The following is a 50,420-nucleotide window of genomic DNA, read 5'->3' as shown; positions in this document are numbered from 1 at the left end:
GCCATAACGTGGGTTTTAATCCTATGCTGTGGTTAAGCTGATTGCGCCATACAATCGCTCCCGAACCTGCAGCGTCCAAAGGAGCCGCACAGTAAACCCCGGCGAGTCGGCGCTGGGGTTTTTTATTGCCCGGACACTTCTTCCGCTTTCGGTCGACGCCGATAAAGCAAAAACCCCTCACGCTGATCCTCGATATATTTACGGCGCTGCTCGTGCAATCTATTGGGTTTTACGGCCATTACCGTCGATCCCGACCATTCGCCTTTACCTGCCTCAAACACTGACAGTCCATACTGTGTGTCGTCCCCCTCGCCAATTACCCAGCTTTTGATGTAACGGCGCTTGAGGAGCATTTTGCCCGGTTCCATAAAGGACTCTTCCCAGTGCAACCAGATTTCATCCGGGGCTTTGATCGCGTCGGCAAGCAAGCGCATATACGGGCCGCGGCCGTTTTTACTGGCCTTCCACTCTCCGGCAAAATTTTGGAACAAATCCTCATTGATCGTTAACGCCCCCTGCGCCACATCCCGATACACCACGCCCTGACCGATGTCGCGCCAAACTCGGCTAAAAACGCCTTGGCATATTCCGGGTCTGTGAGGCCGTCCGGTAACAGGCGCGAGGCCGGAACCGGCGTCGGCGGCAGCACATCGGGCAGCGCCATCCTCGCCGGAAACGTCGTCGGCAGGTTGTCGAGCGGGGTCGGCGTAAATGATTTGACCCAGCGCGCGCCCGGGTTGTAGTCCCAGCCCTGGTCGGGGATAAATGTTAGGCGCTTGCCCGGATTATCCGGATCGGGGATTGAGATGCCGCGCCGGATGAGCTTGTCGCGGTAAATCTCGCCGGTGCGCTTGTCGGTCGCTTTTTTGCTCGGCTCCTCGTACCCGACGATGCGCACATCACGCTCAACGTGCAGCCCTTTTTGGCGGATGTTGTACTCGGAGAGCGCCCGCACGGTGCAGCGGCAGTTAAAGCCGTTAGGCGGCGCGATCAGCCGCCAGGCGGTCGAGTCGACCGGGAAGACCTTGTTATGCAGCGCCGCATGAGCGCGGCGGGTGCGCCCGTCCATGATGGCGACGTATTGCAGGTACGGACGGTCGGCAGCGTTACTCATAAACGCGCGCCAGCGCCCAGCGGCGTAGGCGGTTTGCATGTTGGTCCGAAATATCGTCCGCAGTCGCTGCGGGCTGCCCTCGCGCACGACCTCGGCCTGACCGTCCTCGCCGACGACGATTTTTTTGCCCCACCATCCCTTTTGTTGCAGGACGGGGGTTAGCTGCTTGACAAACCAGTGCTCGCTTTTGCCCTCGGCGAGCGCCTGATCAAGCCCTGCGCGGATGTCCTGCAGGATGTCCAGGCGAGCGAGCTTGGCGACCGTAAATGCGCGGTCGTGAGCCTCGCGCCAGTTGTCAAACCAGTCCCATGTGATCCGGTACCCTTTGCTCCTAAAAAACGCGATAGCCTCCTCTGGCGGCAGGCCAAAGACGGCAGAGAGATCAATGGCGGCCATCGTTTAACGCGCCTCCTGTGGCGCAGGGAGATCATCCTCCTGCGCGGAGAGTTGCCCCCAGATGTCGGCAACAAAGAGGGCGCGGGCAAAGAGCTCCTCAAGCGCTTTGTCATCCATCTCCGGATACCAGCTCGCCATCTCGATGAGCGCCTCCTCCGGCGCCATGCCGTTTTGCAGTGCATCAAGGACGGGTTTGAGCAGCGGATCAACGATAGCATCCCAGTCGATACTCTCATCAATGGCGCGATCAAGCGAGTCGTCCAGACTCGTTTGCGCATTAATGAGGCCGTCAAACTCACCGGATTTGAGGTCGCGCTCAAGCTGCCGAGCGGTGGCCAGCGCCCGGCGATGGCACGATGCCCAGGCTTGATGCCAGTTTGTACCAGCCGGGAGCGGACGCCATCTGCGCGAGAGTTTTGCCGGATTGGCAGGGTCAGCCGATCCGGTCGGTTGCGGCGCGCCATTATCCTCACCCATACCCTTTGCGCGCGTAAAACGACCTCGTCGTTGTTAGCGCGAGGGATGCGCAGCTGTCATGCGCCCAGTCGGCCGGATCTGCATGCCGATATTGACGAGCGCGGGCAATGCCTCGGCGTATTGCTTAATGTCCTCCACTGCGGCCTGTGTCAAATACCAGGCGCGGGCAGCGGCGCAGTCCATCGACGCCGCCGCGATTTAACGCGAGCAGCGGATAGAGGAGATCGCGTGTAATTGTTGCTGCAATCTCGCGCGCATCGGCGGCAAGGATGTCTCGCGCACCTCGCGGTGCAGTTGCGCATTGCCCCGAGCCGATGCCGGTGGCTTGGTCTCGGCGCTCATCGTCTGGCCAAGGATGGCTTTAGATTCGGATCGCTCGGCCCAATCGACCATCGCCATGTGCGGCGTCGCATCGCCGCCGCCTGAGATTTTGGCGATCTCGATCTGCATGTCGGCGGGCATGATCGCGCGCGCGCATCGTGCCCTAATGCGGTTACGGCGCGCAAGAGGCTCGCCTTGGCCTCCGGATCGGCGCCGGAATAGTATTTGCCGGTAATAATCGGCAGGCCAAAGGTTTCCAGGAGCTCGGCAAAATCCCCGACTGCGTAAGTTTTGTACACAAACGGCCAGCGAGCACGCGATGCAGCCCCTCCGGGCGAGATACCCGGTTTTGGCTTTGCCGTGCGTGTGCACGATCCAGCCAAACGGGGCAAGCGGTGCGCCGTCGACGGAGAGATCGCACAGGCGCAGCTCGCGCCGCGTGGAGTTAAGGCAAAACCACTCCTGCGGGCGCGGATGCATGGCAGGCAGCCACTCGCCGTGGTCACTGCGCCCACTCAAGCTCAACCGCGCAAAGCCATGTCCCACCGCGTCCATTAACGCGAGTATCAGATCCTCAATCGATCGAACGGCGGACGATACTGTCTCGGTCAGCCATTCGGCGTTGGCTTTTTCCGCGGCGGTCGCGTTGCGCGGCGGCTCAATGCTCCACTCAAGGTCAAGCAGAGCTAATTTGCGCTTGGCCATCTCGGCGGCAAGGTGCGCGTCGCGCTCCTCCAATCGGCAAAGATGCGGTGCTGGGCAAAGAGGTTAGCCGGCATCGGCCTCACGCAATGCATCGGCCAGACGCCGCCGGCGTGATACCCTCAAGCAATGCCGGTTAAATACTCGTTATCCAGCGTGCTGATGCGGCTGGTCTGCGGCTCGCGCAGCATCCGCATATCAACCGGGTTGCCGTACTGGTCAAGGATTTTTGTGGTAGTAGCCATCGTTAAATCATCCGTCTTGATGCGCGCGGGTAATCGTCATCAAGGGACGATGCCCGGCGCGGTATGCTGATAAATCCGCTCGTTTGCCCGGCGCCGCTTGAGGCGAGCTCCCAGAGCATGTGCAGCGCATCCGGCCCGTCGTCGTGGTCGGCCTTAGGAAAATGCCGTAACTGCTCAATCAGCGTTGTTTGCGAGGGATGCAGGCGGATGAGGCCGTTTTTAATGTGCGGCTGGAGTGACTCGATACCGCAGGATTTTGTCGGTGTGGGGCGTAACCGGCCTAGCCGGCACCGGCACGCCAAGAATGGCGGAGCGGCGCACGAGCTCCGAAAACAAAAACGCCTGAAACTGCACAGCCTCAACGGCCCAGACGAGGCAGCGATACTCGCGCTGCAGGGCAATCACATCCTCAATGATGCGGTCGGGCAGGCGCTTTTTAATTTGTGCCTCGACGACATCCAGGATGCCGGTGAGCCGATTAAAGCCGCCGACAACAGGGCCGAGGGGTCGCGGCTCGCCCCCGCTTTGCCCAGGACGGGTCGCACGCCCCGTAAAAAGCCAGTCGTTAAGGCGACTCACCCAAAACTGGATGCAGTTTGCAAAGGGCGCATTGTCGCCGGCGACCGGTCGTTTTGATACTCGCTGTCAAACGTGTCATGCCCGTCACGGGCGCGGATTTTCATAAGGACTTCGAGGGGCGCGCGGCCCAGGAGACAGAGCCCCCGCGTCCATCGCCTCGCGGTGGAGCGCGTAAAACGCTTCGGCCCCCGCCTCGCCCTCGTTGCGCAATCGCTCCTCCCAGGTCCCACAGGGCCATATTGTCCGGCCAGCGGATGAGCGCCTTAAACTTGGCGTGCGCCACATCGGATTACTCAGCGTGCGGTTTAGCACCGGAGTCGTAGTGCAGGATGGTGCCGATGTAGACCACATCGTATTTGGAATCCGCGCCGCCTAATGCAGCACGGTTTTTTTAAGCCAGCTCTCCAACTTGTCGCGCTGCTCGGGGTTGCGCACCTGCTCGTCGTTCTCGATGTCATCAAGTACACAAAGGTCGGGACGATACGGGCAGTGGCGCAGACCGCGCATTTTTTTGCCCCGAGCCAAACACCTGCACCTTGGCATTGCTGCGCGTGATGATCGTGCCGGCGTTCCAGATGCTCCCTCGACCGGTCGCGTCGGGGAAATCCATCATCAATCGCGGGTTAAACTCAAGCTCGGCCTTGATCGCCTCAAGCATCGGATAGGCCTGATCGATGCTATCCATGACAATGACCGGGTAGCGTTTGCGGCCAGTGACCAGACACCAGAGGACAAATAACTGAGAGACCAGCGTCGATTTAGCCTCTCCGCGTGGCGCGGCGATGGCATCGGCGGCGCTTTTGATTTGTCCCACGATCTCGGGCAGGAGGCTTGTAGAGGTATTTGTGCAGCTCCGGACTCCGCCGGGCTCCGCACATAATGCGGAAAATAGACGCGCGTAAAAAACCTAAAATCCTCGCGCGCCTGAGCAATACGCCGCGTCGCGCTCGGCCGGGTCCGGCGAAAAACCCGAAACCTCGGCCTCAAATCCGCTGGCGCAGTTGCGCCGCGTAGGCGGCAAGATCGTTGATCGCCTCGCGGCGGATGTTTTTTGGGGCCTCTCATGGCCGTTTTGCGCCCCCGGTGCGACGCCATAGGCGACGCTGGCCAGCGGCGACGCATCGCCTCGCGCACTGTCCATTGAGGTAAGCGTTGCCCAGGCCATGACGTAGCCGCAGGCGCTTAACGCACGCGGGGCGTGTGACATGCTCCGCAACATGCCGCGCAGCGCAAAAGATGCCGCCCAAGAGGCGCACAATCGCGCGATACAGGGCGATTAATACCGCGTCCAACTGGTCACACAGGCAAAGCAAAAAAAAGCTCATCAGCGCGCTCCTTGTGCGTTGTCATCGATAATCTCAACGGTGCGGTAGCGCTTGCCGTAAGCCTTAAAGTACCCCTGACGCAGGGTCTGGTCGACGGCCGACTGCGCGCCACAAAGCACGCCTAAAAGTATCCCCACGCCAAACGCGACCAGGCATAACAGCCCGCTGACAAATCCGACCAAACAGCTCCATCGCTCTCTCCTCTTAACGTTGCCCCGCCGCCCACAGCTTCATCCGCCGACAGGGCGGCCTCGGCCTGCGCCGGGTGTAGCCTGATAAACAGATCAACAAACCCCTTGATCGCGCCCGTCTCGACCGCCAGGCGGTCAGCCTCGGGCATCAGGTTTTTGGCGGCCGCACGCAGCTTAGCGATGGCGTCTCCCAAGGTCGCCACGGTCTGCACGACCTCGGCCGGATCGCTGATCTCGTCGATGCGCTCCAGCAGCGCCTCGCAACGGATGAGACCGGCGGAGACCACGCGCCCCATCGCTTGCTCAATGCCGCCGCCGGCGACGATGAGCGATGCCGCCCTAAATTTGTCCCAGTCATCGCCCTCACGCTTTGCCGCGTTAAACCTGTTACGCGCCGTGCCGTAGGGCACGCCGGTTTTATCGGCGGCCACCTCAAGCGGCAGTCCGCCTATGTAGGCGGCGCGCAGCTCCAGTCGTTTTTCCGGGGGGTGGGCCATGCTTACGCCCCCGGAAACTTGGCGCGTAGCGCCGCCACATCGCGCCCGCGCTCGGTAATCTGCGCGAGCTCGCCGTTAAAACGGACGAGCCCCATCTCGACGAGCCAGTCAATATCCGCACGGATGAGATCCAGACTTGCCGCGATGCCGTGCACCACATCAAGCTCTGCGCGCAGGCGCGTTAAGCCGATGGCCGGCTCAAAGCGATGGTGGCGAGCAGTGATTTACGGCGTCCTTGCCTCGCTCTCGGTCATTACTGCATCCCTTGGTAGTGATCTGGTTGAGGATGAGGGCGCACGTTGTCGCCAACCGCGTGCGACTCGCCGCGCAGCTCGGAGAGGCCCTCGGCCACCTCGTTGATGCGGTCATAGATGTCGGAGAGTTCACGCTGGCCGACGCCGTGCTTGACCTCAGACTCCACGCGCGACAAGCGTCCCTCCATCGCCGAGAGCGACTCGCCGCATGTCAAACTCCATCTTATCGATGCCGCTCGGTATGCGCGCGCCCCATCGCAAGCTGCTCGTCGAGCGTCATTGCGCAGGCCCTGCGATCCCTCAATGCGCGCGCGCTCCTGCGCCTCAAAGCGCGTATCCAAGCGCTTGTCAATCTGGGCAAGCAAGAGCTTGCCAAAGCCCGCCACGCAGCCAAAAAACCCTAAGAGCAGCGAGACGAGCTGCCAAATATCTACCGTAATCATCATTTGACCACCCCCCGTTTTTGCGCGCTCTCCAAAATCTCCTGACAACGCACGCAGGTTGTCACGCCCGGCAGCGCACGCAGGCGCGAGCGCGGGATCATCTCCTCGCACAACCGGCAATAGCCCGGCGCGCCCTCGACCATCGTGCCGGTGACGGCATAGCGATCCTTATGCGCCACCAATGCGGCGCGTCTAAACAACTCCTCGCGCTCGGATGCGCGATCAATGATGTCGCTCACTGCCGTCCCTCCTCGTAGTCAATCAGGGCGTCGAGCCGGGCGCGACAGAGCTCGTATTGCGATCCGACCTCGGCGGCCCACTGAGCGACGTCGGTATCGGAGGCAGCTGCTCCATGCGCTGCATCAGGTGCGCCGGCGGTTTTTCGGCAGGGCATCATCTGCGCCGGCGTGACGATTGCCGGCGTTGTTGAGCAGGCGGACAGTGCGAGCATCAAGGCAAGCGCGACCGCGGGTTGAGCGGGTGATCTCATTGCGTAACTCCTCTCGGGTTTTGGTGAGGCGAGATTCGGCGGTGAGCAGCTCTTGCGAGAGTTTCTCGCCGCGCTCAGTCTCGGTTTTTAGCCGTGCGTTAATGGCCTCAAGGGCGGATGCGCGCGCCTCCTGCGCATCGCGCTCAATGCGCAGGATTTGCGCCTTGCACTCTTTTTGGGCCGATGTGTAGCCAGTCACTACGCCGACCACGCAGGAGAGGCAGATGCTCGCCAAGACAAGGACAAAACCGTTCATACAGCACCTCCGGGCCGTGTCTTTAACGCGCGCAGGCGCTCGGCATACTCATCACGCAGGCGATCTCTATCGCGTCCGATGAGATACGGGATGCGATTTTGCGCGGCTTTTCGTAATGCCTCCGGGCTATCGGCCTTGGCGATCTCGCGCGAGAGGCACCCGGCGTGCATGGCCGACAAGGTCGGGTTGCTGGCGATCCGTCTGGCTCCGCTCATCGCGCCGGCTCCTGCCCCAGACAGATGCGCGTCCATTTCAAACGGCTCGTCCAGACGCCGCCGCAAAAATCGTGGTTCCAGGGCAATGAGCAGTCGCGTTTTTGGACAAATCTAAAATCAAGGATGGTCTCGCAGGCGCCCTCATAGTCGCCGGCGGCCAGTTTGCGCGGGATGCTTGAGCGGCAAACTGCGGTCGCCCCCACGTTATACGAGAGATAGACATAGGCGTCATACTCGTACTGATGCAGAGGGACAGTGATGCAGTCTTTGAGGATCGCCTCTTTGACGGCCACATCGCGCACGGCAAGCTCTACCGCTGCCGTCGGCGTGATCGTCTCGCCTGCTTTAACCGGCGTGCCGTCAGCATGCCGCGTGCTGCCAAAACCAACGGTGGCCACATCCCCGGGCACAGGCGATCGCGCTGTGCCGATAAACCCCTCAGTCGCCACCAGCGCGGCAAAGCCAGCAGCCGAAGAGCGAGAGCGCGGCCATAACAATGCGGTTGCGGCTCATTGCGCACCTCCTTGTTGTGCGGCGTCATGATGGGCGTGCGTGAGCGTGCAGGGCGTGTCATTGCGCCAGAGACGCGCGCGGGCCTCGCAGTCGGGCGCAACACGGCAATAGCCGTATCCGCAAGCGTTGAGGCGTCGTAATGGCGGCACGTCCCGCAGCGCCGCCTGGTGTTTGGTGTGGTGGTGTCCATGCGCGAGAGATTACGCGCGCGCGCAAGGCCGGATAAGGCGGGCGGCCGTCAGGGGGATAGTATTATTTGGTGCGGGAGAGCGGGGAGCAGATGCGCCGGCAGACTCACCGGCGCGATCAGAACAAGGCCGCCTGGCGCGGCGCATCCTCGGCCGTGGATTGGGCGAGGATGGTCCAGATGGTGCGCTCGGTCATCTGGTAACGACGAGCGAGTGTACTACACGAGTCGCCGCGCGCGCGGTCGCGGCGGATGGCGCGGTTGCGCAGCTCACGGGTTAAGGATGCGGCCATAGGCACGTCAAAATGCTCCAGCCCCCCGTAATTGTCGATCAGCCGGATGGCGGCCTGGTGTCCCAGCAGTTTGACGAGCGGATGCTCAGGATCGTAACGACGCGGGACATACAGACGCCGCCCGCCATAGACGCGCGAGAGCGTCAATGCCGCCGGCAGGCCGATCAATTCGGCAATCTCGCGCAGCGCGCCGGGCAATAAGCCCAGATCGACGTTATCGACAGGATCGTCGTTGGCCGCAGCGTTAATGCACGCACGCTCAGTCATGGGCGGCACGCTCCTTATAGCGGATGGTGCGCTCAAGCGCGCTTGAGACCTTGCCAAGCTGTGCGAGGCTCAAAAACTCAAAGCGCGAGACCTGCGGATAGATGCGCCGGCCTACTGCGTAGGCATACGGCCAGCCCTGGCCGAGGGTTTTAAGTTGCACGGCGATTTTGGCCTCGATTGCCTCTTTGCTCTGCGCCAGCGGTCGGTGCCGTGTCGGCAGGCGCTTTGCGCCCGGATACGGATCGATGCCTGACGCTTTGAGGCACGAGGCCATATGATCAAGCAATTTTTTACGGCCCAGCGCGTCGAGGCTTGAGGCCGATTTAACGCCGCAGACCGACATGACGAGGTCGCGGTAGGCGGCATCATCCAGCTTAAGCTGTGCCTTGCAGATGTGGATTTTGGCGAGCTCGCTTTTGCGCAGCGCGTCAGCCGTGCGGATAGCAGATGCCATAGTCACACCCTCACAAACTCGATTACAAACACGTGCGGGTTTGCGGCCCACGATCCGGCGCCGTAGAGGGCCTCCCAAAAGCTGCGGTACTCGGCGACCGGGTCGTCGGTTGGCGCTACGCCCTCTGCCAGGCAGTCCGCCGCGCTAATGTCCTGTAGATGCTCGATACGCACGCCGGTGATTTCCAGACTGATCCGGCTAGCCCAGCGCGGCATGTGGATTGATGGCGTCCAGCGCCCCCACTTCGTACGTCATAAATTGCGTACGCACCCGCCGATGTTCGCCGTCCGCACGATAAACAACGCGAGGGACATCCCAGTGATAGGAGTGGAACGCCTCACGCACCCATAGCCGGTCGCCTTTGCGACCAAGCGGGCAATTTACAGCACCCGTCCCCGCTTTTATTTCGCCGACAACCTCCTCAACAGATAACCACTCTCCATACGGGTGCTTCATTGGTTTGACTGGTCGCCTCGTCTGCGTCTTATGTCCGCCCAGGATGGCGCGCACCATCGGCGCCGAAAAAAGGATGGGTCGCTCTTGCATGTCATCAATCCTCGCGGGTACGGATGATCGGGGTTTTTAGGGGGGCGCTGACAAACAACGGCCAGGCCGGCTCATAATCCGGGTTGATGCAGCTGCAAAGCCAAAAACAAAGGCCGTAGATTGCATCGCTCACCGTCATCAGCCAGGCGAGCGACCAGTGCCGCGGATCGCAATAAGGCGCGGGAGAGTCAATCTCGGCAAGGTAGATCGGGCACAGCCCAAACCAACCCTTATGTGTGTAGATAATCGATTTACCCATGTCACTCCCCATCTCCATCCGTATCCATATGCCGCATAAATACGAGCCAATGCGTTAATCCCTTACGGCCGCTAATGTGTCCAAACAGCGGCTCAACCGGGCACAGCGCCAGCACATCTTTTACTTTTATCTGCGCCTCGCTCCACTTAAAAATCAGGATGCCGCCGTGCCCGAGCACGCGCAGGCACTCGGCAAACCCCTGTCTGATGTCATCACGCCAGTTATCCGATAGCTTGCCGTATTTGGCGGCCAGCCAGCTTTTTGCGCCGGCGCGGACAAGATGCGGCGGATCAAAAACCACTAGCCTAAATTGCCCGTCCGGATACGGCAGGCTCCTAAAATCCAGCAGTACATCCGGCTCGATCATCAGTATGCGCGTGCCGTCAGGATTGCCATGACTCCTATCCGTGACGGTAATTTTTTGGCGGCGGATGTCACCAAAAATTACCCGCGGATTTTTACGATCAAGCCACATCATGCGGCTGCCGCAACAGGGGTCGAGTATGGGCTGATGCGCACTGACAACCGATTTGTCCACGTTATTACTCCGACATCATCCAGCCGATCAGCGCGATGCACAGCGGCAGCGCGCACCACACCACAAAATCAATCAGATTTGCGTCTGTCATTGTTTGTCCTCCTCGTTAAACAGCCTGCCGGACGGCGCTTGGCGTTAATCCAAGCGCCGTCGAACCGGCTATCTGCCAGCCTGTTGCTCCAGGGCTTTGATGAGCGCCTCGCACTCGTCCTCGCTTACCCCGTGCTGGTTGGCAAAACCGACAAAACGGGACCAGTGCTCGCCCAAAAAATCGGCCAGTACGCCGTATTTAAAATCACCCATCATTGATCCTCCTCTTGCCCTGCGACCATCGCTTTTAACGTGGCGCTTGGCGTAAATTTGGGTTGTTTTTTGGCGGGGATGGTCATGGTTTCGCCCGTTGCGGGGTTGCGCCCGGTGCGCGCTGCACGCTCGCGCACCGAGAATTTGCCGAGCCCCGAAAACGGCACCTCACAGCCCTCACGCAGTGATTGGCTGATAACGTAAGATGCCGCGTTAATGACCTGCTTTGCAGTGACTTTTGAGGTGCTGCTCATCTCGGCAACAGCGCTGATAAAATCGTTTTGCGTCAGTTTTAAGTGTTTCTCATTTTTCATATTGCTCTCCTTTTTTGGGTTAAAAACGGGTTAGTTGAGGGTGTGGGTCTGCGCTGGGTCAGCGCTCTGTACGCCCTTATCACGCAGATAGTCACGTACCCGGTCGGTCTCGGCGTCAGTGAGGCCGAGGGCGCGCGCAGCCTCGGTCACGTTATAAAGCGGCCTGCCGTTGTCATCGCACCGCGTCGGCGCAGGCAGTTGTTTGATGACACGCCCGGCCAGCTCGGTGAGGATGCAAAACATGAGCGGCAGGCTAGTGGGCGAGGTGTCTTGCGTGGAGATAATCACCTCAATCATCGCGCCTGCCAGCGCCGCATCGTCAAGTTCGGGGCGATCTTTGAGCAACGCCCTTTTAACGGCTGTTGTGATAATGCGGCGGCGCATGTCGCGGGTGTCGTCCATCACTCGTCCTCCTTGGGCGCGACGCCAGCGCTGACAATCTTCCCCCCATCTTGATATACGAGATTGACCATGCGTAAGGCTGTCACATGCACCAGATGAGGGTCGTCGGGATCGCAGCGCGGTGTGCAGCGCAAGTTAATCCGGATGATGCCATCTGCGCCCTCAGTGATCGTGATCGTCGCCTTTGGCGCTTGTGTGTTTGGCTGGCTTGTCATTTATGCCTCCTGTATATCGACCTCAAAGGGCGCGATCGTAAAATCCTCAACGCCTGTAACAATGCTGATGCCTGCGATGCCCGCAACCGCGGCCGGCTCGGCCAGCATCGCCTCTTTATTTGGCGTTTCCGCCGTGCGGATAAACCGATGCAGGCCGAGGGCGCGCAGCTTATCCAGCACTTTGTCCGCCGCCCGGATCGACACCGACGGCGGGCGCTGCCGCCACGAGACCTCGCCGGTCACGAGGTTGGCGGTCTTGCCGCCGCCCGGACATAGCGCCGCGCGGTTGGCGGCGCACCAGGTGGCGATACCCTCAGTCAGCCCCTCGATACGTTGTTTGAGCGCGTCGATCTTGTCCTGACGCATGGCCGTAGCCTCGGCCAGCGCGTCGTTGATCTCAGTGTTGAGACGCAGCAGCTCGCGCTGGGCCGCGCCTAACTCGCTGATAGCCTCAATCGTCTGCTCGCGTGACTGGCAGGCATGGACAATCGCGGCGGTTTTGGTCTTTCTCATGTGTTGCCCCTCATCAAGACAAATAAAAAGTATCAAAACGCATCCCCTGGAGCATTCTGCCGAGGCGCGCGGTAACCGATTCGGGGATCGTTAGCACGGCCTCGCCGTCGCAGAAAAATGTTATTCGCATATCGTCGTGCAGGACAAACTTGCACTCGCCCCCAATCTCCTCGGGCGGTATGGCGTCCGGCGAAATCTGGTCGCCAGACGCGGGGATGGTGGTAACTTTTGTAGCCATATCGGCCTCCTATGTGGTTGTGGGTTGTTGGGCGTATTGATACAGACAGTAGTGTTGTCGGGAGTTTTTGCGGGCACAATCAATACGCCCTGCCCGGTATAGACGTTTGATCTCCCGGTCAATCAGCGCACTGTCGTACTGCAACCGCCTCGCAAGCTGGTAGATGCTCAGCGGTTTTGCGGATCGCTCCAGGATGTCGAGGATCTGATCGGCAAGCGAGCGCTCATTTACAAGTTGAGCGAGCTGGATGCTCAACAGACTCATAGCCGACCTCCGCAGGTGACATGCACGCTCTCGCAGCCGATCAGGCGGCGGTGCGGGTTGTGATCGACAACGATCTCGCTGGGGAGATTGGCCTGTCCGACCGCCACGTGCTGGATATGGCACCCCATCGCGCGTAGTTGACGCACGGCCTCGTTAGCCTCACGCAAGCGCCAGATGTAACCATCATTAAGCACACGTGGTGTACGGCGCACGTCGGCAATGTGGGTAATGCTGCTCATGCCGTCACCTCCGTCCAGTTGATGCGCACGCCATTTTTACGGTCGTCCGCCTCAAAATCGGCAACCTCGCCATCGACGGTCCGGCCTACTGAGCGCCGCATGTACTCCCCAGCAAACAAGGCAAACGTTTTTGGGCCGGACTGGACCATAATGTCCGGCGGCTCGCCGATATCCAAAATCACCGAGTAACCCAAAACCCGGATACCGTGTGATCTCAGCCACTCTGTTGATTTTTTAAGACGGCTCAAGGCGTCAAACGCATCGGACACGACAAAACCTTTTGTGGCGGCACGGCGCTGTAGCATGCGTGTCCGGCGGGCGCGTAGAGATGTGTGGGTCATTGCAGCACCTCCGGAGCCAGGTTGATTTCGTACGGCTCAAATCCGTATTGCGTTTTTTTGGCTGCGGCCAGGTGCGCCGCCGCATCAATGCAGTATCCGCCCAGGACAACCGTGCGGCCATTTAGCAGCGCACGCACGGCCGACCAGGTCTTTTTGTAGGCCTGTTTGTTGGCGGGGGTTACCGATAGGCGGAGCGCATCCCTAAAATAGGCATCATCATCAAACCCCTCGACAAAGCAGCCTCCGCGCTGCCAGTCATATAGGTCCAAGCAGACGGCCAGCAGATTTTTACCTGTGGGATGCTCTATGCAGTAGCAGCGCTCATCGCTATACATGCAGCGTATCCAGTTGGTCGGCTCAGCGCCTATGTTTTGCTGGATGTTATGCAACGCGGCAATCTCATTTTTAATGAGGGTTTGTGTATTGGTGTTGGTTTGCATCATGATTACTCCGCATGTTTGTTTGGGCACGTGTGGCAACGCACCCAGATGGTCATTTTGTAGGGGTTGTGGCTGGGGGCAGGCCCCGAGGAGATACGCCGGCAATCGCTGTAGGCAATCGGCTCGCCGGTTGCCGGACACACCGGGATGGTGTGCAGGCAGTCAATTACCCGCTGGATCATCGGCTCGGACAGATCCAGCTTGTCGTTAGGCGAGAGCGTGCGGGAGAGCAGCGACCGGCATACGCCCAGCTGCGCCGCCACCCCTGCTTTGCCGCGCGGATGCGCGCGGACGGCATCGGCGAGCAGTTGCTGCGCAAACGCGCGGCGATCAGTAATGGTCTCAGCCATAGATCGCGTCCTCATCAGAGACCGGCGCTTGCCAGACGATCTTGTCGACGTTGGGGTCGTAGACCGTCCGTGTCTTGCAGATGACCGGCGGCCTCGGCCCGGTGTTGCACGAGGAGATCAGGCGGTAACGCGCGAGCGCGCAACGCTGGGCCGACACGCCCTTGCCAGGCAAAGTCACCTCGAGATAGCCAGCTTTTTTGAGGGTTTTGAGGTACTCGTTAGCAGTGCCAAACGCCACAGGGATGCGCGGCGTGCTGGCGTGCGCTGCAAGCTCGCGGGCATTGGTGTCTCCTCGCATCATGCGCAGCGTCCGCCACATCTGCTCCTGCACAAGTCCTCGCGTGCAGCGCGAGCCGTCTGTGCGTAGGCGCGGGGCCTCGACGCCCTCATCGTTAATGAGTCGATAATGTTTGCGTGCGCCCGGTGTCTGACGCACCATTTTGACGATGCCTGCGTGCTCGAGTGACTGGATGTAACTTGACAATGTGCTGCCGTCGATCCCGGAGAGACCTGCGATCTGCACGCGCGTCCACTCGGCGTCACGCTGGGCGCGGATGGCCTCCCAAACGCGCTGGCGCGGCCCTTTGCCGCCGGCATAGGTAGTTACAGGTTTGCGCACGATTACGCCCCCCTGCGCGGCGCTTCGCCCGTGTAGAGCGGGCGTTCACCCCACTCGGCCATGCCGACCGACTGCCATCCCTCCATCCCCGCCGTCTCTTTGATCTGGTGGAGATTGACGCATACCCGGCGCACCGATCCGTGCGAGATGCTGACCAGATGTTGCAGCAAGTCTGGCTGTACTTTGACCCCCGGGCAGTAGATCGGCACCAGCAGCTGTGCATCTTTTTCGGTGACGCCTCTCGCGGGGATCCACGAGAGGACGCGGCTATGGAACCGCTCCCAGCGCTTGAGCTTTTGTGGCAACATCTCCTCGCCGATAATGAGCAGCGAGCCGCGCGACCCCTCGTAGATGTCGCGCACCAGCTCGATCATGGCATCCGAGTGGGTGGCATAATCAAACTCGTCAATAATGAGCAGGCGGCGCGAGACCGAGAGTTGGTCGGTGATCTGGTCAAGCATTTTTGGCAGCGTGCCAAGCGGTTTGATGCCGATCTCAAGCAGGATTTTTTCAAGGAGCGTCTTGCGCGTCCAAGCCGAGCGCATCTGGACAAAGTAAGCGCGGTGCTCGTTAGCCACCGCCATTGAGGCGGTGGTTTTGCCAAACCCGGCCGGGCCGTAGAGCGCGGCAATGCCGGGTAGGCCCGCCGTGCGGTCAGCCGTCCGGGCAAACTGCCGGACAATGCTCAGGTTGTGTAGATTTGCTGTTTGCGTCATAATTTAATAACTCCGTTTGTCGTAGTAATTGCAGGTTGTTGGTCCCAGCCTGCGCCCTAAACCGGCCGTTGCGTATCTGGCATTACGCAGCGGCCTGTTTTTTTGGGATGAGGTGCCTCAATCCCAGATAATCCAGATGCGATGATCCCTGCATCGTTGTCGGCCACGTCTCGATAAACCGGGCATCCACATCCCGCAGGATTTCGCCGTTTTGTTGGCGTTGTCGCAGCTCGCACCACTCCGCATAGTTGTCCTCGGCCGATCGCTCAGAGCGCGGCGGTTTTGCGGCCGGTTGCTCAGTCTCAAGAGGCATCGCCGCGTTAATCATCGCCGGCGCATCGTGCAGATTGAGCGGTTCGGCGGGCGCGTCGATCAGCATTTGGTCGATCTCGGCAGCCTCAATAACGCGACCGCCAATGACAAGGGTTTGCGCCGGCGCTACCTCAATTGCCGCCGCGCCGTGCAGCTCGTCGAGGATGTCGTCACGCTTAACGTCGATGCGCGCCAAACGCGCTTTGGCGCGTTGGTCGCGGGCCTGCTCGATAACGGCAACGGGGTAGTAATTGCGACGGTTGCCGTTAACCTCGGCCGTACCGATAAACCGACCATCCGGCAGATAGACCCACACATAGCGGGGGTCGTGGATGTCAAAGGCGACATGCACCAGCGACCCGTTAAGCTCCTCAAATTCGCGGCAAAAGTAGAGGTTATTAAATATTTGTATTTCGCCTCGGCGCAGGGTACGAGCAACGCGCGGCCTAAACAGCGTGATGACCTCGTCGCCCTCGACCCTTATCGGCGACCAGCCGCGCGCCTCATGATTGCGCCAGCACAGATCGGGCGAGACGCCGCCGAGAGAGCGGTGCGGCGCGGCGTTGTAAGCGGCAACGGCCTCCTCGCAAAACTCGACAAAGAGCTGCCAAGGCATGAGCGGCATAGCGCCACCGTGTTTTATCGCCGCCCGCGTTAATTTGTAGTGAGCAAGGCGCGCCTGGCGATCCATGACATGCCCCATGTAGGACGGCAGCCGTTTTGCCGAGCGCACCCAGATTGTCTGGTGCGCGCGCTCAATGACGCCGCGCGCCTGGCTGTTATAAGGGATTGAGTGACGTACCGTAATGCCCAGGCGGCCAAGCAAGCCAAGCGCTGTATCCTCAAGGTAGGCATTTTTGTACCCCGATCCGTTGTCCGAGTAGATCATGGCCGGGATGCCGTGTTTTTGGACAGCGGAGCGCAGGGCATCCGCGACGGCCATGCTCGACTCGGCCAAATCTACCGACCAACCGACCGCCCGGCGGGTAGCAATATCGATATATGTTGTGATCTCCGGCCGAAACGCTTTGCCCGTAAATGGATGCTGCACCTCTGCGTCAAACGTGTGTCCATCAGGCGACCAGATGTCATTGGGCAAGAGGGCTGCAAAATCACGGCGGACAAATGGCTGGATGTTGCGCAGCTCGCGCTCTCCCATGCGTCCGCGCTCGCGGGTTACTGCCCCTAATTTGCCCACAAACCGGCGCACCTGCCACTCGCTCGGCAGATCGCCCGCATACTCGGCAGCAAACTGGCGGTAGGCATCGGACAGGCTTGGTTTTTGTGGCTGTTGATAGTGAGCCAAAAATGCCCGCGCCCAGACCGGCACGACAAAATCCTTTTGCGGCATGCCCGGTGCCAGATCGTCGGCATCCAGCCAGCGGCGCAGGGTGCGCGGCGTCGGCAAGTCACCGCGTGAGCTGCCACGGCGATCACGTGCGATATGCAGCATCCGCGTCAATATGGGGTCAAGCGTGCCGCGCTGGGCGTCACAAATCAGGCTGACCGATGCCTCATGCAGGCTGCATCCCAGATTGGCCATTGTTTTATGGATCGCCGCGCGGATACCCGACCGTGCGTCGCGGATCGCGCGCTGATCGTGCGTTAATGACAGCTCGTTACATTGCGCCACGGGCGGAGCAGTAATCTCAGAGACCAAGGCGGGCAGCACATCCGTCTGCATTTTGTGCTGTTTGATCGCATTACGGACGGCCTTGGGCAGTTTGTCGATCTCGTAGAGGCGCATGCGACCGCCGCGGACAGGGGCCTCATGATACGGCCACGAGTCATTGATAGCCCGACGCTCGGCGGATCGTTTAGAGATGGTTAGGGCCTGGGCAATGTCGCTAATTGAGCATGTGCTCATTTTTTAGTCCTTTGCTATGCATGAGCACCAAGGCGTGATGCCCGCGCGCCGCGCAGGCCGCGAGGGCGTTTTGTGCCGTCAGCAAAGTAACGGGACGGCCAGATTTCCTGCACAGGTACGCCTAGCGCATCGGCAATGCGCCGTTCGTTTAACGGATAGCTATTACTGAGGGCAAACGAGAACGAGGATGAGCTTTTGATCCCGTAATGCGCGGCTAGCCCGATAAGCGTCCATCCACGCTTCTCTAGGGCGGCTTTTATATCTGCTGGGTGCCAATCTTTTTTGCATACCATTTTGTATCGTTTCCTATAATGGTTAAACTAACCATATTGCTGGTTGATGTTTTATATTACACAGCACAATTTTTCGTATGTCAAGAGTTTTTTCAGTATTTTTTTACGTGTCGCGCTTTCAAGATACGACAAAAAGTGCGTATATAAATTTACCGCTTAATAATCAAAGCGCTACGAAGTGCGACATACATTGCAAAGTGCGGCGTGATGTGTCGCACTTTCGCCCAGGAAGCGCGACATGAACATATCTATGCGACTTAAAGAGGCAAGGGCTAGACTTGGATTGAGCCAAAAAGACGCCGCAGAACAATCTGGCGTATCAGCAAGAGGGTATCAAGGCTACGAAGACGGCAGGAGTATCCCAGGAGGAGACGCTATAGCAGGATTAGTGCGCTTAGGTATTAACGCTAACTGGTTGCTGACTGGTGAGGGCGAGATGTTTAACGCTCCGCGACACCAGCCCGCGCCAAAAATACAGGCCGATACGCCATATCAAGCCGGGGCAGCAACGGTACTATCGGTGCAAGAGGCGACAGCATCGGGACGTTACATAGCGCTGCCGCTGCATAATGACGTTCGCGCAGCCGCAGGGCACGGCGCAGTTGTCGGTAGTGAGGAGGCCGACGACTCGTTAATGTTCCGTGAGGATTGGATCAAACACGAGCTGCGGATGCAGCCTAAAGATTTGGTGCTGATTCGTGTGGCGGGCGAGTCAATGTTGCCTACATTGCGCGATGGAGACGTTATTCTGATTAATCAGAGTCTCACCCAGCCGGACACAGATGGCATATATATTATGCGGATGGGTGATATGCTCCTCGTTAAGCGGCTTCAATTATTGCCCGGCGGGCAAATAAGCGTTATCAGTGATAACCCGACATATAGACCCTGGACGCTGGACATAAGCAAGATGGCTGAGGGAGACGTGGCAATTATTGGCCGGGTAGTGTGGGCAGGGACGCGGTTTTAATTTCTGTTTATTCCCGGCGCATTTTTGGACAAAAAATGCGCAAAATTTTTTAAAAAGTGCCCGTTTTTTTGCAAAATTAATGTGCGGCAAATTTTCTGGCGGATCGCCCTGAGTTCCGCATCAAATGGGCGTTTCCGCTGACTCGCCCTGATTAATCCTGTTGGACAAAACGATCACCACCCCACACGGCGCCGTCAAAATGCGCCAGTTCTCCAATGACAATTCGGCCAGATTCCTTGAGGAAATGAAGCAGAAAGGCGTTGCGATCAACGAGGTGGACGCCAGCGTTTTTCGTGAAAAAATGCGTCCGATCGTCGAAAAGCCTTACATCGAGAAAAATGGCGATGCCTGGCTGAAGAAGATCAATGCCTCGCTGGCTGAAAAGCCGAAAAAATAAGTAGAAATAGCGCCTAGGGGGTTTAGAAAAAACGGCCTCTGCAAGGGGGCCGTTAAAAAACGCGGAGAGTTTTCCATCATAAGGAAGAACCGGAGAAAAAACCGCTGTTGCACTCTGTGATTTCTCATTTTATCCGGGCCAATTCCATTGGCTAGCTTGCGAGCCGTGTCACGCTGTTCTCGCGCTTCCTTGAGAGTTACATCGGGATAGACACCATGCGCCAGCAATTTTTCGCTATCGTTGAAGCGGCATTTTTGCCGCCAGTCAGTATTTCTCGTCAGCAGGCGTAATAAAGAGAAATAGCTTTTTTCCTTAGCCAGCTTGGCCGCCTTGGGGCTGAGCTTGGCATTGCGTACCACCGTATCCGCGAGCGCCATCGGGAATATATGGCGGTATGTCAATATACCCGCATACCCACGGATTTTGATGGATCGCATAAAACACCGTCGGAATGGAAAAAGGCCGTAACCCTTGTATTCGCTTGGGGTTGCCGGCCTTTATCAGACTGCTTCGGAAGTGTTGGTGGTGGTGGTCAGGGGCAGAATCGAACTGCCGACACGTGGATTTTCAGTCCACTGCTCTACCAACTGAGCTACCTGACCATTGCAAGAGACGCGCATTATATCGATGGCCTGGTGAAACGTCAAAGCGTTATCGCTATGTTTTGCCTTGTTACGCGCAGGCGTTGAAGGCCAGAAAATCGACAGCCACAAAGGGAAAACAGTAGATAAAAGCGGGATAGAAACGAGAGAAACAGATAAAAGTTACGATCGGGGTCGGCTGGGCATTTTGCTTTGCGGCCTGTGCCTTATCCTCTGCTGTTTCCGGCTACTTTTGCACCGTGATGTCCTCAGCGTGCAAATATATTTTTACCCTGACTTTTGAGCTATAGTTTTCTTTCCGAAAATCGAGACGAGATCGACTTTTATCCATGAATACTTTATACGACATTCCCTCCGGTAAGTCTGGCCACAACGCCGCGTTCGAGCAGGCCATCCGTCAGTTGGCCGTCCCTGTTTGCCGGGTGTTTGGCTCGGCCGCGCAGCCGACGCCTGCACGTTTTGAGGCCTCGGCGCAGACGCTGAATACGAAGGATAGTGCCCAGGTATCCAAATTCTTTCCCAACACGGTCAAGGCTTCCGGCAGCAAGGTGCTGGAGGCAACTGCCGGTGCTGCGGGTGCGCCCCAAGATCAGGGCAAGCGCGTCGCCGTTCTTTTTTCCGGCGGGCCGGCGGCGGGCGGGCATAATGTCGTCTGTGGTCTGAAGCGCATACTGGGCGCGGGCAATACGTTGCTGGGTGTGCGTCCGGGGCCGAAAGGCTTGCTCAAAGGCAATCTCTTTGAAATTTCCGATCGAGATGTCGACGCCATCATCAACACGGGCGGTTTCGATTTTCTCGGTACTGACCGCACCAAGATCAAGACGCCGGAACAGTTTGCCCAGGTCAAGGCGACCTGCGTTAAGCACAATCTTGACGCCATCGTCGTTATTGGCGGCGATGATTCCAATACCAACGCTGCCGTCCTTGCCGAATTCCTGTACGCGGGCGTCAAGCCCGACGGCTCGGGTGTCCAGGTGATCGGTGTGCCCAAAACCATCGACGGCGATTTGCAGGCGGGAGCGCTGTTGCCGATTTCCTTCGGTTTCGACACCGCGACCAAGATTTATGCCGAAATGGTCGGCAACATTTTGCAAGATACACGCTCATCGCTGAAATACTGGCATTTCGTCAAGCTGATGGGGCGCTCGGCGTCGCACGTCACGCTGGAAGTGGCGCTGCAAACCCAGCCGGCTGTCGCGTTGATTTCAGAAGAAATTGCCGAAAAGAAGCAATCGCTGAGTTCAATCGTCGGCCAAATTGCCCAGGCCGTTGTTAAACGGGCCGAGCAGGGCATCCACCATGGTGTCGTTATTATTCCGGAGGGGGTCGTCGAATTTATCCCCGAAATGCATGTGCTGATCGCGGAGCTGAACGATGTGCTGGCCTGCCATGCAGATGATTTCGCCAAGCTCGACAAGGCTGAACGTCCCGCCTTCATCGGCAGCCGCCTGTCGCCGGACAATGCGCGTCTGTTAGCTTCTTTGCCCGGCTATGTCGTCGATATGCTGCTGGCTGAACGCGATTCGCACGGCAATCTGCAAGTCTCACTGATTCCGACCGAGCAATTGCTGATCGACATGACGGCGCGTGCCTTGCAGGAAATGGGCGCCAAGGTGCCCTTTGCCACGATGAACCATTTCTTCGGCTACGAAGGCCGTTGCGGCGCGCCGACCCTGTTTGACGCCGCCTATACCTTTAATCTCGGTCTGACTGCCGGATCGCTGATTCTTGACGGCCGTACAGGCTATATGGCGACAATTACCGACCTGACGAAGGGCGGTACGCCCAAGGCCATTCCGCTGACCGGCCTGCTCAATATCGAACGCCGCCACGGGCAGGACGAATTCGTCATTGAAAAGGCGCTGGTCAGAACGGACTCGCCGGCCATGCGTCATTTCATGGCGCACCGCACGACCTGGGCGGAAAAGGATCTCTTTGCTTCTCCCGGACCGCGCCAGCTCTGGGGGCCGATTGCCATGCAACAGCCGATATCGGTGGCGCTCAATACCGGCGCCGACAGCCTGGCTTTCAAAATCGGCTGATTGCTAGAAGGCTTGGCGTACTGGCTTCCGGCTCAAGCCGTGGATGACATGCGGTACGCCTTGTTTTGCCGACAAGGCATGATGGGGCTGATGGAATTTTTCGGTTTGCCCCGAAGTTCAGGAATCCCTTAAAACTGAAATTCAGTTCGACAGACCTCAAGACAGGAGCATTCAGATGACTACTACCGCATCTCTGGCCAATGCCATTCGTGTCCTGGCGATCGATGGCGTACAGGCCGCCAATTCCGGCCATCCCGGTGCGCCGATGGGCATGGCGGAAATCGCCGTTTCTCTCTGGAACCACAATTTGAAGCACAACCCGGCTGACCCCAAATGGCCTGACCGCGACCGTTTCGTGCTCTCCAACGGCCATGCGTCGATGCTGATCTATTCGCTGCTTTATCTGACGGGCTACGATCTGCCGCTCGATGAACTGAAAAAGTTCCGCCAACTGCACAGCAAAACACCAGGGCATCCGGAAGTCGGCCATACACCGGGCGTCGAAACCACCACCGGCCCGCTCGGTCAGGGCCTCAGCAATGCGGTCGGCATGGCGCTGGGCGAAAAACTACTGGCCGCCGAATTCAATCGCGACGGTCACGCCATCGTTGATCACTATACGTATGTGTTCCTGGGCGACGGTTGCCTGATGGAGGGCATCTCGCACGAAGCCTGTTCGCTGGCGGGCGTCTGGAAACTCGCCAAACTGATTGCTTTTTACGACGATAACGGCATCTCGATCGACGGTCATGTCGAGGGCTGGTTTGCCGACGATACGCCGAAACGTTTTGAAGCCTATGGCTGGAACGTCATCCGCAATATTGATGGGCATGACGTTGAGGCTATCGACCGCGCCATTGCCGCGGCCAAGGCCCAGACCGACAGGCCGACGCTGATCTGCTGCAAAACGACGATCGGCAAGGGGTCGCCGAACAAGGCGGGGACGCACGAAGTGCACGGCGCACCGCTCGGTAAGGACGAAATTGCCGCCACGCGCGCCGCGCTTGGCATCGACTGGCCGCCGTTCGAAATCCCGGCCGATATTCTGGCCGCCTGGAACGCCAAGGCCGCCGGCGCCAAACAGCAGGCCGCCTGGGATGAGCGCTTTGCCGCCTACCGCAAGGCGTATCCCGATCTGGCCGCTGAATTTGAGCGCCGCATGCGGGGTGAGCTGACTGCACGTTACGCCGCCGGGTCGGCCGAAGCGCTTAAGGACATCATCGACAAGGCGGAAGTCATCGCCACGCGCAAGTCTTCACAGAATGCCATCCAGGCGCTGGCGCCGCTGGTTCCGGAATTTGTTGGCGGCTCGGCCGACCTGGCGCCGTCCAACCTGACGATGTGGAAAGGCTGCCGCGAACTTAAACCAGCAAGCCTCAATGAAGGCGGCAACTACATTCACTACGGCGTGCGCGAATTCGGCATGGCGGCGATCATGAACGGGCTCTGCCTGCATGGCGGTTTCCGCCCGTTCGGCGGCACTTTCCTGATGTTCTCCGAATATGCGCGTAACGCTATCCGCATGGCGGCGCTGATGCAGATTAATCCGATCTACGTGTTTACGCACGACTCCATCGGCGTCGGTGAAGATGGCCCGACGCACCAGCCGGTCGAGCAGACCGCGACGCTGCGCATGGTGCCCAATCTCGACGTCTGGCGGCCGTGCGACAGCGTTGAGACTTTCGTTGCCTGGCAGGTCGCCATTGAGCACAAAACGATGCCGACGGCGCTCGTCCTGACCCGCCAGAATCTCGCGCACCAGGCGCGTGATGCCGCGCAGGTTGCCGCCATCCGCAAAGGCGGTTACGTGCTCAAGGATTGTGCGGGTGCGCCGAAGGCGGTCATCATCGCCACCGGCTCGGAAGTTGCGCTGGCCGTTGCGGCGCAGCAGACGCTGGCGGAAAAAGGCATTTCGGTGCGTGTCGTCTCGATGCCTTCACCGTTTGCCTTCGATGCCCAGGACAAGGCGTATCGGGATGCCGTTTTGCCGCCGGATGTTCCGCGCGTGGCTGTCGAAGCCGGTTCGACGGCGGGTTGGTATCGCTATGTCGGCCTGAAGGGCGCTGTTGTCGGCATCGACCGCTTCGGCGAATGCGGCCCCGCCGCGCAGGTCTTCGACTATCTCGGCATCACCGCGCCGAAGGTCGTCGAAGCGGTTGAGAGGGTGCTGGCCGGCTGATCGGCCCGCCCAAAAGACGCAGGATAACGCCGCCTGAAATCGACGAGTCTGCCAACATCCATCAACCCCACCAACCACCAACCCCGCCTTTGTGGCGGGGTTAGTTTTGGCGTTTCCGGGCGCCTTTGTAAAAATATGGTCTTGGCTTTGCCTTGCCGTACTGCGTAGTCTGCCTGCGACGCGCCGCCTTGTCTTTGACAAAGCCGAACCGCTATAAAAAGAGCTGGCCTGAAGCCCGTGTATTTAGGGCGTCTCAGAGGCGGTGTCCTGAAACCCGCGTAAACAGGGCGTCTCAGAGGCGATGCTCTGAAGCCCATGTAAATAGGGCATCTCAGAAGGGGCGCTCTGAAGTCCTTATAAATAGGGCGTTTCCGGGTAGGGTGCCCGCCAGCCCTTTATTGATACGGGTTTCAGAGGCGTATGCCCGGAAATCCTTTATCCACGCGGGTTTCCGGGGCACCTTCCGGGAATCCTTGTTTTGCCGTAGCGTGCCGGCTGGGCCGATGCGCTAGAATGAAAACCGGTTATGGAATCAGCCTGAATGGAGAGCGTGACATGCTAGTGAGACTGACCTCAAGTACCTCCGGTGAAGTGGTGATGCTGGCCGAACATCTGCGCGGCCTGCTTGAAGTGCTGGACAAGGACTGTACGGCGCGCGGAATCTTCACGCTGGAACAGTTGCCGCCGACCATTGCAAAGTTGAAAACTTTGGTCGAGGCGGACCGGCAGGCGGCGCATCTATACGAACAGGCCAAAATTCAGGCGGAAAACCAGGCCGGGAAAATGGCTGGGGAAGCCGCGGAGAATGAGGTTGAAGAGGATGCGGAAGATGACGAGACAGCCGACGAAACGCCAATCTGGCTGGGGCAGCGTGCCGTACCCCTGCTGCACTTAATGGAACGGACGTTACGGGAAAAAGGCTTCATCCTGTGGCAGGCTGACCGCGATTTTTGAATAACATGCTGCTTCGCGTGCAGAGGATTCAATTTGTACGGGGCGTGCGCCGTATTTTATCTGCGCTCCCGATGTTTCTTGCGCTCGGCTCGTGCTGGGCGGGAGCTGCCGCCGGGCTGGCGGAGACGGGGAAGGCGGCCGGAGCTCCGGGTCAGCCAAGCATCCCCGAAGTCGCGGTCGACGTTGGTCATACCCTGGCCGATCCAGGCGCTGTCAGTGCGCGCGGCCGTGTCGAATTTGAATTCAACCGCGATCTGGCCGGCCTGTTGGTGACGGCTTTACAGGCGCGTGGTGTGTCTGTCCGCCCGGTCAATTTCGACGGGCGTATCGCCAGCCTGTATGACCGGCCGATGGTTGCCGCAGGCGCGGATTTTTTCATTTCCATCCACCATGATTCGGTGCAGCCGGAACTGCTCGAGAACTGGGAGTGGGAAGGCAGGACACAGACCTATAGCGATCGCCATCGCGGTTTCTCGCTATTCATTTCGCGTGACAGCCCCGATCTGGACACCAGCCTGCGTTGTGCTTCGGCGATTGGCGCGCGCCTGCGTCATATGGGATTCGTGCCGGCGACGCACCATGCCAATTCCTTACCCGGCCGGGAACGCCCGTATGCCGACGAACAGAATGCCGTGCATTTCTATGACAATCTCGTTGTCCTCTATCGCACGAGTCTGCCTGCTGTCCTGTTCGAGGCGGGCGTGCTCAAGCACCGCGACGAAGAACTGGCCCTGCGTGACCCGCAGCGTCAGGCATCCATGGCCGACGCCGTTGCCAGCGGCATCGCGGCCTGCCTGTATGTGCGCAAGGCTGCCGCGGCTGAATGAGCGCGATACAATGCGGGCGTTTTTACGTAGTGTTCCGAATCTCGGCTTAACGCGTCAAAGAATTGAATAATTGCCATGCCCGCTTCACTCGATCATCTACTCGTCGTCGCGCTGTCTTCGCGGGCGCTCTTCGATTTCGAGGAAGAAAACCGCGTGTTCGAGGAACAAGACGACCGCGCCTATATGAAATTGCAGCTGGACCGTCTGGAGCGGGCAGCGCCGCCCGGTGTGGCCTTCCCCCTGGTGAAAAAACTGCTGGCGTTTAATGCCGACGGCAGGCAGCGCGTCGAAGTGGTCATCCTTTCACGCAACGATCCGGTGTCCGGTCTGCGCGTTTTCCGTTCGGCGGAAGAAAATGGCTTGAAACTCGGGCGCGGCGTATTTACCCGCGGCCGGCCGCCCTATGCGTTTCTTGATCCGCTGGGGGCGCATCTTTTTCTCTCGGCCAATGCCGATGACGTGCGCAAGGCGTTGGCAGCGGGGTTCCCGGCGGCGCAGGTGTTTGCCCACTCGCACGTCGATCCCGACCGGCATGCGGAAGAATTGCGCATCGCTTTTGACGGCGATGCCGTGCTCTTCTCCGATGAGGCGGAACGCGTTTATGCGGCGCAAGGCCTGAGCGGTTTCCATGACCACGAACGCACCTATGTCGAGCGGCCGCTGCCGCCGGGGCCGTTCAAGCCGCTGCTCGAAGCCTTGCAACGCTTGCAGAATCTGGACGGCGCGCCAGCGCCGGTGCGCCTGCGTACGGCGCTGGTGACGGCGCGTAGTGCGCCGGCGCATGAACGGGCGATTCGTACCCTGATGCAGTGGGGCGTCTCGGTCGATGAGGCCATGTTTCTCGGCGGATTGGATAAAGGCCCGTTTCTCGCCAAATTCGAGCCGGATTTCTTTTTTGACGATCAGACCGGGCATTGTGAATCCGCTGCACGCGCCGGCCCAGCCGGCCATGTGCCCAGTGGTGTGAGGAACGTCTGACCGATCGGCGGATCGGCACCGTTTCCCTGTTTTATCTGGAAAGCCGCCGTTTCCGGCCTCTGAAATCTAGAGGATCCGGTTGATGAGCCGGTCGGCTTTCACATGCGCTAACCGCCTGATCAGGCGCTGTACAGGTTGCGGATAGGCGTCGATGGGTTCGATTTCCTCATAATGCGTCAGCCGTGTCGTCTTGGCCAGGAAACCCGCCAGTTCGCTGCGATGCTGGCCAATCAGCCGCTTTTCCGGATCACGGATGAGCAGGCCGTTTTCCAGATCGAGCCGCCAGGCGCGCGGGTTGAGGTTATGCCCGGTCAGCAAGGCGCAATCGTCATCGACTAGCAGGCCTTTAAGGTGAAACGTATTGCTGCCGTCTTTCCAGATGTGCACAGCAAGCATGCCGGCGTCGATGGCGCCCTGGTTGGTTTTGCAGAAGCGACGCAGGTTGGTTTCGTAGAGATAGGGCAAGGCGCCGATGGTTTTGAACGGCGCTTCCGGTGGAATGTAAAAATCGTTGGCCGTTTTATCGCCAAGCACGATGGTAACGCGGCAACCCGCCTTGATCCGGCGGCGCAGGGCATGGCGCAAGGGGCCGGGCAGGTTGAAATAGGGCGTCAGCAGCACCAGTTCATGGCGTGCCTGCATGATTAACTGCAAGAGTGTGCGATTGAGCGCGTTGTCCCGCGCCCCCAGGCCGATCAGCGGCGTGATGCTGACGGCGCCTGCCTGGCGCGGCGCAGCGGTAAAGTCATACTGCGCGCGCGCCAATACCTTGCGCAATTTGGCGATTTCCGGCCGCAAAGCCGCCCGGCTGGGGATGTCGGCGCTATCAAGCGGGCAGACGGCCGGACTGGTACGCAATACATTCTTGAGCAGAGCCGCAAAACTGTCAGCCAGTTCACGGCTATGAATCAGGTGGTAGCGGTCAAGGCGGTAACGGCCATGCCGCTCAAGGTAGACGTCATTGAGGCTGGCGCCGCTGTAGAGCACGGCATCGTCGATGACGAAGCCCTTGAAATGAAAGACGCCCAGAAGTTCTCGGCGCTGTACCGGCACACCGTAAACCGGCACGCCCGGCCCGAATTGCTTCGCCATGGCCTGGTAGCGTGCAGCGTTACCTGCCGATTCTCGCTGGCCGATCAGCCCGCGCTGTGCCCGATGCCAGTCGACGTAGACGGCGATTTCGAGTTGTGGGTGGGCCGTATGCGCTGTATAGAGAGCATCGAGAACCTCGCGGCCGGCATCGTCATCCTGCAGGTAGAGTGCGGTGATCAGAATGCGCCGGCGCGCGCTGGCGATCTGCGCCAGCAGGGTTTCGCGGAAAGCGCTTGGGCCAGCCAGCGTTTGTACGCACTCGGCCGGAACGGATAAGGCAGGCAATTCATCCGGCGCGGCGTGTGGCGGAAAACGTTCCCGCCAACGTTGAAGCGTCCGTGCGATCCGGGATTGGGAAAGCGGTCTGGAGAGAGGTTTAGACAAGGGATAGAAAAGATAGAAAAAAATGGGCGGCAGAAAATATCCACAGGGCGAGAATTATACCGGTGTCGCCTTCAATAACGGCACCTGACGGAATATGCAGGTAATTCTCTGAAAACAGTGCTTCGGATAATCTGCCTCATCGCAAATCCCCAGGCGTGGTGCTACAATCCGGCCGATCTTCCTTGTCTGCTCTGAACAAAAAAGCGGCATACAGCGCGAAAACCTATGCGCGGGTGTAGTTCAATGGTAGAACGGCAGCTTCCCAAGCTGCATACGAGGGTTCGATTCCCTTCACCCGCTCCATCTTCATGACAAGGATCATTTCCCCGGCCAGGTGCAAACGCTCGGAAAACCAATCAATTGCGCTGATCGCGTCTGTTTTCCTCTTCGCCTGCTGACGGGACACACGCCGGCGTCCCGCTGCCGCGAGCCGCTAGGGCTAAAATAGCCTCTACTGCGATCAAGGCTGTGAGCTTGGCTTATCGCCCAGATTGAACTCCCGTTCATGTCGCGGCGATGGCAGATACGCATAACACATACCTCAGGAATCAGGAGACGCATTCATGGACTACCCGGTCATTCACGATGAAAAAAACCGCCGCTTTGAAATCCGCGTCGATGGGGCGACAGCCTATCTGAGTTATACGCCGGTCAATGGCGGCCTTGACTACGAACATACGGTTGTTCCGCCATCCCTGGGCGGGCGCGGCATCGGGTCTTTTCTGGTGAGCCATGCGCTGGAATACGCCAGACAGCGTGGATTGAAAGTCAGGCCGAGCTGTTCTTTCGTCGCGGCGTACATCGACAGGCATCCCGACTATCAGCGTATCGTGCTGGCGGATGAGCGCCAGGATCGGTAGCCTGCCTGCGATTGAATGCGGATGAGCGCCTGATCGTCTAATCGCCGCTCCGCGGGTACAGTAGGCGGCCAAAATAGAAGATAAAAACCTGGAAAGGAGTCTCTCCATGAAACTGTATTACATGCCCGGCGCCTGTTCGATGACGCCGCATACGGCGCTGGAGTGGATCGGTCAGCCTTATGAAGCGCAAAGCGTCAATCGGCGCGAGGTCAAGTCGCCCGAATATCTCAAGCTCAATCCGCAGGGCGCGGTGCCGCTTCTGGTCGATGGCGATTTAGTGTTGTCGCAAAATGCCGCGATTCTTGCCTATCTTGATGCACGCTTTCCGCAGGCGCGCCTGTTCGGCAGTGACGATCTCAAGGGCAAGGCGCGCGCCTGGCGTTGGCTGGCGTTCCTGAATGCGGATGTCCACAAAGCTTTTTCGCCGCTATTTCACCTGCCGGACTATGTGCACGATGAAGCCGTCAAGACGGCCATGCAGTCGGCCGCGCGCGATAACATCCGCCACCTGCTGGCACAGGCCGACGCGCAGCTTGCCGCGCAGCCGTATCTGGGCGATGACGTGTCGGTCGCCGATGTGTACCTGTATGTTCTGTTGCGCTGGTGCCGTAGCCTGAAGCTCGATCTTGCCGATTTGCTGCAGCTGGCACCGTTCTATGTGCGGCTCGGCGAAAACGCCGGTGTGCGTTCGGTGATTACCCAGGAAAATCTCAAGCCCTGAGCGTCTGTTTCGTCCAGCATCCGGCTAACGCCGCTGTTTTTCGGCGTTCTTCAGTGCCCAGACATTCCGGCTTGGAGCGCAGAAAGGCGGCCATCTGCCGCCTTTCTGCTTTTGGGCGCTGTCCGTGCGATTTATGGCGTTATACGAACCCGTGCCTGGTTCGGCTTGCCAGCTCCTGTGGTTTGAAGAGATTGAAGCGCGGCAAGAACTTGTCCCAGTCGATGAGATGAGCGTCGATCTCGGGGCCGTCCACACAAGCGTGCTTACGCACCATTTTGCCGTCAATATTGACCGGTACCATGCAGGCGCCGCACATTCCGGTGGCGTCGACCATGATCGAGTTTAGACTGGCAACGGTGTGCACACCGTAGGGGCGGGTCAGATCGCTGACGGCGCGCATCATTAACGGCGGGCCGATGGTGACGATCTCGACAATTTCTCGCCCCTGGCTCTGTTTGCCATCTTTGAGCATGGTCTCCAACGGCGTGGTGACAAACCCCTTGAGGCCAAAAGAGCCATCGTTGCTGGTGTAAATGACGTCGAGGCGGTCGCCGAATTCGGCCTTGAGCTTGCCGATGCGTTCATGCTCGCCAATCCAGAACAGGAGATCGGCGCTGCGGAAACCGGCAATCAGCGTCACATGGTTGCCCAAACGCAGATGCTCGCGCGCGATTGGGTACACCGGCGGCAAACCGAGGCCGCCCGCCGTGAAAACGACGGTCTGCCGCGCCGCATCGTAGCGGTGTAGCGCGCTCGACTGACCGAGCGGCCCGGCAATGCCGGCAAAGGCTTCGCCCACCTGCATTTGGTTGATTTTCATGCTCGTCGTCCCCATGCCCTGGACGACGATGCAGATAGTGCCGGCCTGTTCGTCCCAGTCGGCCAGCGTCAGCGGAATCAGCTCGCCGTCCGGCCAGGCCAGGACGCGCACGAACTGGCCGGCGCGCGCCGTTTTGGCGATCATCGGCGCATAGACAATGAATTCGACGATGTTCGGCGCCAGTTCGATTTTGTCGATGATTCGCTGCGGCATGGCCGCAAGCTCGGCATAGCGCCGGGCACGGGTAAGGGATTTCATGATTTCCTCGGCGGGTATGTCGATCTCGCCGAGAATTTCGCGCGCGGCCGTTTGGCCGTCGCCGGCGGCGCGGATCGCCGTTGATCCGCCGCGTGCAGCATCGCCGCCCGAATAGATGCCGTCGAGCGAAGTCTGCATCGACCCCTTGCCAAGCTCGATCGAACCCTTGGCTGTCGTCCTGAGATTCGGTTCGGAATCGCGGATGATCGGGTTCGGGTCGTTGCCAAGCGCCATGATGACGAGATCGGCCTTGACGCGTTCCGTCTTGCCGGTGGCGACCGGGCGACGGCGACCGGAGGCGTCGGGTTCGCCGAGCGCGATGACTTCCAGCGAAGTGCCGGTGACGAAATGCGTCTTGTCATCGCCGATGAACTCGTTCGGTGAGCGCAGCACCTTGAGCCGGATGCCTTCTTCGAGTGCGTGGTGCAGCTCCTCGACACGCGCCGGCATTTCATCGCGCGTGCGGCGATAAACGATCGTCACCTCGCCGCCCAGACGCCGCGCCGTGCGCGCGGCATCCATCGCCGTGTTACCGCCGCCGATGATCAATACTTCCTTGCCGCGGGTTTCGGGTAGTGGCGTTTCGTAGTCTTCGCGCATGCCCTGCATCAGGTTGACGCGGGTGAGGAACTCGTTGGCCGACATGACGTTGAGCAGATGCTCGCCCGGCACGTTCATGAAACGCGGCAGGCCGGCGCCCGAGCCGACAAAAATCTTCCAGAAACCGGCGTTCTTGAGATCCTGCAGGGTCGCCGTTTTGCCGACGACGAAGTTGGTGATGAATTTGCCGCCCAGTTGCCGGATTTTGCTGACGACATCGTCGATCAGCTCGTTAGGCAGGCGGAATTCAGGAATGCCGTAGCGCAGGACGCCGCCGAGTGCGTGAAAAGCCTCAAACACTGCGACCGGAAAGCCTTCGGCAGCGAGCAGGTAGGCGTTGATTAACCCTGCCGGGCCGGAACCGACAACAGCAATCGGCGGCTTGTCGCCTTTCTGCCAGGGATCGGCATGGCCGGAAAAACGGGCGGTGATGCCTTCGGGATCGACAAGTTTTTCGCGCTGCGGCAGAAACCATTCGATTTGTCCGATTTCGATCGGTTGCTTGGCGTGCGCGCAGACGCCCTGGCATTGCAGCTCCTGCGGGCAGACGCGGCCGGTGACGTTGGGCAACGGGTTACAGTGCTCGATCAGCGCCAGCGCCTCGCGGAAACGACCGTTGCCGAGCAGGTCGAGCATCTGCGGAATGTGGATTCTGACCGGGCAGCCGCCCTTCGGTTCTGCACGTTCCGGCACGCGCAGGCCGAATTCGCAGGGGCGTTCTTCGCACTGCTTGTCGCGTAGAACTTCGAGCCAGACAATCAGATCGACCTCGCGTGCGCTGTAGCCCTGCTTCATGTAGCCGAGGTAACCCTGGTTGACCAGTTCAAAATCGTTCGATCGTTCCTCGGGGGCGCGGATATAAGGCAGAATGAAGTTTTCCGCCGGCCAGTTTTTCGACAAGCCGCGGAACATGGGGTAGCGGTCAGAAAGATGCTGGTCGATGGCATTGATAAATTTGCGTTTCAACCCCAGCGGCAGGCGCCAGACAAAGCGCATGAGAATCTTGCTTGTGTCATCGTCGCGTAGCAGGAGTTCCCAGAACGTCCGGGTAAAGCGTTCGCCCAGCTCGCCTTGCCGGAATTCGGCGGCAATGGCATTGACGCCATCGGCAATGAACAGGTCGCGAAACTGGCGGGGATCGTCGAGCAGATGCCGTTTCAACAGCTCCATCTGGCTATGGAAGGTGCCGACCGCTTCGCTGTGCGCCAGGCTGTCGAGCTGTGCGCGCGCGCTTTCCAGCGAGCGGCTGGCGTCGAGATAACGACGAACGTCGTCCTGAGCGCCGGATGGTTCGAGCATTGAAGTGAGCTTAGCCATGAATGATCTCGGCATCACAGTTGGCGGCTACGCGCTTGATGCGCGCCTTCAGTTCGGGCGTGGGCTGCACGCGCGCCAGAATGCCGGGGATGATCCGGGCGGCTTCGCGGCTTTCGCCGTCGACGAGCAGACGGGTTTTCTCGAAGATTTCTGGCACATCCTGATAGCAGGTCTTGCAGTTGGTGCACAGGGCGGAGTCCTCAAGCGTGACGAGCGCGTCCGGGCTGCCATGTTCGCCGTTTCCCTCATCCCCGACAGTCGGCGCTGGGCCGGGGGCGGCGACCGGCTTGAGCGGAATGAATGCGCTGCCGACGCCGCCAGCCGGCGCCTGGCTCGATGTGGCCAGGTCAGACATGGCGCGGGCAATGCCGTCGAGCGAATCCTCCCGCTGTTTGAGCGCTTCCCTGACCTGCGCCTGCAGGGCAGCGACGCCTTCCGCGTATTCGGCGCTCAGTTTCGAGACGTGCTGGCCGTCGAGATATTGCAGCATCTTCCAGTTTCTGCGCCGTTCCTCGACGAGTGCGATGATTGTGCCGGAAACGCCGATCCTGACCAGCCGCTTGTCGGCATCAGTCGTGTAAATGAACGGCGTCTTGCCAGCGCGTTGCGCTTCGGGCAATTCGATGTACTCATGTACCGGAATGGTGTCGGCGGTGTCCTTGAGCCTGCGGAACTGTTTCTTGAAGCGGATTTCGGAAAATGCGAAGTTCGCCGGCGTCAGCGGCGTTTCCAATAGCTGCAGATGGCCTTCCTCATCGAGATATTCGAGGGTTGCCATCGTCCAGGTCTTGTCTGCATCGGGATTGCCTTCGAGCGAAAACCAGTCGTGCAGGTTCTCGCCGCGGCGCGGGTCGTGCACAAACAGCGGACTCATGCGGCTTTCGACGGCAAGCCGCGCCTGCCGCGCCGAGACGTTGTCAGCCACGCCATTCTCACCCTGACAGGGCGTGTAGATGTCGAGCAGCGCCGGTGCGTCGCTGTAGGTCAGAGCCTCCATCGCGTGTTTGAGGAAGTGGTTTTGCATCGCCGTGCTGGTGGCGCAGACGAAGACATTGGCGTGGAACGAGGCAAGCAGGGCCAGTTCCTTGCGCGCTTCGTACTTGCCGCTGTGCGCCGCGCCGTAGCGGGCGAGATCGGCGTCCTGACCGATAAAGCTCGACGTTGAGGCCTGGCCGCCGGTGTTCGAGTAGGCGCCGGTGTTGAGGACGACGACCTTGATCGGCGTATTGGTTGCCAGAATGCGCGACAGCGCGCCGAAGCCGATGTCGTAGGTTGCCCCGTCGCCGCCGATGGTGATGATCGTCGGCAGCAGCGCCAGCTCGTCCTCGCTGAACTGGTTCCAGCGCAACAGGCGCATTTCGGCGTCGTGCCGTTCCGGTACGTAGGCATCGTCAATTTCCAGCCGGGCCGTACGCAGGGCGCGGATGTCGGTCAGCGCCTGCGCTGAAATGCCCTCGAAAATCCCCTTGGCGAGCGGCTGGGCGTCCTGAAAGAGACTGTTGACCCAAGGATCCTTGTAGGCGTTGAAGGGGAAGGTTGAGGAATATACGCTGCTACAACCCGTCGAGTTGGCGACGATGGCCCCTGACGGGCCATTGCCGGTCGGGCCGCTTTCAAAGAGGTACAGCCGCTTTTCGAGCGTTGCGAGCGTTTCGTCGATGCGTTGACGGCGCGCGGCATCCTGCGCTCCAAGCGCTTCCCGCTTCGCTTCCAGCACGGCGATCAGCGACTCGAGCTCGGCCATGTGTGCATGCCGGCGCTTATCGGTGATGGCACGGTTGACGGCCATTACCTGGCGGATGGCGGTGACTTCGCCGCAGCCGCGGCAGCCGCCGTGACCACCCGTGGTAGCGTAGTAATTGCCGCGGTCGAGCAGCAGGCGCTTGGCTTCCCCGTCAGCATCGAGCGCGCTGTCAAAGAAGCGTGCTGGCGTATTGGCTGTCTTGCTCATGAAGTCGAAACGTACCTGCAAAGTGTCGAGCAGTTCGACATCCTGCTCCTTAGCGCGCAAGGCGCCAGGGCCGCAAACGTCGACGCATTCGAGGCAGCCGGTGCATTTCCACGGATCGACCGTCGCCGCGAACAGGCCGCCCGTGCCCGGCGCCGTTTTTTCCATGGCATCGAAGAATGGGCGGGTTCTGGCCACCGGATAGACAGCGAGGATTTCGACCAGCTTGCTGAAGTTGACCAGCAGGCTGGCCTGCCGGATCGGCAGGCGGGAGGCAACCTCAGCAACGACTTCATGGAAGGCGCGCGTGTCGCGGGATTGGCGGTAAACCTCACGGATACCCTCGGTCATCGGGACGATCTGGGCGCGTAGGGCATCGCGCTGCGTTTCGGCGATCTCGAGTTGGGCAATGCCGGTCAGCAGCAGTTGATGGATGTCGTGGACCGAATTGGGAATGGCAGCATCGGGACAGACCAGCGCGCATTCCATACAGCCAGTGCAGGCATCCGGGCTGAACAGCGGCGCGGTACGGCGGAACAGCCCTTTGTCTTTCGCGCCTGCACTGCCGGCCGGCATGAACAGCCCTGTGCCGGGCAGAACGGGCGCTTCGCCGATGGTGCCTTGTTTGAAGGGCGTGGCAACGATGTCATTGAAGTAATCACGGTCAAACATGCCGCAGGGTGCGCTGCCCTCTGGCTGGCAAAGCGAAGCCGAAAGCGAGACGTTGCGCAAGGGGATCGGCGCCGGCTTGGCGTCGATTGCGAGGAAAGCGGCCTGCGCGTAGTCGACACGCTGTGTTGCTGCCATGCCTTCGCGGATGACCTGCATGTTGCTTTCGACGACGGCTTCGCCCTTGGCGCCGAATTTCTTGGCGATCTGGTTGCGTATCTTAGTGCGCATGGCTTCCGGCGAGGCATGGCCGGCGACTTCCTTGACATGGCCGGCAACGGCGCCGATGAAGGCGATGCCCATCATGCGTGTGGCCAGTTCGGGCGTCGGCGCATTGCGCCTGGCGACGGCGAAGGCGTCGATGATGAAAAAGTTGATCTTCTTTTCACGGATCGTCTTGCGCGCCTGCGGCGGCAGTTCAGCCCAGACCTGCTCCGGCGTGCCTGAGGATTGCAGGATAAACGTGCCGCCTTCGGCCAGCCCTTTCAGCGGGTTGGTATGCACAAAGGAGCGGTGGTCGGGCGAAATGACGACTTCGACGTCTTCCAGTTCGGCGTTGGTGATTTTGATCGGCGCGGGGCTGAGCGTGATGTAGTAGTTGGTCGGCGCGCCGCTTTTTTCCGAACCGTATTTCGGCGCCGACTTCGAATTCATTTCGAGCACGCCGGCGAGGATGTCGGTCAGCAACTTGCCTGAGGCAATGGTGCCGTAGCCGCCGACCGAGTGGAAGCGCACGCGGAAAGCGGTATCCGGCAGCAATCGCGGGTTGGCTTCGCTATCGAGCGCCATCCACTCGGTTTCCGGATAGGCGGCCTGCATGCGCTGCTGTAATTCGACCAGATGCGGTTCTGGATTCTTCGAAAAGAATTGGGAGCCGAGATAGATGAGCGGCGCATTCTTGCCGGTTTCCATGGCTTTGAAGGCGGCGATCAGGTGGCGCGGTTGCAGGTCGTGGCCGCCAAGGCCGAAGATCGCTGTGGTCAGCGCCGGGATTGCCTCAATGGCCGGTATGTCGGCATGCCGCGTCCGGTTGTGGGCTGCGCGGCGTTGTTCTCCGTTCTCGCGTGCCTTGAACAGGGCCTGCGTCACTAAGGTAGTCAGTGCCGTCTGCTCGGAACGCTCCAGCACTGTGACTGCCTGCTTGCCGGCCAGCGCGGCTGCGACTTCGGCTTCCGGGAAGGGTTGCAGGAGCTTGATCGCGACGAGCCCGACCTTTTTACCCTGCGCGCGTAGATGCTCGACAACGGCTTCAACATCGTCGCACACCGAGCCGAGACCGACCATGACGAAATCGGCGTCTTCGCACATGAAGGTGTGTACCGGCGCATAGGTGCGGCCGGTCAGCGCCGTATATTCGGCCATGGCTTGGCGCACCAGGGCGGGAACGGCGCTGGCGAAATGCGTGCGATGGTCGGCGGCGCCGGCCTGGAAGTCGGGCTGGTTCTGCACCGGGCCGGTCATCCCCGGATTGTTGACGTCGACGAGTGCCGGCACGCGCTGGCGCGTGCCTTTCTCGAAGGCATTGCGCCACTGGCGCTTCCATGCGCCGTGCAGCGCTGCTGGCAGCCAGGGCAAAGTCTTGGTAAGCAGCTTGCCGTCGTTGTCCTTCTCGATTTTGGCGGCGTTGCCGTCGAGGAATTTTTTCAGGGCTGCCAGGTCGGTTGGCGTCAGCTCGCTTTCATGCCGGGACAGGTAGCCGTTCAGTTGATGGACCCGCCCTTTGGCGCCGTAGAGCACTTCCTGCGCCAGTGTTGGACAGGGAATGCGGCCGGCGGGATCGCCCAGGTATTCGCGCAGGAGTTCCGGTTCCGGCAGGCGCGCTTCGCTCATCATGTGGCTGGTGGCGAAACCGTCCATGGCGTTGGCGACCGGAATCAGCGATAACGCCGAAACGCGATAGGCAATTGCCGCCAGATCGGTGGCTTCCTGCGGGTTGGCGCCGAACAGGATGGTGTAGCCAGAAGAGAGCAGGGCATAGACATCATCGTGACCGGCCATGACGTTGAGCGAGTGCTTGGAGACGACGCGCGCCGCGACTTGCAGAACGAAACCGCCGACTTTTTTACCGACGGTCACATAATGCGATTCGAGCGCATACAAGATGCCCTGGCTGGATGAGGCATTGGAAATGTACTGGCCGCCGGTCAATTGTGCGCCCAGTGCGCCGCTTTGCGCCGAGTGCTCCCCTTCCGGCTCAAAGAAAAAGGGATGCTTGCCCCAGACGTTGACGCCGCCTTCGGCGCGAAAGGCTTCGTAAATTTCGGAAATTTCCGTCGACGGCGTGATCGGGTAACCGATGACGCCGCCGCAGACGTGGCTCATAACGTGGGCGACCGCACCATTGCCGTTGATGACGGTGGAAATTCCAGGGTATTTCACCTTCTTTGTTTTCATGATGAGAATCCCGAGTAAGCAATGGAAATCCCGCTGCTGGAATCAAACCTTGGTTGGCGGCGGGTAGCGAAGAAATGAAGTGCCGAAAGAGGGCAGGAAATAGCAGGAGAACCAGAAAAGGAACAAAGCGGCAGACGCGAACCATCTGGTACGCCGAATGCGGGGAACGCGAACCGGTGATTGTCGTCCGGCGTGCCCATGCAGTGTGTTTGACCCGAATGACCTAGGCGCAACCATGATATCGAGATGACCATGTGCCCTCTGACGAAACAGGGAAATGCGGAAACAGGCAAAGTCAATACGTTTTTGCCCAATTGCTCAATATAGCTGCAATTCCAGAATATAAAGCTGATATTCGGGAATGAATTTTAGGCGACAACGCCTGAAAAGTCACTATGGCGACTGTGGTTTTTATGGGCAGTACATACCCGACACCGCGATACGTTGGCTTCGGGAGAGATTAACGCACTGATTCAGGGAATCAGCGGATCGGGTAGACACGCAGGCCGTGGGTGCAGCTTATGGATTTAGGTTATATGCAGGCACAAAAAACGAAAAAACGGAAAAAGCGGCCAGGCCGCATAACCGCCGCGCGTTTGCGGCGGTATGCCTTCCACAATGTCGCGTAGTAGGTTAATGGGCCGCACGACGGCGTAAGTCGCCATGCGCCGCCATACGGCTAGCCGCATACAGCGACAATCGGCGCAATCACACCCTAAAATCGCGGGATACGCGGAATATCAGGGATGCCAGAAGTGGCGATAGATGCCGACGAAAGGCGCTGCTTTTATACGACCTCGAGATGGTCGATGCCGGCGTTCAAATCGCGGTCTTTGGCGCGTTTGCCATGCAGTTTGATTTGCAGGCGCAGGTCATTGACCGAGTCGGCGTTGCGCAGGGCGTCCTCATAGGTAATCAGGTCCGCTTCGTACAGGTCGAACAACGACTGGTCGAAGGTCTGCATGCCCAGCTCGCGTGAGCGCTTCATGACCTCCTTGATTTCATGGACTTCGCCCTTGAAAATAAGATCGGCGATCAGCGGCGAGTTGAGCATGATCTCGATGGCCGGAATGCGCCCTTTGCTGTTCTTGCGCGGTAGCAGGCGCTGCGAAATCATGGCCCGCAGGTTGAGCGAGAGATCCATCAGCAGTTGCTGGCGGCGCTCTTCAGGGAAAAAGTTGATGATCCGGTCGATGGCTTGGTTGGTGCTGTTGGCGTGCAGGGTGGCAAGGCACAGGTGCCCGGTTTCAGCAAAGGCGATGGCGTAATCCATGGTGTTGCGGTCGCGGATTTCACCCATCAGGATGACATCAGGCGCCTGACGCAGCGAATTTTTCAGGGCGATTTCCCAGGAGTCGGTATCGACGCCGACTTCGCGCTGCGTGACGATGCAGTTTTTATGGTCGTGTACGAATTCGATCGGATCTTCGACCGTGATGATGTGGCCGTGGCTATTGATGTTACGGTGGTCGACGAGTGCCGCCAGTGATGTCGTCTTACCGGTGCCGGTGCCGCCAACGAAGATTACCAGACCCCGCTTGGTCATGCCGATATCTTTGATGATCGGCGGCAGCCCCAAGCCATCGATCGTGGGAATTTTCATATTGATCGTCCGGCAGACAATGGCGACGCAGCCCTGCTGCATCAGCGCATTGACGCGGAAGCGACCGATGCCGGAAGGGGAAATGGCAAAGTTGCATTCATTTGTCGCCTCAAATTCGGCGGCCTGGCGATCGTTCATGATCGAGCGCGCCAGATCGGCGGTGTGCTGGGACGAAAGCAATTGGTTGGAGACCGGCATGACTTTCCCGTCAACCTTGATAGCGGGCGGAAAATTGGCGGTGATAAAAAGGTCGGAGCCGTTTTTCTGCACCATCAGGCGCAGCAGATCCTGCATAAATTTGAGTGCTTGATCGCGTTCCATATGATGATTCCTTTCCGTTCAGGCGCAGCAAAAATCAGGCGCCGGGGAAGCTATCCTTGTTCGCAGCGCGGCTGCGCGCTTCGGAGGCAGAAACGATGTTGCGGCGGACGAGGTTAATCAGGCACTGGTCGAGTGTCTGCATACCCAGCTGCGCACCGGTCTGGATGGCCGAATACATCTGCGCCACCTTGTTTTCGCGGATCAGGTTGCGGATGGCCGGCGTGCCGATCATGATCTCGTGCGCCGCCACACGCCCTTGCCCGTCCTTGGTCTTGAGCAGAGTCTGGGAGATGACGGCGCGTAGTGATTCGGAAAGCATGGCGCGCACCATTTCCTTTTCTTCGGCAGGGAAGACATCAATGACCCGGTCGATGGTTTTTGCCGCGCTCGACGTGTGCAGGGTGCCGAACACCAGGTGGCCGGTTTCTGCTGCGGTCATTGCCAGGCGGATCGTTTCGAGATCGCGCATTTCGCCGACGAGAATAACGTCCGGGTCTTCACGCAGCGCCGAACGCAAGGCGTTGGCAAAAGAATGCGTCTGCGGCCCGACCTCACGCTGGTTGATCAGGCATTTCTTCGATTCGTGCACGAATTCGATCGGGTCTTCGATGGTCAGAATATGGGCGTGCTCGTTTTCGTTGATGTGATTGACCATTGCCGCCAGCGTCGTCGATTTTCCCGAACCCGTCGGCCCGGTGACTAGTACGACGCCGCGCGGATATTCGGAAATATCCTTGAATACCTTGGGGCAGTTGAGCTCTTCGAGCGTCATCACCTTGGATGGAATGGTCCGGAACACCGCCCCTGCCCCGCGGTTCTGCACAAAAGCGTTAACCCGGAAACGCGCCAGATTGGGGATTTCGAAGGAAAAGTCGCACTCGAGATGCTCTTCGTAGGTTTTGCGCTGCGCATCACTCATAATGTCATAGACCATCGAGTGCACTTCTTCGTGCGCCATAGCCGGCAGGTTGATGCGGCGCACATCGCCATGTACGCGGATCATCGGCGGCAGCCCGGAAGAAAGGTGCAGGTCGGAGGCCTTGTTCTTGACGCTGAAGGCCAGCAGTTCAGTAATGTCCATCGGTTTCGTCCTCGGTAGTGATCGGGTGCAGTGCTATACTTCCCGCATTCGGCATATTCCCGATTATGACTACAATTACTGCCAACCTGCAAGCTATCCATACGCGAATTGCATCAGCGGCGCGGCAATCCTGCCGCAATCCCGATGACATCACGCTGCTGGCTGTCAGCAAAACCTGGCCGGCCGAGTCTGTGCGTGCTGCCGCGGCTGCGGGCCAGCGACGCTTCGGAGAAAATTACGTACAGGAAGGCGTCGGCAAAGCGACGGAACTGTCGGGGCTTGGGCTGGAGTGGCATTTTATCGGCCCCCTGCAAAGCAACAAGACGCGTGCCGTGGCTGAAACGTTTGCCTGGGTGCATTCGGTCGATCGTCTGAAAATCGCCGAACGGCTTGCCGAGCAACGCCCGGAAGCGCTGCCGCCCCTGCAGGTCTGCGTTCAGGTCAATGTCAGCAATGAGGCCAGCAAACATGGCGTCCCTCTGGATGCCGCCGGCGCGTTGATGATGCAGATTGCGCGGCTGCCGCGACTGCGGTTGCGCGGGCTGATGGCGATTCCGGCGCCGAACCCGGATTACGAGGCGCAGCGGCGGGCTTTGCGGCCGGTGCGTGAACTTTTTGAACGCCTGCGGGCGGATGGCCTGGCGATCGATACGCTGTCGATGGGCATGTCGCACGATCTGGAGGCGGCGATTGCCGAGGGCGCCACGCTGGTGCGTGTCGGTACGGCGATTTTCGGAGAAAGAAGCAAGGCGGGAGCATGAGAAAGGACGGGGAATGAAAGTAACCTTCCTTGGCGGCGGCAACATGGCGACTGCGCTGATCGGCGGGCTGCTCGGTAAAGAAGCGCGGGCGGACGATATTGCGGTGGTCGAGATTAGCGAAGCGGCACGCATGCGCCTGCAGCAGCGCTTTGGCGTGCGTTGCCATGCTACGCCGGATGGCGAAGCGCTTGCCGGTGATGTGCTTGTGCTGGCGGTTAAACCGCAGCAGATGCGCGAAGTCTGCGCGCTGCTGAAGGGGCGTGTTCGGGAACAACTGATCATCAGCATCGCCGCCGGGCTGCATCTGGCCGACATCTCAGGCTGGCTGGGTGGGTACCGGCATTTGGTGCGCGCCATGCCGAATACGCCGGCGCTGATCGGGGCCGGTATGTCCGGCCTGTTCGCATTGCCCGAAGTGCCGGATGCGGGGCGGCAAATGGCGGAACGTATTCTGCAAGCCGCAGGCAGTACCCTGTGGGTCGCCGATGAAGCCCAGCTCGACGCGGTGACGGCGATTTCCGGCAGCGGCCCCGCGTACGTTTTTCTCTTGATCGAAGCGATGCAGGCGGCGGCCGGGGAACTCGGCTTTACCTCAGCGCAGGCACGGCAACTGGCGCTGAAGACCGTGCTCGGCGCGGCGCAACTGGCTGCACAGTCCGGGGATGACGCAGCCATCCTGCGTGAACGGGTCACGTCAAAGGGCGGGACAACCGAAGCGGCGCTCAAGGTCATGGAAGCGCGTGGTGTCAAAGCGGGGATCATTGCCGGTGCGCAGGCAGCCTGCGCGCAAAGCCGCGTTCTCGGCGAACAGCTGGGCGACCGTGCGCAGAAGCCGGGCGATCCGTCCGCCACATAGGCGATTGAGTCCAGGAGAATAATTTATGTTGGCGCGTGCATTCCTTTTCCTACTCGATTCGCTGGCCGGCCTGCTCTCGCTGATCCTGCTGCTGCGCTTTTTCATGCAGACCTTCCGGGTGTCCTTCGTCAATCCGCTCGGCGTGTTCGTGAATGCCGCGACGCACTGGCTGGTGCGGCCGTTGCGCCGTGTTGTGCCCAGTGTTTTCGGCCTCGACAGCGCTTCCTTGCTGGCGGCCTATCTGGTGCAGATGCTGCCGTTGCTCGCGGTGCTTCTTTTTGCTGCGCTGGGGTCCGCCTATGGCGATGTGCTAGAGACACCCTACACCCCCATTGTTTTCCTGCTGGGGCAGGCGCTGCGCTCGACCTTGCGCCTCTGCGCCCATTTACTGATCGCCGCGCTGATTCTGCGCATCATCTTTTCCTGGTTCGAGGTGCCGTCGCGGATCGCCTTGCCGGTGAGCCAGCTGACGCGGCCATTGCTGGCGCCGATTCGGCGTTTTCTGCCGCCGATTGGCGGTATCGATCTTTCGCCGCTGGTCATCATTCTGGCGCTCGAAATGATCATCCTGTTTGTCTGAGGCCTGCCGGAAGATGTCGGAAACCCCCTGGCTGCGAGCGCTTCGGCAGGGTGTGGCGCTGCGGCTGCATATTCAGCCGGGCGCAAAAAAAAGCGAAGTGGTCGGCTTGCATGGCGATGCCCTGAAAATCCGTTTGGCCGCGCCGCCGGTCGATGGCAAGGCCAACGAGGCGCTGCTTGCTTTCCTGTCCGACCGCCTAGGATTGCCGCGTGCGGCATTCAGCCTGAAAAGTGGCCAGACCTCGCGCCGCAAAGTCATCGAAATTATGGCTGATGAAGCCTTGGTCCGCCGCCAGATAGGGCTGTAAGCACCTCGTCTGAAGCCCGCGTGGATAAAGGCGTTCCGGGCAGGTGCCTCTGAAACCCTTATCAATAAAGGGCTAGCCCACATTTCTCACACCCTCACGGTTCGGCCCCCGTTGGCGCGGCTTTTTCCTTCACGCGTTGCCGTGACCGCGAGGATTCAGGCCCGCGAGCGGCCAATGGAGTGCAGGCGGGTGAGGTTCTGCGGGCGGTCAGGTGCGTTGAGGGGGCAAGCGGCGCTGTTTGGGCATGAGACCGCCTCGCGCGAACGGGAGCGCGATCGGATCAGCAGGGCCACGGTGGCGTGGCGGATCAGCCGGGGGCGAGTCTGGCCTGGGCCAGGCGCCAGGTGGTCTGGAACGGATGACTGCTGGCCATGCTGACATGGATGCGGCGCACGCTGATCTTGACCCGTGCGCCGATCTTGAGCAGTTTCAGGCGCAGGCTCTCGCAGGTGGCCTCGGCCAGTTCGGTGCCAGCCAGCCCGATGCGGCGCAGCGCTTCGAGCATGACGTAGGCGAAGGAGGCGAACCACAGCCGCAGCTGATTGGCCCGCATCGTCGCCGTTGAGGTGCGATCGGCGAACAGGTGTAGCTGGCACTCCTTGATGCGGTTCTCCATTTCGCCTCGGGCGCAGTACAGCGCCTCGTACAGTTCGCGTGCCGGCCAGCGCTGAGCGTCCAGGCTGGTGACGATGAAGCGCGGATTGGCCTTGCCCGGCAGCTGCTCGGCCTTGCCGACGACCCGCCGGGCGCACGACCAGCTGTCAAGGGTGCGGTAGGTGAAGTCGCGAAACCGCCGTGCGGGCTTGCCGGTCTGGGTGCATTCGGCCTGCGCCTGGCTCATCTCGGTTTCGATCTGGGCCTTGAGCCGGTCGTTCTTGGCCAGCCCGAAGACGAAGTCGATGTGCGTCTGCTCGCACCAACTCATCAAGGCATCGCGCGCAAAGCCCGAGTCGGCACGCAGCACGATGCGCACCTCCGGCCAGTGGCGGCGGATCTGGGTGACGATGCGTTCGAGTTCATCGATGCTGCCCGCCGAGGCATCCGTGTTGGCCCGGCGCAGCTTGGCGGCGAGCAGATGTCGGCCGCAGAAGATGTACAGCGGCAGGTAGCAGTAGCCGCCGTAGTAACCATGGAAGAAACGCCCTTCCTGCTGGCCGTGCAGCGGGTCGTCGGTGGCGTCCAGATCGAGGATGATCTCGTCAGGTGCCTGCTCGTGCGCCTCAATGAAGCACGCGACGAACAGCGACTCGAAGGCCGCCGGATCGTGAGCGATCTTGTGATAGCGCGAACCGTCCTTGGTGTCGGGGGCATGTTCGAGCCGGTTCAAGGTCGACTTGCCCGCCAGCAGCTCGCAGCCCTTGCGCCGAGCGCTGAGCTTACCGGCCAGCGTGGCCAGTACCGGGTCACGGCGCAATTGATCGTGATCGTTCAGGTCCTCGTAGCCCAGCGCGATCCCCACGATCCGTTGCATCACCAACGTGTGCACCGTGTGTTCGATCAGCTCCGGATCGCGCCCATCCTCGAAGCAGGCCGCCACCCGTTCGGTCAGCCGCAAGGTGCGATCGACCTCGCGCAGCAACAGCGCGCCCGCATCCGAACTGATCTGCCCTCCGTCGAAATCCACCGCCACCTGGCGGCCATCAATACGCTTCGCGCATGGGCTGACTACGGTACACTGTGTCGGCATCGCGGCTTCCTCAGAGATATGGTTAAGTCGTTCTCGCAAAAAAACTTTCTTATATCTCCGGCCGCGATGCACCTTCTATCTGTGAGAAATGCGGGCTAGCGGGCAGGGTGCCCGGAGATGCCCTATTTACAAGGGCTGCAGGGCATCACTTCAAAAGCCCCCTTCCAGTGGGAGAGGGTAGATAAAGGGCGGGAAGCGCGCCCGGAGATGCCCTATCCATAAGGGGTACCGAGGGGGCGCCCTGCCCCTTGTCTAGCGGCTCAACAAATACGAAACCAGCGTCGTAGTGTTGCAAAGGAAGCCGCGATAGCCCTTATGCGCCGAAAACGAGACGCCCGCCGACCAGGGTGGCCTTGACTTTGCCGTGCATGTTGCTGTCGGCAAAAGGCGTGTTTTTGCCCTGGCTGACCAGGGTGTCTTCCGTGACGTCCCAGGCGGCTTCAGGGTTGAAAATGCAGATATCCGCCGGTGCGCCCAGCGTCAGCGTTCCTGCCGGAATGCCCAGAATTTCCGCCGGCGCGCAGGTGATACGCGCCAATGCGTCGATCAGCGATACGCCGCATTCCCTGGCCCAGCGCAAGGTCAGCGGCAGCAACAGTTCCAGTGCCGTGGCGCCGGGGCGGGCTTCGGCAAAAGGCAACTGCTTGTCGTCGGCGCCAAGCGGCGTGTGGTCGGAGCAGATGACGGCCATGCCCTCGGCAGTGGCCTTGCGCAAGGCTTCGCGGTCAGCGCGGGTACGCAGCGGCGGCGTGAAGCGGGCGCGGCTATCGAAGTAGCCGATGTCCTCATCGCACAGGTGCAGGTGGTGGCAGGCGATGTCGCAGGTGACGGCGAGGCGCTCCTTGCGGGCAGCGTTGATCAGAGCCACCCCGGCAGCCGAAGAAATGCGGCTAAGGTGCAGGCGCACGCCGGTATCGCGCGCCAGTTGCAGAAACGTGGCGACGGCGACTGTTTCAGCGCTGACAGGGATGCCCGCCAGCCCCAGGCGTGCGGCCGTTTCACCGTCGTGGGCAACGCCGTTACGCGCCAGATAATAATCTTGCGGCTGCAAGTGCAGGGTCAGACCGAAGCTGGCGGCGTACTGCATGGCGCGCAGCAGCACCTGGGTATCGACCAGCGGCCGTTGCGCCTGCGAAAAGGCAATACAGCCGGCCTGATGCAGGGTGGCCAGTTCGGCCAGTTTTTCTCCGGCCAGCGCCTGGGTGAGTGCGCCGAGCGGGAATACATGCGCCAGGCCGGCGATCTCGCTGCGCCGGACGAGGCGCTCGACCGGCCCGGCTTCATCCAGCACCGGCTGTGTATCCGGCGGGCAGGCGAGGGTGGTGACGCCGCCCGCGGCAGCGGCGGCGAGTTCGGTTTCGACATTGCCCAGGCGGGCGGAAAGATCGACCAGTCCCGGTGCGACGATACAGCCTTGCGCATCGATCGAGCGGGTCGAGGAAAAGCAGCCGCTGGGCGGCTGACCAAAAGCGGCGACGCAGCCGTTGGCGACATAGACGTCGGTGTTTTTGTCGATGCCGTTGTGCGGGTCGATGAGGCGGCCGTTGACGATGCGGATCAGAGTGTCTTTCATGCTTGCGTTCCTGCGTGAGTTCCAGCCAGAAGGCTCATGACCGCCATGCGCACGGCGATGCCGAAAGTCACTTGCCGGAGAATGACGGCTTGTTTGCCATCGGCAATTTCGGAGGCGATTTCGACGCCGCGATTGATGGGGCCCGGATGCATGACGATGGCGTCGGGACGCGCCAGCGCGAGCAGTGCCGGCGTCAGTCCGTAGCAATGAAAATACTCGCGCGCCGAGGGCAGAAGCGCGCCGCTCATCCGTTCATTTTGCAGGCGCAGCATGATGATCACGTCACAATCGACCAGTCCTTTGCGCGGGTCGTGGCAGACATGTACGCCGAGGCGCTCTCCTTCTGCGGGCAGCAGCGTTTGCGGGCCGATGATGCGGATTTCCCGCACGCCCAAGGTTTTCAGCGCGTGAATGTCGGAACGGGCGACGCGCGAATGTAAAACGTCGCCAACGATGGCGACGGTGAGTGCGGAAAAGTCCTGCTTGTAATGCCGAATCGTATACATGTCGAGCAGGCCTTGCGTCGGGTGCGCATGGCGTCCGTCGCCGGCATTGACGACATGCACGTCATTGCGGCCGATGCGGTGCAGATGCTGGGCGATCAGATAAGGGGCGCCGGATTCGCTATGGCGAACGACAAACATGTCGGCGTGCATGGAAACGAGATTGTCGATGGTATCGAGCAGGGTTTCTCCCTTGGCGGTCGATGAGCGGCTGACATCGAGATTGATCACATCTGCCGAAAGGCGCTTGGCGGCAATTTCAAACGTGGTGCGCGTGCGCGTCGAATTTTCGAAAAAGAGGTTGAAAACGCTCTTGCCGCGCAGTAGCGGGACTTTTTTGACATTGCGATCGGAAACTTCGAGAAAGCTTTGCGCCGTATCCAGGATGCGCGTGATCGTCTCGCGCGACAGCCCCTCAGTCGAGAGCAGATGGGTCAAGTTGCCCTGGGCGTCGAATTGCGGGTCATGCATGGTCTTCACACCTCCAGTGCAGGCGGCCGTCGTTTGCGTCGGATTCGAGAATGAGCTCCTGCGTCGGGGGCAGTGCAACGCGCCATGCGCAGAAGTCGGCCTGAATCGGCAGTTCGCGCCCGCCGCGATCGGCTAGCACGGCCAGACGGATGCTGGCCGGCCGCCCGTAGTCAAACAGTTCGTTGATGGCGGCGCGCACGGTTCGCCCCGTGTAGAGCACGTCATCGACGAGAATGAGCGGGCGGTCCTCGACATCGAGCGGCATCGAAGAAGGCTTGACCTGCGGATGCAGGCCGCGTCGCCCGAAATCGTCGCGATAGAAGGAAATGTCGAGCAGGCCGGGCGGCGTTTTCAGATGCAGCAGCGCCTGCAGGCGGTGAGCCAGCCAGGCGCCGCCGCTGTGGATGCCGACCAGTTGCGTGTGGTCGGTCAGATTCGGCTCGATCTGGCCGGCCAGCTCAGCGCATTGCGCCTCTGCATCGGGAAGCGGAAAAAGCGACGCGTGCGGGGTGGACTGTTGGGGCGGTGTGTCAGCGGAGGTTGGTGCGTCCAGTGAGGTGTGTGGCATGGTTTTCGGAGTGCGGAAATTCGGGAAAGGGAAGGCGAGCGCTTAAGGAAGAACGGTGTCCTTGATCGTTGCGCTACCGGGTGGTGGAAGCTGTCGGGCAAAATGGTTTTGCAGAATGATCTGCGCGGCGATGGCGTCGATATGCGCGCGGGCGCTGCGTGCATCATGGCCGCTGGCGTACAGGCGCTCTTCGGCCTCAATGGAGGAAAAGCGCTCTTCGGCGTAGGCGACCGGCAGGCCGAAACGCCCGCGTAGCTGGTTTGCGAAGCGCCGGCAGCGTGCAGTCATCGCGTGCGCTTCGCCGTCGAGTGTCAGCGGTAGGCCGACGACCAACCCCGCTGGCCGCCACTCGGCAATGAGTGCGGCAATGGCGGCAAAGCGTTCGACCTTGGCTGCGCTGCGAATGGTCGTCAGCGGATGCGCTTGTGCCAGCGCCGATTCGCCGACGGCGACGCCGATGCGTTTTTCGCCAAAATCGAAGGCGAGCAGCGTACCGTCCGGAAGTGTGTCCGAAAATGCATCTGTCTCAGGCATGTCCGGCAATATGGGAAAGGCGGGTGGGATCGACCCCCAGGCTGTCCATGGCTGAGGCGAGTTTTTCTTCATAGGGCAGCTCGAACAGGGTGTGCGTATTGGCCGGCGCCGTCAGCCAGGAATTACGCGCCAGTTCGTGTTCGAGCTGGCCGGCGCCCCAACCGGCATAGCCGAGCGCAACCAGAAAATTCTGCGGGGGATTCTTTTCTTGCACGATGCTTGACAGAATGTCGCGTGAGCTGGTCAGTCCGATTTCATCGGTGACGGCCAGCGTCGATTGCCACTGGCCGAGCGGACGATGCAGAACGAAGCCGCGGTCGGGCTGTACCGGCCCGCCGAACAGCGTCGGCCAGCCCGACAATGCCGCCATGCGTGCCGGCGTGACGGCGATCGAGGCGCGGTCGAGCAGCGTTGCCAGGTCGAGATCGGTCGGCCGGTTGACGATCAGCCCCAGCGCCCCATTGCTATTGTGCTCGGCGATATAGATCAGTGTTTTGCCGAAGCAGGGATCGTCCATGGCCGGCATGGCGATCAGAAAATGGTTGACCAGAGAATGGATGTTTTGCATGGCCGCTATTTTATAGCGGAATCCCGATGTGGCGAACCCATGGCAGACGCATGCCGATAAGCAAAGCCGGCCTAAAAACGAGGCCAATCCGGCGGTGGCTGGCTATCGCGCCACTGCCGGATTGGCTGGGATTGGATCGGAAGGAACGGAATAAAAATGGAGCGGGATGTGCCTACCGGGCGTTCTAATGATGACCACCTGTGGTGCGGCACCGTACCTGCTGCACGTGCTGAGCGATGAGCGCAAGCAATTCTTCTTCCTGGTACGGTTTGCCCAGGAAGTTGTTGACGCCGATCTCGAAAGCGTAGTTGCGGTGTTTTTGCGCCGTGCGAGAGGTAATCATGATGATCGGAATGGCGCGTAACCGCCCATCGGCGCGGACATGGCGCGTCAGTTCAAAACCGTCCATACGCGGCATTTCGATATCGACGAGCATGACGTCGGGGGAGGCTTCGACGAGCTGCTCGAGCGCATCAATGCCGTCTTTGGCCGTCAGTACGTGATAGCCTTCGCGGGCCAGCAGGCGGCCGGTAATCTTGCGTACAGTCAGCGAGTCGTCGACGACCATAACCGTCGGGACGCGCGCTGGCTGCGTTGCGGTGGGACTTGCCGGTGCGGCAATGGGTGTGTATCGGACGATGGGCGCGCGGGCGCTCAGCGCGACTGGATTGATGATGAGCACGATCTTGCCATCGCCCAGTACCGTGGCGCCGTTAATCCCGACGACACGCGCCAGTTGCGCGCCGATGTTCTTGACGACGATTTCGTGATTTCCTTCCAGCTCGTCGACCTGGACGGCAATGCGCCGTGCCCCGCTGTGCAGCAGCAGCACCCAGTACTGGCGGCGCGCTTCGGGCAGTGCCCGGGTGTCGCCGAGCAGATACGGCAGGAAAGTGAGTGGGTAGGATTCTCCCTGCCATTTCACCTGACCGTCCCGGTGCATTTGATCGAGCACGGTATCTTTGATGTCGAGCGCCTGTTCGATCATCGCCGAGGGGATGGCGTAG

At 60.1% G+C, this 50,420-nt stretch carries 63 protein-coding genes, 2 tRNA genes and 2 pseudogenes (1 of these 67 cut by a window edge); 15 read left to right on the top strand and 52 right to left on the bottom strand.

The features are described 5' to 3' along the window. Positions 1–122: 122 nt before the first annotated feature. The 24 genes and pseudogenes from ABCS64_RS12595 to ABCS64_RS12480 all read right to left on the bottom strand — a co-directional run bounded on the left by ABCS64_RS12595 (position 123) and on the right by ABCS64_RS12480 (position 10,562). Positions 123–524 (bottom strand): PBECR2 nuclease fold domain-containing protein, encoded by a 402-nt coding sequence (locus tag ABCS64_RS12595; protein WP_418890302.1) that lies wholly within the window; start codon positions 522–524, stop codon positions 123–125. After that, a complete protein-coding gene (locus tag ABCS64_RS12590; protein ID WP_418889898.1) occupies positions 506–1,510 on the bottom strand; it encodes a phage head morphogenesis protein in 1,005 nt (334 codons plus the stop codon). The genes ABCS64_RS12595 and ABCS64_RS12590 overlap by 19 nt, the downstream gene beginning before the upstream one ends. Before the next feature lie 3 nt (positions 1,511–1,513). After that, a complete protein-coding gene (locus ABCS64_RS12585; RefSeq protein ID WP_418892211.1) occupies positions 1,514–1,987 on the bottom strand; it encodes a hypothetical protein in 474 nt (157 codons plus the stop codon). A gap of 33 nt (positions 1,988–2,020) precedes the next feature. Beyond that, positions 2,021–2,170, bottom strand: a complete 150-nt coding sequence (locus ABCS64_RS12580; protein ID WP_418892223.1) for a hypothetical protein — start codon at positions 2,168–2,170, stop codon at positions 2,021–2,023. Further along, positions 2,112–2,437 (bottom strand): annotated as a pseudogene (locus ABCS64_RS12575) (phage portal protein family protein). The gene ABCS64_RS12580 and the pseudogene ABCS64_RS12575 overlap by 59 nt, the downstream one beginning before the upstream one ends. Beyond that, a pseudogene (locus ABCS64_RS12570) lies at positions 2,326–3,013 on the bottom strand (phage portal protein family protein). The pseudogenes ABCS64_RS12575 and ABCS64_RS12570 overlap by 112 nt, the downstream one beginning before the upstream one ends. Before the next feature lie 119 nt (positions 3,014–3,132). Then, positions 3,133–3,255: a hypothetical protein gene (locus ABCS64_RS12565; RefSeq protein ID WP_418892210.1), complete on the bottom strand. Its 123-nt coding sequence runs from the start codon at positions 3,253–3,255 to the stop codon at positions 3,133–3,135. Between the two features lie 2 nt (positions 3,256–3,257). Beyond that, on the bottom strand, positions 3,258–3,557 hold the full coding sequence (terL, locus tag ABCS64_RS12560; RefSeq protein WP_418892209.1) for a phage terminase large subunit: 300 nt from the start codon (positions 3,555–3,557) through the stop codon (positions 3,258–3,260). Then, positions 3,475–3,834, bottom strand: coding sequence for a phage terminase large subunit (terL, locus tag ABCS64_RS12555; protein WP_418892208.1), 360 nt, complete (start codon positions 3,832–3,834; stop codon positions 3,475–3,477). The genes terL (ABCS64_RS12560) and terL (ABCS64_RS12555) overlap by 83 nt, the downstream gene beginning before the upstream one ends. Before the next feature lie 457 nt (positions 3,835–4,291). Next, entirely contained in the window at positions 4,292–4,648 is a 357-nt protein-coding gene (locus ABCS64_RS12550) for a hypothetical protein (RefSeq protein ID WP_418892207.1), read from the bottom strand. 510 nt (positions 4,649–5,158) lie between these two features. Then, positions 5,159–5,296 (bottom strand): hypothetical protein, encoded by a 138-nt coding sequence (locus ABCS64_RS12545; protein ID WP_418892206.1) that lies wholly within the window; start codon positions 5,294–5,296, stop codon positions 5,159–5,161. After that, complete coding sequence (locus ABCS64_RS12540) at positions 5,281–5,847, bottom strand: DUF1804 family protein (protein WP_418892205.1); 567 nt, start codon at positions 5,845–5,847, stop codon at positions 5,281–5,283. The genes ABCS64_RS12545 and ABCS64_RS12540 overlap by 16 nt, the downstream gene beginning before the upstream one ends. Before the next feature lie 2 nt (positions 5,848–5,849). Then, complete coding sequence (locus ABCS64_RS12535; protein ID WP_418892204.1) at positions 5,850–6,005, bottom strand: hypothetical protein; 156 nt, start codon at positions 6,003–6,005, stop codon at positions 5,850–5,852. Positions 6,006–6,100: 95 nt separating this feature from the next. Further along, positions 6,101–6,547 (bottom strand): hypothetical protein, encoded by a 447-nt coding sequence (locus ABCS64_RS12530; RefSeq protein ID WP_418892203.1) that lies wholly within the window; start codon positions 6,545–6,547, stop codon positions 6,101–6,103. Further along, entirely contained in the window at positions 6,544–6,783 is a 240-nt protein-coding gene (locus tag ABCS64_RS12525) for a TraR/DksA family transcriptional regulator (protein ID WP_418890273.1), read from the bottom strand. The genes ABCS64_RS12530 and ABCS64_RS12525 overlap by 4 nt, the downstream gene beginning before the upstream one ends. 123 nt (positions 6,784–6,906) lie before the next feature. After that, the gene (locus tag ABCS64_RS12520; RefSeq protein WP_418892202.1) at positions 6,907–7,290 is read right to left on the bottom strand and encodes a hypothetical protein; all 384 of its coding nucleotides are present in this window, start codon (positions 7,288–7,290) and stop codon (positions 6,907–6,909) included. Then, complete coding sequence (locus tag ABCS64_RS12515) at positions 7,287–7,505, bottom strand: hypothetical protein (RefSeq protein ID WP_418889910.1); 219 nt, start codon at positions 7,503–7,505, stop codon at positions 7,287–7,289. The genes ABCS64_RS12520 and ABCS64_RS12515 overlap by 4 nt, the downstream gene beginning before the upstream one ends. Further along, positions 7,502–8,002 carry a glycoside hydrolase family protein gene (locus ABCS64_RS12510; protein ID WP_418892201.1) on the bottom strand — a complete coding sequence of 167 codons (501 nt, stop codon included), beginning with the start codon at positions 8,000–8,002 and terminating at the stop codon, positions 7,502–7,504. Before ABCS64_RS12510 ends, ABCS64_RS12515 begins: the two co-directional genes overlap by 4 nt. Positions 8,003–8,324: 322 nt before the next feature. Continuing rightward, the gene (locus tag ABCS64_RS12505) at positions 8,325–8,765 is read right to left on the bottom strand and encodes a Mor transcription activator family protein (protein ID WP_418889913.1); all 441 of its coding nucleotides are present in this window, start codon (positions 8,763–8,765) and stop codon (positions 8,325–8,327) included. Then, positions 8,758–9,219 (bottom strand): phage protein GemA/Gp16 family protein, encoded by a 462-nt coding sequence (locus ABCS64_RS12500; protein WP_418889914.1) that lies wholly within the window; start codon positions 9,217–9,219, stop codon positions 8,758–8,760. The genes ABCS64_RS12505 and ABCS64_RS12500 overlap by 8 nt, the downstream gene beginning before the upstream one ends. A 2-nt stretch (positions 9,220–9,221) precedes the next feature. Next, positions 9,222–9,434: an ASCH domain-containing protein gene (locus ABCS64_RS12495; RefSeq protein ID WP_418892200.1), complete on the bottom strand. Its 213-nt coding sequence runs from the start codon at positions 9,432–9,434 to the stop codon at positions 9,222–9,224. Beyond that, a complete protein-coding gene (locus ABCS64_RS12490) occupies positions 9,418–9,765 on the bottom strand; it encodes a hypothetical protein (protein ID WP_418892199.1) in 348 nt (115 codons plus the stop codon). The genes ABCS64_RS12495 and ABCS64_RS12490 overlap by 17 nt, the downstream gene beginning before the upstream one ends. 4 nt (positions 9,766–9,769) lie before the next feature. Further along, on the bottom strand, positions 9,770–10,024 hold the full coding sequence (locus ABCS64_RS12485) for a hypothetical protein (protein ID WP_418889916.1): 255 nt from the start codon (positions 10,022–10,024) through the stop codon (positions 9,770–9,772). Between the two features lies 1 nt (position 10,025). After that, on the bottom strand, positions 10,026–10,562 hold the full coding sequence (locus ABCS64_RS12480) for a TRM11 family methyltransferase (protein WP_418889917.1): 537 nt from the start codon (positions 10,560–10,562) through the stop codon (positions 10,026–10,028). Positions 10,563–10,691: 129 nt separating this feature from the next. Here ABCS64_RS12480 and ABCS64_RS12475 point away from each other — a divergent pair, with 129 nt between their 5' ends. Next, on the top strand, positions 10,692–10,871 hold the full coding sequence (locus ABCS64_RS12475) for a hypothetical protein (protein ID WP_418889918.1): 180 nt from the start codon (positions 10,692–10,694) through the stop codon (positions 10,869–10,871). Here ABCS64_RS12475 and ABCS64_RS12470 read toward each other — a convergent pair. The 14 genes from ABCS64_RS12470 to ABCS64_RS12405 all read right to left on the bottom strand — a co-directional run bounded on the left by ABCS64_RS12470 (position 10,865) and on the right by ABCS64_RS12405 (position 17,988). After that, on the bottom strand, positions 10,865–11,179 hold the full coding sequence (locus ABCS64_RS12470; RefSeq protein ID WP_418889919.1) for an HU family DNA-binding protein: 315 nt from the start codon (positions 11,177–11,179) through the stop codon (positions 10,865–10,867). The two genes, ABCS64_RS12475 and ABCS64_RS12470, sit on opposite strands and share 7 nt — an antisense overlap. Before the next feature lie 30 nt (positions 11,180–11,209). Beyond that, a complete protein-coding gene (locus ABCS64_RS12465) occupies positions 11,210–11,581 on the bottom strand; it encodes a hypothetical protein (protein WP_418889920.1) in 372 nt (123 codons plus the stop codon). Then, positions 11,581–11,796, bottom strand: a complete 216-nt coding sequence (locus ABCS64_RS12460; RefSeq protein WP_418889921.1) for a hypothetical protein — start codon at positions 11,794–11,796, stop codon at positions 11,581–11,583. The genes ABCS64_RS12465 and ABCS64_RS12460 overlap by 1 nt, the downstream gene beginning before the upstream one ends. Then, entirely contained in the window at positions 11,797–12,309 is a 513-nt protein-coding gene (locus tag ABCS64_RS12455) for a host-nuclease inhibitor Gam family protein (protein ID WP_418889922.1), read from the bottom strand. Positions 12,310–12,322: 13 nt separating this feature from the next. Then, complete coding sequence (locus tag ABCS64_RS12450) at positions 12,323–12,547, bottom strand: hypothetical protein (protein ID WP_418889923.1); 225 nt, start codon at positions 12,545–12,547, stop codon at positions 12,323–12,325. Positions 12,548–12,556: 9 nt separating this feature from the next. Next, on the bottom strand, positions 12,557–12,811 hold the full coding sequence (locus tag ABCS64_RS12445; protein WP_418889924.1) for a hypothetical protein: 255 nt from the start codon (positions 12,809–12,811) through the stop codon (positions 12,557–12,559). After that, positions 12,808–13,050, bottom strand: coding sequence for a hypothetical protein (locus ABCS64_RS12440; protein WP_418889925.1), 243 nt, complete (start codon positions 13,048–13,050; stop codon positions 12,808–12,810). Before ABCS64_RS12440 ends, ABCS64_RS12445 begins: the two co-directional genes overlap by 4 nt. Continuing rightward, positions 13,047–13,391, bottom strand: coding sequence for a hypothetical protein (locus ABCS64_RS12435; protein WP_418889926.1), 345 nt, complete (start codon positions 13,389–13,391; stop codon positions 13,047–13,049). The genes ABCS64_RS12440 and ABCS64_RS12435 overlap by 4 nt, the downstream gene beginning before the upstream one ends. Further along, positions 13,388–13,834 (bottom strand): hypothetical protein, encoded by a 447-nt coding sequence (locus tag ABCS64_RS12430; protein WP_418889927.1) that lies wholly within the window; start codon positions 13,832–13,834, stop codon positions 13,388–13,390. The genes ABCS64_RS12435 and ABCS64_RS12430 overlap by 4 nt, the downstream gene beginning before the upstream one ends. Before the next feature lie 2 nt (positions 13,835–13,836). After that, positions 13,837–14,181, bottom strand: coding sequence for a hypothetical protein (locus tag ABCS64_RS12425; protein ID WP_418889928.1), 345 nt, complete (start codon positions 14,179–14,181; stop codon positions 13,837–13,839). Further along, the gene (locus ABCS64_RS12420) at positions 14,174–14,800 is read right to left on the bottom strand and encodes a helix-turn-helix domain-containing protein (RefSeq protein ID WP_418889929.1); all 627 of its coding nucleotides are present in this window, start codon (positions 14,798–14,800) and stop codon (positions 14,174–14,176) included. Before ABCS64_RS12420 ends, ABCS64_RS12425 begins: the two co-directional genes overlap by 8 nt. Before the next feature lie 2 nt (positions 14,801–14,802). After that, the gene (locus ABCS64_RS12415) at positions 14,803–15,516 is read right to left on the bottom strand and encodes an AAA family ATPase (protein WP_418889930.1); all 714 of its coding nucleotides are present in this window, start codon (positions 15,514–15,516) and stop codon (positions 14,803–14,805) included. 82 nt (positions 15,517–15,598) lie between these two features. Next, entirely contained in the window at positions 15,599–17,575 is a 1,977-nt protein-coding gene (locus ABCS64_RS12410; RefSeq protein ID WP_418889931.1) for a Mu transposase C-terminal domain-containing protein, read from the bottom strand. Positions 17,576–17,709: 134 nt separating this feature from the next. Continuing rightward, positions 17,710–17,988, bottom strand: a complete 279-nt coding sequence (locus tag ABCS64_RS12405; RefSeq protein WP_418889932.1) for a helix-turn-helix domain-containing protein — start codon at positions 17,986–17,988, stop codon at positions 17,710–17,712. A gap of 250 nt (positions 17,989–18,238) precedes the next feature. Here ABCS64_RS12405 and ABCS64_RS12400 point away from each other — a divergent pair, with 250 nt between their 5' ends. Together ABCS64_RS12400 and ABCS64_RS12395 are read left to right on the top strand one after the other, a co-directional pair. Further along, positions 18,239–18,958, top strand: coding sequence for a S24 family peptidase (locus ABCS64_RS12400; protein WP_418889933.1), 720 nt, complete (start codon positions 18,239–18,241; stop codon positions 18,956–18,958). 160 nt (positions 18,959–19,118) lie between these two features. Beyond that, on the top strand, positions 19,119–19,355 hold the full coding sequence (locus tag ABCS64_RS12395; RefSeq protein ID WP_418892198.1) for a hypothetical protein: 237 nt from the start codon (positions 19,119–19,121) through the stop codon (positions 19,353–19,355). Here ABCS64_RS12395 and ABCS64_RS12390 read toward each other — a convergent pair. Together ABCS64_RS12390 and ABCS64_RS12385 are read right to left on the bottom strand one after the other, a co-directional pair. Then, positions 19,283–19,792: an Arm DNA-binding domain-containing protein gene (locus ABCS64_RS12390; RefSeq protein ID WP_418892197.1), complete on the bottom strand. Its 510-nt coding sequence runs from the start codon at positions 19,790–19,792 to the stop codon at positions 19,283–19,285. The two genes, ABCS64_RS12395 and ABCS64_RS12390, sit on opposite strands and share 73 nt — an antisense overlap. Positions 19,793–19,881: 89 nt before the next feature. Next, positions 19,882–19,957 (bottom strand) — tRNA-Phe (locus ABCS64_RS12385). A gap of 329 nt (positions 19,958–20,286) precedes the next feature. Here ABCS64_RS12385 and ABCS64_RS12380 point away from each other — a divergent pair. The 5 genes from ABCS64_RS12380 to ABCS64_RS12360 all read left to right on the top strand — a co-directional run bounded on the left by ABCS64_RS12380 (position 20,287) and on the right by ABCS64_RS12360 (position 26,937). Then, complete coding sequence (locus ABCS64_RS12380; RefSeq protein ID WP_418892196.1) at positions 20,287–21,999, top strand: diphosphate--fructose-6-phosphate 1-phosphotransferase; 1,713 nt, start codon at positions 20,287–20,289, stop codon at positions 21,997–21,999. A gap of 175 nt (positions 22,000–22,174) precedes the next feature. Next, complete coding sequence (tkt, locus tag ABCS64_RS12375; RefSeq protein WP_418892195.1) at positions 22,175–24,178, top strand: transketolase; 2,004 nt, start codon at positions 22,175–22,177, stop codon at positions 24,176–24,178. A gap of 555 nt (positions 24,179–24,733) precedes the next feature. Continuing rightward, positions 24,734–25,132, top strand: coding sequence for a DUF1840 family protein (locus tag ABCS64_RS12370; protein WP_418892194.1), 399 nt, complete (start codon positions 24,734–24,736; stop codon positions 25,130–25,132). A 71-nt stretch (positions 25,133–25,203) separates the two neighbouring features. Then, positions 25,204–25,959, top strand: a complete 756-nt coding sequence (locus ABCS64_RS12365) for an N-acetylmuramoyl-L-alanine amidase (RefSeq protein ID WP_418892193.1) — start codon at positions 25,204–25,206, stop codon at positions 25,957–25,959. 75 nt (positions 25,960–26,034) lie between these two features. Then, entirely contained in the window at positions 26,035–26,937 is a 903-nt protein-coding gene (locus ABCS64_RS12360; protein WP_418892192.1) for a 5'-nucleotidase, read from the top strand. A gap of 66 nt (positions 26,938–27,003) precedes the next feature. Here the strand turns inward: ABCS64_RS12360 and pssA are convergent, their stop codons facing one another. After that, positions 27,004–28,314 carry a CDP-diacylglycerol--serine O-phosphatidyltransferase gene (gene pssA, locus ABCS64_RS12355; protein ID WP_418892191.1) on the bottom strand — a complete coding sequence of 437 codons (1,311 nt, stop codon included), beginning with the start codon at positions 28,312–28,314 and terminating at the stop codon, positions 27,004–27,006. A 328-nt stretch (positions 28,315–28,642) separates the two neighbouring features. Between pssA and ABCS64_RS12350 the strand changes: the two genes are divergently transcribed. The 3 genes from ABCS64_RS12350 to ABCS64_RS12340 all read left to right on the top strand — a co-directional run bounded on the left by ABCS64_RS12350 (position 28,643) and on the right by ABCS64_RS12340 (position 29,994). Then, positions 28,643–28,716: transfer RNA gene (locus tag ABCS64_RS12350), tRNA-Gly, on the top strand. A 260-nt stretch (positions 28,717–28,976) separates the two neighbouring features. Next, a complete protein-coding gene (locus tag ABCS64_RS12345; RefSeq protein ID WP_418892190.1) occupies positions 28,977–29,273 on the top strand; it encodes a GNAT family N-acetyltransferase in 297 nt (98 codons plus the stop codon). Positions 29,274–29,379: 106 nt separating this feature from the next. After that, positions 29,380–29,994, top strand: coding sequence for a glutathione S-transferase family protein (locus ABCS64_RS12340; RefSeq protein ID WP_418892189.1), 615 nt, complete (start codon positions 29,380–29,382; stop codon positions 29,992–29,994). A gap of 139 nt (positions 29,995–30,133) precedes the next feature. On the opposite strand, the gene ABCS64_RS12335 is transcribed toward ABCS64_RS12340, so the two are convergent. The 4 genes from ABCS64_RS12335 to ABCS64_RS12320 all read right to left on the bottom strand — a co-directional run bounded on the left by ABCS64_RS12335 (position 30,134) and on the right by ABCS64_RS12320 (position 41,005). Further along, entirely contained in the window at positions 30,134–32,989 is a 2,856-nt protein-coding gene (locus tag ABCS64_RS12335; protein ID WP_418892188.1) for a sulfide/dihydroorotate dehydrogenase-like FAD/NAD-binding protein, read from the bottom strand. Continuing rightward, positions 32,982–38,000 carry a 2-oxoacid:acceptor oxidoreductase family protein gene (locus ABCS64_RS12330; RefSeq protein WP_418892187.1) on the bottom strand — a complete coding sequence of 1,673 codons (5,019 nt, stop codon included), beginning with the start codon at positions 37,998–38,000 and terminating at the stop codon, positions 32,982–32,984. Before ABCS64_RS12330 ends, ABCS64_RS12335 begins: the two co-directional genes overlap by 8 nt. Before the next feature lie 787 nt (positions 38,001–38,787). Further along, a complete protein-coding gene (locus tag ABCS64_RS12325) occupies positions 38,788–39,924 on the bottom strand; it encodes a PilT/PilU family type 4a pilus ATPase (protein ID WP_418892186.1) in 1,137 nt (378 codons plus the stop codon). Between the two features lie 34 nt (positions 39,925–39,958). Continuing rightward, positions 39,959–41,005 carry a type IV pilus twitching motility protein PilT gene (locus tag ABCS64_RS12320; protein WP_418892185.1) on the bottom strand — a complete coding sequence of 349 codons (1,047 nt, stop codon included), beginning with the start codon at positions 41,003–41,005 and terminating at the stop codon, positions 39,959–39,961. Positions 41,006–41,070: 65 nt separating this feature from the next. Between ABCS64_RS12320 and ABCS64_RS12315 the strand changes: the two genes are divergently transcribed. From ABCS64_RS12315 to ABCS64_RS12300, 4 genes are read left to right on the top strand one after another with little or no spacing between them, the layout of a single operon-like run. Next, positions 41,071–41,766, top strand: a complete 696-nt coding sequence (locus tag ABCS64_RS12315) for a YggS family pyridoxal phosphate-dependent enzyme (protein WP_418892184.1) — start codon at positions 41,071–41,073, stop codon at positions 41,764–41,766. 13 nt (positions 41,767–41,779) lie between these two features. Next, positions 41,780–42,622, top strand: coding sequence for a pyrroline-5-carboxylate reductase (proC, locus tag ABCS64_RS12310; protein WP_418892183.1), 843 nt, complete (start codon positions 41,780–41,782; stop codon positions 42,620–42,622). Positions 42,623–42,647: 25 nt separating this feature from the next. After that, positions 42,648–43,202, top strand: a complete 555-nt coding sequence (locus tag ABCS64_RS12305) for a YggT family protein (RefSeq protein ID WP_418892182.1) — start codon at positions 42,648–42,650, stop codon at positions 43,200–43,202. A gap of 13 nt (positions 43,203–43,215) precedes the next feature. After that, positions 43,216–43,509 (top strand): DUF167 domain-containing protein, encoded by a 294-nt coding sequence (locus ABCS64_RS12300; RefSeq protein ID WP_418892181.1) that lies wholly within the window; start codon positions 43,216–43,218, stop codon positions 43,507–43,509. 307 nt (positions 43,510–43,816) lie between these two features. On the opposite strand, the gene ABCS64_RS12295 is transcribed toward ABCS64_RS12300, so the two are convergent. The 7 genes from ABCS64_RS12295 to ABCS64_RS12265 form a co-directional block, all read right to left on the bottom strand. Continuing rightward, positions 43,817–45,196, bottom strand: a complete 1,380-nt coding sequence (locus ABCS64_RS12295; RefSeq protein WP_418891741.1) for an IS1380 family transposase — start codon at positions 45,194–45,196, stop codon at positions 43,817–43,819. A 313-nt stretch (positions 45,197–45,509) separates the two neighbouring features. Further along, a complete protein-coding gene (locus ABCS64_RS12290) occupies positions 45,510–46,769 on the bottom strand; it encodes a dihydroorotase (RefSeq protein WP_418892180.1) in 1,260 nt (419 codons plus the stop codon). Then, positions 46,766–47,743 (bottom strand): aspartate carbamoyltransferase catalytic subunit, encoded by a 978-nt coding sequence (locus tag ABCS64_RS12285; protein WP_418892179.1) that lies wholly within the window; start codon positions 47,741–47,743, stop codon positions 46,766–46,768. The genes ABCS64_RS12290 and ABCS64_RS12285 overlap by 4 nt, the downstream gene beginning before the upstream one ends. Further along, positions 47,736–48,311 carry a bifunctional pyr operon transcriptional regulator/uracil phosphoribosyltransferase PyrR gene (pyrR, locus tag ABCS64_RS12280; protein ID WP_418892178.1) on the bottom strand — a complete coding sequence of 192 codons (576 nt, stop codon included), beginning with the start codon at positions 48,309–48,311 and terminating at the stop codon, positions 47,736–47,738. Before pyrR ends, ABCS64_RS12285 begins: the two co-directional genes overlap by 8 nt. Positions 48,312–48,353: 42 nt before the next feature. After that, positions 48,354–48,845: a Holliday junction resolvase RuvX gene (gene ruvX, locus ABCS64_RS12275; protein WP_418892177.1), complete on the bottom strand. Its 492-nt coding sequence runs from the start codon at positions 48,843–48,845 to the stop codon at positions 48,354–48,356. Further along, positions 48,838–49,413 carry a YqgE/AlgH family protein gene (locus tag ABCS64_RS12270; RefSeq protein ID WP_418892176.1) on the bottom strand — a complete coding sequence of 192 codons (576 nt, stop codon included), beginning with the start codon at positions 49,411–49,413 and terminating at the stop codon, positions 48,838–48,840. The genes ruvX and ABCS64_RS12270 overlap by 8 nt, the downstream gene beginning before the upstream one ends. A gap of 184 nt (positions 49,414–49,597) precedes the next feature. Next, positions 49,598–50,420, bottom strand: partial view of a hybrid sensor histidine kinase/response regulator gene (locus ABCS64_RS12265; RefSeq protein ID WP_418892175.1) — the final stretch only. The gene runs 5,972 nt beyond the window's last position; 823 of the gene's 6,795 nt are visible here — the last part of the coding sequence; its start codon lies beyond the right edge, outside the window; it ends in the stop codon at positions 49,598–49,600.

Source organism: Dentiradicibacter hellwigii (assembly GCF_041770905.1).
Classification (GTDB): Bacteria; Pseudomonadota; Gammaproteobacteria; order Burkholderiales; family Rhodocyclaceae; genus Propionivibrio; species Propionivibrio hellwigii.
This window is presented reverse-complemented; position numbering and strand designations above follow the sequence as displayed.

Coding starts and splice junctions, on each gene's coding strand:
- ABCS64_RS12590 (WP_418889898.1), bottom strand. CDS start 1,510: ATGGCCGCCATTGATCTCTCTGCCGTCTTTGGCCTGCCGCCAGAGGAG.
- ABCS64_RS12585 (WP_418892211.1), bottom strand. CDS start 1,987: ATGGGTGAGGATAATGGCGCGCCGCAACCGACCGGATCGGCTGACCCT.
- ABCS64_RS12580 (WP_418892223.1), bottom strand. CDS start 2,170: ATGGACTGCGCCGCTGCCCGCGCCTGGTATTTGACACAGGCCGCAGTG.
- ABCS64_RS12565 (WP_418892210.1), bottom strand. CDS start 3,255: ATGGCTACTACCACAAAAATCCTTGACCAGTACGGCAACCCGGTTGAT.
- ABCS64_RS12540 (WP_418892205.1), bottom strand. CDS start 5,847: ATGGCCCACCCCCCGGAAAAACGACTGGAGCTGCGCGCCGCCTACATA.
- ABCS64_RS12530 (WP_418892203.1), bottom strand. CDS start 6,547: ATGATGATTACGGTAGATATTTGGCAGCTCGTCTCGCTGCTCTTAGGG.
- ABCS64_RS12520 (WP_418892202.1), bottom strand. CDS start 7,290: ATGAACGGTTTTGTCCTTGTCTTGGCGAGCATCTGCCTCTCCTGCGTG.
- ABCS64_RS12515 (WP_418889910.1), bottom strand. CDS start 7,505: ATGAGCGGAGCCAGACGGATCGCCAGCAACCCGACCTTGTCGGCCATG.
- ABCS64_RS12505 (WP_418889913.1), bottom strand. CDS start 8,765: ATGACTGAGCGTGCGTGCATTAACGCTGCGGCCAACGACGATCCTGTC.
- ABCS64_RS12500 (WP_418889914.1), bottom strand. CDS start 9,219: ATGGCATCTGCTATCCGCACGGCTGACGCGCTGCGCAAAAGCGAGCTC.
- ABCS64_RS12495 (WP_418892200.1), bottom strand. CDS start 9,434: ATGCCGCGCTGGGCTAGCCGGATCAGTCTGGAAATCACCGGCGTGCGT.
- ABCS64_RS12490 (WP_418892199.1), bottom strand. CDS start 9,765: ATGCAAGAGCGACCCATCCTTTTTTCGGCGCCGATGGTGCGCGCCATC.
- ABCS64_RS12485 (WP_418889916.1), bottom strand. CDS start 10,024: ATGGGTAAATCGATTATCTACACACATAAGGGTTGGTTTGGGCTGTGC.
- ABCS64_RS12470 (WP_418889919.1), bottom strand. CDS start 11,179: ATGAAAAATGAGAAACACTTAAAACTGACGCAAAACGATTTTATCAGC.
- ABCS64_RS12465 (WP_418889920.1), bottom strand. CDS start 11,581: ATGGACGACACCCGCGACATGCGCCGCCGCATTATCACAACAGCCGTT.
- ABCS64_RS12460 (WP_418889921.1), bottom strand. CDS start 11,796: ATGACAAGCCAGCCAAACACACAAGCGCCAAAGGCGACGATCACGATC.
- ABCS64_RS12455 (WP_418889922.1), bottom strand. CDS start 12,309: ATGAGAAAGACCAAAACCGCCGCGATTGTCCATGCCTGCCAGTCACGC.
- ABCS64_RS12450 (WP_418889923.1), bottom strand. CDS start 12,547: ATGGCTACAAAAGTTACCACCATCCCCGCGTCTGGCGACCAGATTTCG.
- ABCS64_RS12445 (WP_418889924.1), bottom strand. CDS start 12,811: ATGAGTCTGTTGAGCATCCAGCTCGCTCAACTTGTAAATGAGCGCTCG.
- ABCS64_RS12440 (WP_418889925.1), bottom strand. CDS start 13,050: ATGAGCAGCATTACCCACATTGCCGACGTGCGCCGTACACCACGTGTG.
- ABCS64_RS12435 (WP_418889926.1), bottom strand. CDS start 13,391: ATGACCCACACATCTCTACGCGCCCGCCGGACACGCATGCTACAGCGC.
- ABCS64_RS12430 (WP_418889927.1), bottom strand. CDS start 13,834: ATGATGCAAACCAACACCAATACACAAACCCTCATTAAAAATGAGATT.
- ABCS64_RS12425 (WP_418889928.1), bottom strand. CDS start 14,181: ATGGCTGAGACCATTACTGATCGCCGCGCGTTTGCGCAGCAACTGCTC.
- ABCS64_RS12415 (WP_418889930.1), bottom strand. CDS start 15,516: ATGACGCAAACAGCAAATCTACACAACCTGAGCATTGTCCGGCAGTTT.
- ABCS64_RS12410 (WP_418889931.1), bottom strand. CDS start 17,575: ATGCGCCTCTACGAGATCGACAAACTGCCCAAGGCCGTCCGTAATGCG.
- ABCS64_RS12405 (WP_418889932.1), bottom strand. CDS start 17,988: ATGGTATGCAAAAAAGATTGGCACCCAGCAGATATAAAAGCCGCCCTA.
- ABCS64_RS12400 (WP_418889933.1), top strand. CDS start 18,239: ATGCGACTTAAAGAGGCAAGGGCTAGACTTGGATTGAGCCAAAAAGAC.
- ABCS64_RS12390 (WP_418892197.1), bottom strand. CDS start 19,792: ATGCGATCCATCAAAATCCGTGGGTATGCGGGTATATTGACATACCGC.
- ABCS64_RS12380 (WP_418892196.1), top strand. CDS start 20,287: ATGAATACTTTATACGACATTCCCTCCGGTAAGTCTGGCCACAACGCC.
- tkt (WP_418892195.1), top strand. CDS start 22,175: ATGACTACTACCGCATCTCTGGCCAATGCCATTCGTGTCCTGGCGATC.
- ABCS64_RS12370 (WP_418892194.1), top strand. CDS start 24,734: ATGCTAGTGAGACTGACCTCAAGTACCTCCGGTGAAGTGGTGATGCTG.
- ABCS64_RS12365 (WP_418892193.1), top strand. CDS start 25,204: ATGTTTCTTGCGCTCGGCTCGTGCTGGGCGGGAGCTGCCGCCGGGCTG.
- ABCS64_RS12360 (WP_418892192.1), top strand. CDS start 26,035: ATGCCCGCTTCACTCGATCATCTACTCGTCGTCGCGCTGTCTTCGCGG.
- ABCS64_RS12345 (WP_418892190.1), top strand. CDS start 28,977: ATGGACTACCCGGTCATTCACGATGAAAAAAACCGCCGCTTTGAAATC.
- ABCS64_RS12340 (WP_418892189.1), top strand. CDS start 29,380: ATGAAACTGTATTACATGCCCGGCGCCTGTTCGATGACGCCGCATACG.
- ABCS64_RS12335 (WP_418892188.1), bottom strand. CDS start 32,989: ATGGCTAAGCTCACTTCAATGCTCGAACCATCCGGCGCTCAGGACGAC.
- ABCS64_RS12330 (WP_418892187.1), bottom strand. CDS start 38,000: ATGAAAACAAAGAAGGTGAAATACCCTGGAATTTCCACCGTCATCAAC.
- ABCS64_RS12325 (WP_418892186.1), bottom strand. CDS start 39,924: ATGGAACGCGATCAAGCACTCAAATTTATGCAGGATCTGCTGCGCCTG.
- ABCS64_RS12320 (WP_418892185.1), bottom strand. CDS start 41,005: ATGGACATTACTGAACTGCTGGCCTTCAGCGTCAAGAACAAGGCCTCC.
- ABCS64_RS12315 (WP_418892184.1), top strand. CDS start 41,071: ATGACTACAATTACTGCCAACCTGCAAGCTATCCATACGCGAATTGCA.
- proC (WP_418892183.1), top strand. CDS start 41,780: ATGAAAGTAACCTTCCTTGGCGGCGGCAACATGGCGACTGCGCTGATC.
- ABCS64_RS12305 (WP_418892182.1), top strand. CDS start 42,648: ATGTTGGCGCGTGCATTCCTTTTCCTACTCGATTCGCTGGCCGGCCTG.
- ABCS64_RS12300 (WP_418892181.1), top strand. CDS start 43,216: ATGTCGGAAACCCCCTGGCTGCGAGCGCTTCGGCAGGGTGTGGCGCTG.
- ABCS64_RS12295 (WP_418891741.1), bottom strand. CDS start 45,196: ATGCCGACACAGTGTACCGTAGTCAGCCCATGCGCGAAGCGTATTGAT.
- ABCS64_RS12290 (WP_418892180.1), bottom strand. CDS start 46,769: ATGAAAGACACTCTGATCCGCATCGTCAACGGCCGCCTCATCGACCCG.
- ABCS64_RS12285 (WP_418892179.1), bottom strand. CDS start 47,743: ATGCATGACCCGCAATTCGACGCCCAGGGCAACTTGACCCATCTGCTC.
- pyrR (WP_418892178.1), bottom strand. CDS start 48,311: ATGCCACACACCTCACTGGACGCACCAACCTCCGCTGACACACCGCCC.
- ruvX (WP_418892177.1), bottom strand. CDS start 48,845: ATGCCTGAGACAGATGCATTTTCGGACACACTTCCGGACGGTACGCTG.
- ABCS64_RS12270 (WP_418892176.1), bottom strand. CDS start 49,413: ATGCAAAACATCCATTCTCTGGTCAACCATTTTCTGATCGCCATGCCG.